General features: G+C 70.0%; 56 protein-coding genes, 2 pseudogenes and 1 riboswitch. Of the genes and pseudogenes, 32 read left to right on the top strand and 26 right to left on the bottom strand.

Features of this window, described 5'->3' with window-relative positions; all coding sequences use genetic code 11:
- Window positions 1–241 precede the first annotated feature (241 nt).
- The 5 genes from ACWD3C_RS36005 to rsrA all read left to right on the top strand — a co-directional run bounded on the left by ACWD3C_RS36005 (window position 242) and on the right by rsrA (window position 3,224).
- On the top strand, window positions 242–433 hold the full coding sequence (locus ACWD3C_RS36005) for a hypothetical protein (RefSeq protein WP_451150699.1): 192 nt from the start codon (window positions 242–244) through the stop codon (window positions 431–433).
- A gap of 49 nt (window positions 434–482) precedes the next feature.
- Window positions 483–1,298, top strand: a complete 816-nt coding sequence (locus ACWD3C_RS36010; protein WP_451150701.1) for an SOS response-associated peptidase — start codon at window positions 483–485, stop codon at window positions 1,296–1,298.
- Between the two features lies 1 nt (window position 1,299).
- A complete protein-coding gene (locus ACWD3C_RS36015; protein WP_451150703.1) occupies window positions 1,300–1,944 on the top strand; it encodes an alpha/beta hydrolase family protein in 645 nt (214 codons plus the stop codon).
- Window positions 1,945–2,226: 282 nt separating this feature from the next.
- Window positions 2,227–2,916, top strand: coding sequence for an RNA polymerase sigma factor SigR (gene sigR, locus ACWD3C_RS36020; protein ID WP_451150799.1), 690 nt, complete (start codon window positions 2,227–2,229; stop codon window positions 2,914–2,916).
- Window positions 2,913–3,224 (top strand): mycothiol system anti-sigma-R factor, encoded by a 312-nt coding sequence (gene rsrA, locus ACWD3C_RS36025; protein ID WP_451150705.1) that lies wholly within the window; start codon window positions 2,913–2,915, stop codon window positions 3,222–3,224. Before sigR ends, rsrA begins: the two co-directional genes overlap by 4 nt.
- A gap of 114 nt (window positions 3,225–3,338) precedes the next feature.
- Here the strand turns inward: rsrA and ACWD3C_RS36030 are convergent, their stop codons facing one another.
- The gene (locus tag ACWD3C_RS36030; protein WP_451150707.1) at window positions 3,339–3,704 is read right to left on the bottom strand and encodes a hypothetical protein; all 366 of its coding nucleotides are present in this window, start codon (window positions 3,702–3,704) and stop codon (window positions 3,339–3,341) included.
- A 155-nt stretch (window positions 3,705–3,859) separates the two neighbouring features.
- Here ACWD3C_RS36030 and ACWD3C_RS36035 point away from each other — a divergent pair, with 155 nt between their 5' ends.
- From ACWD3C_RS36035 to ACWD3C_RS36075, 9 genes are all read left to right on the top strand, one after another.
- Window positions 3,860–4,234 carry a hypothetical protein gene (locus ACWD3C_RS36035; RefSeq protein ID WP_451150709.1) on the top strand — a complete coding sequence of 125 codons (375 nt, stop codon included), beginning with the start codon at window positions 3,860–3,862 and terminating at the stop codon, window positions 4,232–4,234.
- A complete protein-coding gene (locus tag ACWD3C_RS36040) occupies window positions 4,231–5,067 on the top strand; it encodes a hypothetical protein (RefSeq protein WP_451150711.1) in 837 nt (278 codons plus the stop codon). Before ACWD3C_RS36035 ends, ACWD3C_RS36040 begins: the two co-directional genes overlap by 4 nt.
- Before the next feature lie 485 nt (window positions 5,068–5,552).
- Window positions 5,553–5,942 carry a roadblock/LC7 domain-containing protein gene (locus ACWD3C_RS36045; protein ID WP_451150713.1) on the top strand — a complete coding sequence of 130 codons (390 nt, stop codon included), beginning with the start codon at window positions 5,553–5,555 and terminating at the stop codon, window positions 5,940–5,942.
- Window positions 5,943–6,097: 155 nt separating this feature from the next.
- Window positions 6,098–7,441, top strand: a complete 1,344-nt coding sequence (locus ACWD3C_RS36050; protein ID WP_451150715.1) for an HD-GYP domain-containing protein — start codon at window positions 6,098–6,100, stop codon at window positions 7,439–7,441.
- Between the two features lie 37 nt (window positions 7,442–7,478).
- Window positions 7,479–8,747 carry an HD-GYP domain-containing protein gene (locus ACWD3C_RS36055; RefSeq protein WP_451150717.1) on the top strand — a complete coding sequence of 423 codons (1,269 nt, stop codon included), beginning with the start codon at window positions 7,479–7,481 and terminating at the stop codon, window positions 8,745–8,747.
- Window positions 8,748–8,851: 104 nt separating this feature from the next.
- Window positions 8,852–9,832: a tetratricopeptide repeat protein gene (locus ACWD3C_RS36060; protein WP_451150719.1), complete on the top strand. Its 981-nt coding sequence runs from the start codon at window positions 8,852–8,854 to the stop codon at window positions 9,830–9,832.
- Between the two features lie 81 nt (window positions 9,833–9,913).
- A complete protein-coding gene (gene def / locus ACWD3C_RS36065; protein WP_451150721.1) occupies window positions 9,914–10,564 on the top strand; it encodes a peptide deformylase in 651 nt (216 codons plus the stop codon).
- 296 nt (window positions 10,565–10,860) lie between these two features.
- Window positions 10,861–11,943: an epi-isozizaene synthase gene (gene cyc1, locus ACWD3C_RS36070; RefSeq protein ID WP_451150723.1), complete on the top strand. Its 1,083-nt coding sequence runs from the start codon at window positions 10,861–10,863 to the stop codon at window positions 11,941–11,943.
- Window positions 11,940–13,313 carry a bifunctional albaflavenone monooxygenase/terpene synthase gene (locus tag ACWD3C_RS36075; RefSeq protein WP_451150725.1) on the top strand — a complete coding sequence of 458 codons (1,374 nt, stop codon included), beginning with the start codon at window positions 11,940–11,942 and terminating at the stop codon, window positions 13,311–13,313. Before cyc1 ends, ACWD3C_RS36075 begins: the two co-directional genes overlap by 4 nt.
- A 15-nt stretch (window positions 13,314–13,328) precedes the next feature.
- Here ACWD3C_RS36075 and ACWD3C_RS36080 read toward each other — a convergent pair whose 3' ends face one another.
- The 6 genes from ACWD3C_RS36080 to ACWD3C_RS36105 all read right to left on the bottom strand — a co-directional run bounded on the left by ACWD3C_RS36080 (window position 13,329) and on the right by ACWD3C_RS36105 (window position 21,086).
- Complete coding sequence (locus ACWD3C_RS36080; RefSeq protein ID WP_451150727.1) at window positions 13,329–14,294, bottom strand: helix-turn-helix domain-containing protein; 966 nt, start codon at window positions 14,292–14,294, stop codon at window positions 13,329–13,331.
- Window positions 14,295–14,508: 214 nt separating this feature from the next.
- Window positions 14,509–15,465, bottom strand: a complete 957-nt coding sequence (locus ACWD3C_RS36085) for a ribonucleotide-diphosphate reductase subunit beta (protein WP_451150801.1) — start codon at window positions 15,463–15,465, stop codon at window positions 14,509–14,511.
- A 104-nt stretch (window positions 15,466–15,569) separates the two neighbouring features.
- A complete protein-coding gene (locus tag ACWD3C_RS36090; protein ID WP_451150729.1) occupies window positions 15,570–17,942 on the bottom strand; it encodes a ribonucleoside-diphosphate reductase subunit alpha in 2,373 nt (790 codons plus the stop codon).
- Between the two features lie 124 nt (window positions 17,943–18,066).
- Window positions 18,067–18,206: riboswitch (cobalamin riboswitch) on the bottom strand.
- 62 nt (window positions 18,207–18,268) lie between these two features.
- Window positions 18,269–18,772, bottom strand: a complete 504-nt coding sequence (locus ACWD3C_RS36095) for a GNAT family N-acetyltransferase (protein WP_451150731.1) — start codon at window positions 18,770–18,772, stop codon at window positions 18,269–18,271.
- A gap of 428 nt (window positions 18,773–19,200) precedes the next feature.
- Entirely contained in the window at window positions 19,201–20,811 is a 1,611-nt protein-coding gene (gene mctP, locus ACWD3C_RS36100) for a monocarboxylate uptake permease MctP (RefSeq protein ID WP_451150733.1), read from the bottom strand.
- Window positions 20,808–21,086, bottom strand: coding sequence for a DUF3311 domain-containing protein (locus ACWD3C_RS36105; protein ID WP_451150735.1), 279 nt, complete (start codon window positions 21,084–21,086; stop codon window positions 20,808–20,810). Before ACWD3C_RS36105 ends, mctP begins: the two co-directional genes overlap by 4 nt.
- A 532-nt stretch (window positions 21,087–21,618) precedes the next feature.
- Here ACWD3C_RS36105 and ACWD3C_RS36110 point away from each other — a divergent pair.
- Both ACWD3C_RS36110 and ACWD3C_RS36115 read left to right on the top strand, forming a co-directional pair.
- Entirely contained in the window at window positions 21,619–21,966 is a 348-nt protein-coding gene (locus ACWD3C_RS36110; RefSeq protein WP_451150737.1) for a hypothetical protein, read from the top strand.
- 86 nt (window positions 21,967–22,052) lie between these two features.
- Entirely contained in the window at window positions 22,053–22,280 is a 228-nt protein-coding gene (locus ACWD3C_RS36115) for a hypothetical protein (RefSeq protein ID WP_451150739.1), read from the top strand.
- A gap of 28 nt (window positions 22,281–22,308) precedes the next feature.
- On the opposite strand, the gene ACWD3C_RS36120 is transcribed toward ACWD3C_RS36115, so the two are convergent.
- The 4 genes from ACWD3C_RS36120 to ACWD3C_RS36135 all read right to left on the bottom strand — a co-directional run bounded on the left by ACWD3C_RS36120 (window position 22,309) and on the right by ACWD3C_RS36135 (window position 26,012).
- Entirely contained in the window at window positions 22,309–22,530 is a 222-nt protein-coding gene (locus ACWD3C_RS36120; RefSeq protein ID WP_451150741.1) for a hypothetical protein, read from the bottom strand.
- A 657-nt stretch (window positions 22,531–23,187) separates the two neighbouring features.
- On the bottom strand, window positions 23,188–23,454 hold the full coding sequence (locus ACWD3C_RS36125; RefSeq protein WP_451150743.1) for a hypothetical protein: 267 nt from the start codon (window positions 23,452–23,454) through the stop codon (window positions 23,188–23,190).
- Between the two features lie 554 nt (window positions 23,455–24,008).
- The gene (locus ACWD3C_RS36130) at window positions 24,009–24,782 is read right to left on the bottom strand and encodes a DUF6192 family protein (RefSeq protein WP_451150745.1); all 774 of its coding nucleotides are present in this window, start codon (window positions 24,780–24,782) and stop codon (window positions 24,009–24,011) included.
- Window positions 24,783–25,247: 465 nt separating this feature from the next.
- The gene (locus ACWD3C_RS36135) at window positions 25,248–26,012 is read right to left on the bottom strand and encodes a GntR family transcriptional regulator (RefSeq protein WP_451150747.1); all 765 of its coding nucleotides are present in this window, start codon (window positions 26,010–26,012) and stop codon (window positions 25,248–25,250) included.
- A gap of 324 nt (window positions 26,013–26,336) precedes the next feature.
- Between ACWD3C_RS36135 and ACWD3C_RS36140 the strand changes: the two genes are divergently transcribed.
- The 4 genes from ACWD3C_RS36140 (at window position 26,337) to ACWD3C_RS36155 (ending at window position 31,092) form a co-directional block, all read left to right on the top strand.
- A complete protein-coding gene (locus tag ACWD3C_RS36140; protein ID WP_451150749.1) occupies window positions 26,337–27,617 on the top strand; it encodes an extracellular solute-binding protein in 1,281 nt (426 codons plus the stop codon).
- A 123-nt stretch (window positions 27,618–27,740) separates the two neighbouring features.
- The gene (locus ACWD3C_RS36145; RefSeq protein ID WP_451150751.1) at window positions 27,741–28,739 is read left to right on the top strand and encodes a carbohydrate ABC transporter permease; all 999 of its coding nucleotides are present in this window, start codon (window positions 27,741–27,743) and stop codon (window positions 28,737–28,739) included.
- Window positions 28,736–29,578: a carbohydrate ABC transporter permease gene (locus ACWD3C_RS36150; RefSeq protein ID WP_451150753.1), complete on the top strand. Its 843-nt coding sequence runs from the start codon at window positions 28,736–28,738 to the stop codon at window positions 29,576–29,578. The genes ACWD3C_RS36145 and ACWD3C_RS36150 overlap by 4 nt, the downstream gene beginning before the upstream one ends.
- Before the next feature lie 8 nt (window positions 29,579–29,586).
- Complete coding sequence (locus ACWD3C_RS36155) at window positions 29,587–31,092, top strand: glycoside hydrolase family 3 protein (RefSeq protein WP_451150755.1); 1,506 nt, start codon at window positions 29,587–29,589, stop codon at window positions 31,090–31,092.
- A 163-nt stretch (window positions 31,093–31,255) separates the two neighbouring features.
- Here ACWD3C_RS36155 and nagB read toward each other — a convergent pair whose 3' ends face one another.
- Window positions 31,256–32,041, bottom strand: coding sequence for a glucosamine-6-phosphate deaminase (nagB, locus tag ACWD3C_RS36160; protein WP_451150757.1), 786 nt, complete (start codon window positions 32,039–32,041; stop codon window positions 31,256–31,258).
- Between the two features lie 200 nt (window positions 32,042–32,241).
- On the bottom strand, window positions 32,242–32,994 hold the full coding sequence (locus tag ACWD3C_RS36165) for an SDR family oxidoreductase (protein ID WP_451150759.1): 753 nt from the start codon (window positions 32,992–32,994) through the stop codon (window positions 32,242–32,244).
- 97 nt (window positions 32,995–33,091) lie between these two features.
- Here ACWD3C_RS36165 and ACWD3C_RS36170 point away from each other — a divergent pair, with 97 nt between their 5' ends.
- Window positions 33,092–33,739 (top strand): TetR/AcrR family transcriptional regulator, encoded by a 648-nt coding sequence (locus ACWD3C_RS36170; protein WP_451150761.1) that lies wholly within the window; start codon window positions 33,092–33,094, stop codon window positions 33,737–33,739.
- A 376-nt stretch (window positions 33,740–34,115) separates the two neighbouring features.
- On the top strand, window positions 34,116–35,582 hold the full coding sequence (locus ACWD3C_RS36175) for a sensor histidine kinase (protein ID WP_451150803.1): 1,467 nt from the start codon (window positions 34,116–34,118) through the stop codon (window positions 35,580–35,582).
- Between the two features lie 189 nt (window positions 35,583–35,771).
- Here the strand turns inward: ACWD3C_RS36175 and ACWD3C_RS36180 are convergent, their stop codons facing one another.
- Both ACWD3C_RS36180 and ACWD3C_RS36185 read right to left on the bottom strand, forming a co-directional pair.
- Window positions 35,772–36,029, bottom strand: coding sequence for a WhiB family transcriptional regulator (locus ACWD3C_RS36180; protein WP_003992873.1), 258 nt, complete (start codon window positions 36,027–36,029; stop codon window positions 35,772–35,774).
- Window positions 36,030–36,347: 318 nt separating this feature from the next.
- The gene (locus ACWD3C_RS36185; protein ID WP_451150763.1) at window positions 36,348–37,319 is read right to left on the bottom strand and encodes a diacylglycerol/lipid kinase family protein; all 972 of its coding nucleotides are present in this window, start codon (window positions 37,317–37,319) and stop codon (window positions 36,348–36,350) included.
- Window positions 37,320–38,077: 758 nt separating this feature from the next.
- Here ACWD3C_RS36185 and ACWD3C_RS36190 point away from each other — a divergent pair.
- The gene (locus tag ACWD3C_RS36190) at window positions 38,078–38,527 is read left to right on the top strand and encodes a hypothetical protein (RefSeq protein WP_451150765.1); all 450 of its coding nucleotides are present in this window, start codon (window positions 38,078–38,080) and stop codon (window positions 38,525–38,527) included.
- 7 nt (window positions 38,528–38,534) lie between these two features.
- Here ACWD3C_RS36190 and ACWD3C_RS36195 read toward each other — a convergent pair whose 3' ends face one another.
- The 3 genes from ACWD3C_RS36195 to ACWD3C_RS36205 form a co-directional block, all read right to left on the bottom strand.
- On the bottom strand, window positions 38,535–39,650 hold the full coding sequence (locus tag ACWD3C_RS36195; RefSeq protein WP_451150767.1) for an RNA polymerase sigma factor SigF: 1,116 nt from the start codon (window positions 39,648–39,650) through the stop codon (window positions 38,535–38,537).
- A gap of 17 nt (window positions 39,651–39,667) precedes the next feature.
- Entirely contained in the window at window positions 39,668–40,081 is a 414-nt protein-coding gene (locus tag ACWD3C_RS36200) for an ATP-binding protein (RefSeq protein WP_121405906.1), read from the bottom strand.
- Between the two features lie 369 nt (window positions 40,082–40,450).
- Window positions 40,451–40,711 (bottom strand): UBP-type zinc finger domain-containing protein, encoded by a 261-nt coding sequence (locus ACWD3C_RS36205; RefSeq protein ID WP_451150769.1) that lies wholly within the window; start codon window positions 40,709–40,711, stop codon window positions 40,451–40,453.
- Between the two features lie 61 nt (window positions 40,712–40,772).
- On the opposite strand from ACWD3C_RS36205, the pseudogene ACWD3C_RS36210 reads away from it, so the two are divergent.
- Window positions 40,773–42,367, top strand: a pseudogene (locus ACWD3C_RS36210) (Na+/H+ antiporter).
- A gap of 6 nt (window positions 42,368–42,373) precedes the next feature.
- Here ACWD3C_RS36210 and ACWD3C_RS36215 read toward each other — a convergent pair.
- From ACWD3C_RS36215 to ACWD3C_RS36225, 3 genes are all read right to left on the bottom strand, one after another.
- Window positions 42,374–43,294 (bottom strand): 1-aminocyclopropane-1-carboxylate deaminase/D-cysteine desulfhydrase, encoded by a 921-nt coding sequence (locus ACWD3C_RS36215; RefSeq protein WP_451150771.1) that lies wholly within the window; start codon window positions 43,292–43,294, stop codon window positions 42,374–42,376.
- Window positions 43,295–43,373: 79 nt separating this feature from the next.
- Complete coding sequence (locus tag ACWD3C_RS36220) at window positions 43,374–43,964, bottom strand: N-acetylmuramoyl-L-alanine amidase (protein ID WP_451150773.1); 591 nt, start codon at window positions 43,962–43,964, stop codon at window positions 43,374–43,376.
- Window positions 43,965–44,119: 155 nt separating this feature from the next.
- Window positions 44,120–44,353: a hypothetical protein gene (locus tag ACWD3C_RS36225; RefSeq protein ID WP_451150775.1), complete on the bottom strand. Its 234-nt coding sequence runs from the start codon at window positions 44,351–44,353 to the stop codon at window positions 44,120–44,122.
- Window positions 44,354–44,618: 265 nt separating this feature from the next.
- Here ACWD3C_RS36225 and ACWD3C_RS36230 point away from each other — a divergent pair, with 265 nt between their 5' ends.
- From ACWD3C_RS36230 to ACWD3C_RS36240, 3 genes are all read left to right on the top strand, one after another.
- Window positions 44,619–46,025 carry a family 2B encapsulin nanocompartment shell protein gene (locus ACWD3C_RS36230; RefSeq protein ID WP_451150777.1) on the top strand — a complete coding sequence of 469 codons (1,407 nt, stop codon included), beginning with the start codon at window positions 44,619–44,621 and terminating at the stop codon, window positions 46,023–46,025.
- Between the two features lie 111 nt (window positions 46,026–46,136).
- Window positions 46,137–47,303: a family 2 encapsulin nanocompartment cargo protein polyprenyl transferase gene (locus tag ACWD3C_RS36235; protein WP_451150779.1), complete on the top strand. Its 1,167-nt coding sequence runs from the start codon at window positions 46,137–46,139 to the stop codon at window positions 47,301–47,303.
- Between the two features lie 293 nt (window positions 47,304–47,596).
- Window positions 47,597–48,202, top strand: coding sequence for a GNAT family N-acetyltransferase (locus tag ACWD3C_RS36240; protein ID WP_451150781.1), 606 nt, complete (start codon window positions 47,597–47,599; stop codon window positions 48,200–48,202).
- A gap of 30 nt (window positions 48,203–48,232) precedes the next feature.
- On the opposite strand, the gene ACWD3C_RS36245 is transcribed toward ACWD3C_RS36240, so the two are convergent.
- Window positions 48,233–48,823 (bottom strand): TetR/AcrR family transcriptional regulator, encoded by a 591-nt coding sequence (locus ACWD3C_RS36245; protein ID WP_451150783.1) that lies wholly within the window; start codon window positions 48,821–48,823, stop codon window positions 48,233–48,235.
- A gap of 110 nt (window positions 48,824–48,933) precedes the next feature.
- Between ACWD3C_RS36245 and ACWD3C_RS36250 the strand changes: the two genes are divergently transcribed.
- The 4 genes from ACWD3C_RS36250 (at window position 48,934) to ACWD3C_RS36265 (ending at window position 51,634) form a co-directional block, all read left to right on the top strand.
- Window positions 48,934–49,518: a dihydrofolate reductase family protein gene (locus ACWD3C_RS36250; RefSeq protein WP_451150785.1), complete on the top strand. Its 585-nt coding sequence runs from the start codon at window positions 48,934–48,936 to the stop codon at window positions 49,516–49,518.
- Between the two features lie 96 nt (window positions 49,519–49,614).
- The gene (locus ACWD3C_RS36255; protein ID WP_451150787.1) at window positions 49,615–49,839 is read left to right on the top strand and encodes a hypothetical protein; all 225 of its coding nucleotides are present in this window, start codon (window positions 49,615–49,617) and stop codon (window positions 49,837–49,839) included.
- A 146-nt stretch (window positions 49,840–49,985) separates the two neighbouring features.
- The gene (locus ACWD3C_RS36260) at window positions 49,986–50,399 is read left to right on the top strand and encodes a YciI family protein (RefSeq protein ID WP_451150789.1); all 414 of its coding nucleotides are present in this window, start codon (window positions 49,986–49,988) and stop codon (window positions 50,397–50,399) included.
- The gene (locus tag ACWD3C_RS36265) at window positions 50,396–51,634 is read left to right on the top strand and encodes an RNA polymerase sigma factor (protein ID WP_451150791.1); all 1,239 of its coding nucleotides are present in this window, start codon (window positions 50,396–50,398) and stop codon (window positions 51,632–51,634) included. Before ACWD3C_RS36260 ends, ACWD3C_RS36265 begins: the two co-directional genes overlap by 4 nt.
- Here ACWD3C_RS36265 and ACWD3C_RS36270 read toward each other — a convergent pair.
- The gene (locus ACWD3C_RS36270) at window positions 51,598–51,828 is read right to left on the bottom strand and encodes a hypothetical protein (protein WP_451150805.1); all 231 of its coding nucleotides are present in this window, start codon (window positions 51,826–51,828) and stop codon (window positions 51,598–51,600) included. The genes ACWD3C_RS36265 and ACWD3C_RS36270 overlap by 37 nt on opposite strands.
- Here ACWD3C_RS36270 and ACWD3C_RS36275 point away from each other — a divergent pair.
- Window positions 51,728–52,064 (top strand): annotated as a pseudogene (locus tag ACWD3C_RS36275) (DUF952 domain-containing protein). The gene ACWD3C_RS36270 and the pseudogene ACWD3C_RS36275 overlap by 101 nt on opposite strands.
- Before the next feature lie 5 nt (window positions 52,065–52,069).
- Here the strand turns inward: ACWD3C_RS36275 and ACWD3C_RS36280 are convergent.
- The 3 genes from ACWD3C_RS36280 to ACWD3C_RS36290 are packed head-to-tail and all read right to left on the bottom strand — an operon-like array spanning window position 52,070 to window position 54,119.
- A complete protein-coding gene (locus tag ACWD3C_RS36280) occupies window positions 52,070–52,867 on the bottom strand; it encodes a methyltransferase domain-containing protein (protein WP_451150793.1) in 798 nt (265 codons plus the stop codon).
- Window positions 52,868–52,873: 6 nt separating this feature from the next.
- The gene (locus ACWD3C_RS36285) at window positions 52,874–53,659 is read right to left on the bottom strand and encodes a VOC family protein (protein ID WP_451150795.1); all 786 of its coding nucleotides are present in this window, start codon (window positions 53,657–53,659) and stop codon (window positions 52,874–52,876) included.
- A gap of 31 nt (window positions 53,660–53,690) precedes the next feature.
- Complete coding sequence (locus tag ACWD3C_RS36290; protein WP_451150797.1) at window positions 53,691–54,119, bottom strand: VOC family protein; 429 nt, start codon at window positions 54,117–54,119, stop codon at window positions 53,691–53,693.
- Window positions 54,120–54,215 lie beyond the last annotated feature (96 nt).

The raw sequence follows: 54,215 nt of genomic DNA on the forward strand, positions 1-54,215 counted from the left end.
GAACAGCCCATCCCCATCACGCATACCGAGATCATCCCGCATGAATGATCACGAACCGCAAGCGGGTTGCCGGTTACTGAGACACGCTCCTAGGCACAACCCCGGGCCGGCGTCGGTCCGTGGCTCGCGTGTGCCCCGTACTTGCGAAGGTGATCCAGCAAGTCTCCCGGACGGTGTCGAGGAGATACCAGATGAGGTTTCCGTAAGGTGGTGAAGACCCTGGGATACGAGTGGTCGCCTCATGACCCTCGGCACTGGTTCGCCGACCGCGCTCAGCAGCGGTCTGCCACTCTTGGACGTGTCCCGGTGGCTGGGGCACAAGAGCATCAGGGAGACGGCGGACACGTACGGGTACCTCACCCCGGACGCCACAGGCCGGGCGGTCGAGGCGATGGATGTGGCGCTGGCCCAGCACCGTGCTGACTGGTGCTGACTGAGGCGGCGTGACCTAGCGTTTTCGCAGGTCGGAGGGGTGGTTACAGATGTGCGGACGGTATGCGGCGAGTCGTGGGCCCGAGGATCTCGCAGGAATCTTTGAGATCGAGAAGTGGGAGCCGGAGGAGACCCTGGAGCCCGACTACAACGTGGCGCCCACCAAGGAGGTCTACGCGGTCCTGGACCGTCCTCTTAAGGACGCGGACGAGAAGCGGCCGGTTCGCCAGCTCCGCCGGCTCAAGTGGGGTCTGGTCCCGTCCTGGTCCAAGACGCCCGAGGGCGCCGCCCGGATGATCAACGCGCGCGTGGAGACCGTCCACGAGAAGCCCTCGTACCGCCGGGCCTTCGCCGCCCGGCGCTGCATCGTCCCCGCCGACGGCTACTACGAGTGGGTCACTGGCAAGCAGGAGCGCGACCTGGAGGTCGAGGGCAAGAAGAAGCGGCCCCGCAAGCAGCCCTACTTCGTGCTGCCGGCCGACGGGTCCGTGTTCGCGATGGCCGGGCTGTACGAGTTCTGGCGGGACAAGACGCTGCCGGACGACCACCCGCAGGCCTGGTGGGTGACGTGCTCGGTGATCACGACCGAGGCCGAGAGCACGCCCCTCGCGGTGGCCCCGGCCGAGGGACCGCACACACTGGCCGAGATCCACCCCCGTATGCCCCTGATGCTCACCCCGGACCGCTGGGACGCCTGGCTCGACCCGGCCCGTACGGACCCCGACGACCTCCGCGAGCTGCTCGCGCCGCCGCCCGCCGGGCTGATGCGCGCATACCCCGTCTCCACGGCGGTCAGCAGTGTCCGCAACAACGGCCCGGAGCTGCTGAAGGAGCTGGAGGGGCCCGAGGAGGGCACACTCTTCTGATGTGACCGATGTGACCGAGACCATCGAAGACGTTGAGACCGACGCGGGTACGGCCCGCATCACCTGGCACCGGGCCGGCAAGCCCCGGCTCGTCCTCGCCCTCAGCCACGGCGCGGGCGGCGGCATCCAGGCGCGCGACCTCCAGGCCGTCGCGTCCGTGCTCCCCGCGCACGGTGTGACCGTCGCCCTCGTCGAACAGCCCTGGCGGGTGGCGGGGAAGAAGCTGGCACCCGCGCCGAAGACGCTGGACACGGGGTGGCGGGGGCTGTGGCCCGCGCTGGCCGGGCCCGGCCTTCCGGTGGTGTCGGGCGGGCGGAGCGCGGGGGCGCGCGTGGCCTGCCGTACGGCGAAGGAGCTGGGCGCGGCGGCCGTGCTCGCGCTCGGCTTCCCGCTGCACCCGCCGGGCAGGCCCGAGAAGTCCCGTGCGGAGGAACTGCTCGGGGCCGGGGTGCCCACGCTCGTCGTACAGGGCGGCAACGATCCGTTCGGGAAGCCGGAGGAGTTCCCGGAGGGCCCGTACGAGCTGGTCGAGGTGGCGTACGGCGATCACGGCTTCGTCGTACCGAAGAAGGCGCCCCTCGATCAGGAACAGGCCCTGAAGGTGATCACGGACGCCGTCGTGGTGTGGACCGCGTCACTGGGGTGAAGCGCGGGGAATGCTGAGCGGCGGACCTCTGTTGTGCGCATCAGACAGCAGGCGCAGTCGGCAGGCGCCGTGGACGCAGACCGCGCTGACCAGTTCGTACGAGAGGGAGTCCGCCGCATGGGTTCGACCGTATGCCCGAGCCGCAGCAGCCGCACTGACCTGGACTGGACGGTGCTGCGCGCGGCCAAGGCCACCCCTATTCAGGCGGCGGCGGGTGTGGATGTTCGTCTATCCTCCGATTCTGGTGGGACCGGTTTCGGTTCCGCTCAGACGCTGGAGGAGGTGGGTCCGGTCACTGGGACCGACGCAGGGACCGCACAGGGCCAGGCGGAGCAGCCCGAGGGAACGGAGACCGCGGGGAGCACGGAGTCCGCGACGCAGCGCAACGCGCGCTTCGAGCGGGACGCCCTTGAGTTCCTCGACCAGATGTATTCGGCCGCCCTGCGCATGACGCGCAACCCGGCCGACGCCGAGGACCTGGTGCAGGAGACGTACGCCAAGGCGTACGCGTCCTTCCACCAGTTCCGCGAGGGCACCAACCTCAAGGCGTGGCTGTACCGCATTCTCACGAACACGTTCATCAACTCGTACCGCAAGAAGCAGCGCGAACCCCAGCGCAGTGCGGCCGAGGAGATCGAGGACTGGCAGCTCGCGCGCGCCGAGTCGCACATGTCGACGGGTCTGCGCTCGGCCGAGTCGCAGGCGCTCGACCACCTGCCCGACTCGGACGTGAAGCAAGCGCTCCAGGCGATCCCCGAGGAATTCCGCATCGCCGTGTATCTGGCCGACGTAGAAGGCTTTGCGTACAAGGAGATCGCGGACATCATGGGGACACCCATCGGTACGGTGATGTCCCGGCTGCACCGTGGCCGCCGTCAACTGCGCGGCATGCTCGAGGACTACGCCCGTGAGCGCGGGCTGGTCCCGGCCGGCGCCGGAGAGTCGAACGAAGCGAAAGGCTCGGGCTCATGAGCTGCGGAGAGCCGCACGAGACTGATTGCAGCGAAGTCCTCGATCATCTCTACGAGTTCCTCGACCGTGAGATGCCCGACGCCGACTGCACGAAGTTCGAGCACCACTTCGAGGAGTGCTCGCCGTGCCTGGAGAAGTACGGGCTCGAAAAGGCCGTGAAGAAGCTCGTCAAGCGGTGTTGCGGGCAGGACGACGTGCCGGCTGATCTGCGGGCGAAGGTCATGGGCCGCATCGACATGATCCGGTCCGGGCAGGCCGTCCCCGAGCACGACGTGACGGCCGCTCCGGCGACGCCGCGGGAGGCCTGAGCCCGGCCTTTCAGGTGGGCCCGCATACCGGGCGGGTCCCCCTACGGGAGTGGCACGTCTACCCGTTGGCCCGCCTTCCGGTCCTGGAGCGACCGTCGTGACTCGGTCGCGGGCTCAGACCTCCAGGATGCCCTCGATCCGCTTCAGATTGTGCCGGGCCAGCGCCAGGTTGCTGCGGGACCGGTCCAGCGCGAGGTAGAGGAAGAGCGACCCCTTGTTGCCGGCGAGCGGGCGGATCAGGTGGTACTGCTTGCCCAGCGTGATCAGGATGTCCTCGATCGTGTCGTCCATGGCCAGACTGCTGAGCGTGCGCATCTTCGAGCGCACCACCTCGGTGTTGCCCGCTGCCGCGAGTTCGAGGTCGAGGCCGTTGCCGCCCCCGAGCGTGCCGAGCGACATGCCGCTTTCGTAGTCGACGAGGGCGATGCCGATCGCGCCGTCCACGGTCATGGCTTCCTTGAGCGCGGTCTCGATGTTCATGGTGCTGCCCCAATTCCTCAGTGCTGCTGACCGGTCGATGTCCGGCCATCTACGATCGAACGTGAGCGACTCTTGGGTCGCAAGGCGTCAACTTTGTTATGTGTTACGACGGTTGGCGTTCAAAATACTGTGCGGCGTGTGGGGGTGAAGCGGAAATGGGGGAACTGACGACGGCTCTGCAGGCTTCCCTGGAGCGGTTGCTCGATTCCCCCGGAGTCACCGGCGTCGCCCTGATCGACGCGGTCACCGGACTCACCTACGGAGCGGCGGGCGACGTCGCCGAGGCGGGGGACGGGGCGGATTGGTCCGAACTCGCCGCCCTCATCGCCGAGCGGCTGGGCGAGGCAGGGGCCGAGGGGGAGCTGGAGAGCGTGGTCATGACCAGCAGACGACGCCATCAGGTGCTGTTCACCGTGGTACGGCCGGTCGGCGACCCGCTGCTGCTGGCGGCGGGTCTCGACCGGGACCGCGCCAACGTGGCCCTGGCCCTGCGCAGTCTGGGTGACCGGGCGGGCGAGGTGCTGGCGTGATGACACCCGTGGCGCGCAACGTGCCCGCGCTCCTGACGATGCTGCACGAGGACGGCTTCAGCGGCACGGTACGGATCTCGGGCCTCCCAGGAGGAACGATCCATCTGAGGAACGGGCTGGTGGCCGCGGTCGAGACCCCGGGCGCGCCGACCGCCACGTCGGCGCTCCTCACCTCGGGCCGGATCGCCGACGAGGCCTGGCTGGCCGCGTGCGCCGCGGAGCCCGACGCGGACCGGCTGGGCGGGCACCTGGTGGCCGCCGGTCTGATCGGCGCCGCCGAACTGGAGGTCGTCTGCATCGCTGCCGTGTTCGACGGGGCCTTCGCCATGGCACTGAGCCCGCCCGGCGGCTGGGAGCTGGGCGACCGGGTGCCCACGATCGTCGCCGAGCCGGGGGTGGAGCCGCGGGCGCTGACCGAGGAGACGACCCGGCGCATGGCGCTGCTGTCCCGCCTGTGGGGACCGCCGGGCGAACTGGCCCGCCTGAGGCCCTTCCCGGTCGTGGACGGCGGACCCCGCCGGGCCGTCGGCCGGCTGCCGCGCCGGCAGCGTGACGTCCTCGACACCGTCAACGGACGCCGTACGCCCCGCGACATCGCGTTCGCGCTGAGGCGCGGGCTGTACCCGGTCATGCTGGACCTGACCCGCATGCGGGCACTGAACCTTCTCCAGTGGGAGAGCGGCACCACGCCCGAAGGCCGGCCGAGCACGGCACGCCGCGTTCCGCGGGCGTCCGTTGCCGCCGCCGCACCGGTATCCACGGCCCGGCCCCTGCCCAGACGCAGATCCGGTACCGGATCTCCCGCCGGAGACAACGGCGCGAAGGGCGGGTAGTGAGTCCAGACGACGACCCAGCGGCGACGCGGCGTCACCGCACCTCAGGGTCCCGCTCACAGCGGGACTCCGAACAGCGCGAGCGACGAGAACAACGAGCACAGCCATGCCCCACCACCCCACGGGAAGTCGCGGATCAACGTCCGGTGGCACGGACCGAGCCGCCACCGTCCGCCGATCCCGGTTCCGCACCCGTACGGAAACCACCGTTACCCATGCGGAAGTCACTGCCCGTGCGAGTCAGGGCGCCGACTCCCGAGAGCGGCCGGAACGCCACGGACACGCCCGCCGTGCCGTCGCCTCCGCCCGCTCTTCCGATGCCGTCGGCCGAGGAACTGGCCGCCGATCAGCCTTCCATCGAAACGCTGCGACGTGTCCGCCGCGGGCTCCGGGCTCTCCCCGAGTCCGGCTGACGCCTGTCCGGCTGACGCCGCCCGGGGCCACACCACCGATCGCAGACGCGCCTGGACCAAGGAGCACGTGCCATGACCGAAAACCCCTCGCCCGATTCCCTGACCGGCATCCTGACCTCGCTGCGTGACCGGGTGATGGGGGTCTCCGAGAGCGTCCTGTCCACGGTGGACGGTCTCCTCGTCGTCGCCGACGTCGACAAGGTCCACCCCGAGTCCGTCGCCGCGCTCGCCGCCGCCACCCTCGGCGTGAGCCGCCGCATGGCCGACCAGGTCGGCACCGGCGTACTCCGCGAGGTGGTGGCCCGCTGCGGCTCCGGGCACATCATCGTGGTGGCCGTCGGCGACCGTGCCCTGCTGACCGTCATGGGGGACGAAGGGCTCGACATCGCCGCGTTCCGGCGCGAGTCGCCGACGACGGTGGAGCAGCTGAACAAGGTGCTCGCCGCCGACGTCCCCCGCTGACGCATCCGCGACAACGCACCCCGGCAACAGCGACCGTCGGTCACCCGATTGTGCTAATCCTCGGGTAGCAGGCACCCGGAATCAGCCATTCCCGTCCCCTCGCCACCCCTGCCCCTCTAGGCTCCCGAGCCTGACTGGGGAGGGTCGTGGTCGTCATGGGGTCGGTTCCGGCGTGGGCGCGTGTCTACGTCGGGTGTGTCGTCGTCGGCGCCCTGGCCTGTCTCGCGCCGCTGCCCGGGATCCGGACCCCGTGGTGGGTCGTTCTCCTGCTCGCCGTGCTGTATGCCGGGTGCGAGCAGATCACCCGATGCCCCTTCGTCGGCCATCGCGCGCCCGAGGGCATGGGCACGTTCTTTCCCGTGCTGCTCGCCGGGGCCTTTCTGCTGCCGCCGCCCGCTGCCGCGTTGGTGGCGGTGCCGGGGGCGCTGGTCGCCCGGGTCGACCAACGGCCGCGCCGGCTGCGGCGGTTGTGGCGTGCGGCCCAGCTCGCGCTCGGGGTCTGGGCGGCGTCCCGGGTGCACTGGGCGCTGGGCGGGCGGGACGCGGTCGTGGCGGCCGACTTCCCGCACGCGCTCGTGCCCGCCGGGGCCGCCGCGCTCGCCTTCTGCGCCGTACTGACCGTCCTCGACGGCGGGATTCTCGCGCTGGCCGAGCGCGTGCCCGTGCGCAATGCCTGGCGGGGGCTCTTTCTGCGGTCCCTCGCGCCCGTCGCCGTGCACGGGCTCGCCGGGCTGATGATGGCCGTGCTGTGGCGCAGTCCGTACGGGCCCGTCTCCGCGTTGCTCGTGCTGCTGCCGATGTACGTGTCCTGCTGGGTGTTCGCGCAGTACCACCGGGAGCGGGCGGCCCACCAGGCGACCATTCGCGCTCTGGTGCAGGCCGTCGACATCAAGGACGGCTACACGCGCGGCCACAGTGAGCGGGTCGGGCAGGCGTCCATGATGATCGCGCGTGAACTCGGCATGGACGACGAGCGGGCCGAGGGCCTGCGGTTCGCCGGGATCCTGCACGACGTGGGCAAACTCGGGGTGCCGACGCGGCTGTTGCGGAAGGACGGGCCTCTGACGCCTCAGGAGCGACGGGTCATCGAGCTGCATCCCGAGTACGGGCACGAGATGGTGCGGGGCATCGGCTTCCTGGGGGAGGCCCGTTCGGCGATCCTGCACCACCACGAGCGGCTGGACGGGAGCGGGTATCCGTACGGGCTGATGGGGAGCCAGATACCTGAGTTCGCACGGGTGGTGGCTGTCGCCGACGCCTTCGACGCGATGACCTCCACCCGGTCCTACCGGCGGGCCCGTCCCGTCGACGTGGCGCTGGAGGAACTCGAACGGTGTGCGGGTGCCCAGTTCGACCCCCGGATGGTGGCGGCGTTGACGCGGGCGCTGGAGCGGCACGGGTGGCGCCCCACGGTGACGGCGGGCCCTTGCGGAAACGTGCCTCCGCCTGCCGCCGCACCCGTGTCCGGCCGGCTCGGCTCTCGTGGGGGCGTCCGGTGATGTCCAGGAGCCGTAGCACCCCGGGTGCGAGGCCGTCATGAAGACGTGGCCCTCCTTTCCCATCCCCCTTCCCCTTCCCCTTCCCCTCCTCCTCATCCGCGCCTCCGCCGCCCTCCTCTCCCTCCTCGCCCTCGCCCACACCCTCTGGTACGGCCTCGACGAACCCGGTGTCGCCCTCGCCTTCGGCCTGCTCGTCGCCGTAGGAGAACTCTCCCGCTGGAGCGAGGCAGGGGAACGGGAGGCGGCGCCCCTCGGAGCCGCCGGAGCCCTCGCGTACGCCCTGCTCGGGGAGAACGCGGGCCTGCCCACCCACCACGGGGTCCCGCAGGTCGTCGCCGTGGTCGTCGCGGCCGCGCTCCTCGGATGCGTGCCCCACGTGGCCAGGGGACGCGGCCCCACCTGGGACCACCTCACCCGACGTGTGCTCACCGTCGCCTTCGCCGCGCTCTGCTTCCAGCCCCTCTACAACAGGGGCACGCTGCCGGAGTGGATCGGACCCTCCTACGTCCTCCTCCTCGTCGCCCTGCTCGTCCTGACCGCGCTGTGCGACGCGGTCCTCGCGGCGGCGACGGCGCACGCGCGCACCCGCTGGCCGTTCGGGCCGCTGCTCCGGGACGAACTGCGGGCGCTGCTCGGCATCGGGTCGGCCGTCTGCGCGACCGGAGTCGTGATGTCGCTCGCGGTCGCCGTCGTCGGACTCTGGGCCCTGCCCGTCTTCTCCCTCCCCCTCCTCCTCACCCAGATCTCCTTCCGGCGGTACGCCGCCGTACGGGCCACCTACCGGCAGACCATTGCCTCCCTCGCGCGGGCCACCGAGATCGCCGGGTACACCCCCGCCGGCCATGCCCGCCGTGTGGCCGCCCTCAGCCGGGAGGTCGGGCGGGAGATGGGGCTGTCCGGGCCGGAGCTGACCGTGCTGGAGTACGCGGCGCTGATGCATGACATCGGGCAGCTCAGCCTCGTCGATCCCGTGACCGCGGGGGCCACCGCCGGGCTCCCCGCCGAGGAGCAGCGGCGGATCGCCCTCCTCGGCGGTGCCGTCGTACGGCACACAGGGGTGGACGCCGAGGTCGCCGTGATCGTCGAGCGGCAGGCCGATCCGTACGAGGAGCAGCCGGTCAGCGCCCGGATCGTGCGGGTGGTGAACGCATACGAGGAGAAGGCGCGGGAAGGCGGACCCGGAGGGTCGTTCACAGCCCTGGAAGAACTGCGGCTCGGCGCCGCCCGGGACTATCAGCCGGAGGTCGTCGAATCGCTCGCCCGCGTACTGTCAAGAGGGGGTCTGACCTTGCCGTCGGCTGGGTAACCCATGGGTAATGAGCGCCCCTCCGACCGTCCGTGGTTGGATGCGAGGGAGAGGGTGTCCGGGGCACAGGCCAGCCCACTCCACGGAACTGGCAGGCGGGAATCGTGAGGATCTTCGGCAAGGGACGGCACCGGCCCTCCGCCTCCTGGCGGCAGGCCACCGACCGCGCGTTCACGCTGATCGGCGACGGGCGGTACGAGGACGCGGGAGCGCTGCTGACCCGCGCCGCGGACCTGGAGCCGTGGCTGTCCGAGTCCTGGTTCAACCTGGCCCTGCTGCACAAGTTCCGGCACGACTGGGAGCAGGCGCGGGCGGCGGGTCTGAGGGCCGTCGCGCTGCTCGACCGGGAGACCGGCGCCCCTGACTGGTGGAACGTGGGCATCGCCGCCACCGCGCTCCAGGACTGGCCGCTGGCCCGGCGAGCCTGGCAGGCGTACGGGCTGCGGGTGCCCGGGGGAGCGACGGCGTCCGGTGAGCCCGTCGGCATGGACCTGGGCAGCGCCGCCGTACGGCTGTCGCCGGAGGGTGAGGCCGAGGTGGTGTGGGGGCGCAGGCTGGACCCCGCCCGGATCGAGGTGCTGTCCATTCCGCTGCCGTCCTCCGGGCGCCGCTGGGGCGAGGTCGTGCTGCACGACGGGGTGCCCCACGGGGAGCGGACCACGGCCGCCGGGCACGCGTACCCCGTCTTCGACGAGATCGAGCTGTGGGCGCCCTCGCCCGTGCCCACCTGGGTGGTGCTGCTGGAGGCCGCCACCGAGGCCGACCGGGACGCGCTGGAGCAGCTCGCGGCCGACGCCGGCTTCGCCGCCGAGGACTGGTCGTCCTCCGTACGGCTGCTCTGCCGGCTGTGCTCGGAGTCCCGGATGCCGTCCGACGAGGGCGACGGCGAGCACCTCGACCCGCACGACCACAGCGAGCCGGGCCATCCCGGTCCCCTGGGCCACCGTACGGACGGGCAGCTGTGGGCGCCCGAGCGGGAGTGCGGGGTGGCCGCGCCGGCTTCGCTGGTGAGGGGGTTGCTGGACGGGTGGGTGGCCGACAGCCCGGATTCCAGGGGATGGCGGGACCTCGAAGAGGTTTGCTGAGGTCGGAGGTTCGCCGAGGCCGGCTCCCCGTACCCTGTATCAGCATCACACCCCCTGTTTCTAGGAAGGCGTACGTCGGTCATGGCGCAGCAGGACACCGATCAGCAGCACGCGGGCGTGCTCCCCGTGGACGACGAGGGCTTCGTCATCGACAGCGAGGACTGCGCGGAGCGCGAGGAGGCGTACCGCGAGCGGGGCACCTCGCGGCCCATCACCGTCGTCGGGAACCCGGTGCTGCACAAGGAGTGCAAGGACGTCACCGAGTTCGACGACGAGCTGCTGAAGCTGGTCGACGACATGTTCGCCAGCCAGCGCACCGCCGAGGGTGTGGGCCTGGCCGCCAACCAGATCGGCGTCGACCTGAAGGTCTTCGTCTACGACTGCCCGGACGACGAGGGCGCACGGCACGTCGGCGTGGTCTGCAACCCGAAGCTCGTCGACCTGCCCGCCGAGAAGCGCCGGCTGGACGACAGCAACGAGGGCTGCCTGTCGGTGCCGACCGCGTACGCGTCGCTCGCCCGCCCCGACTACGCCGAGGTCACCGGGCAGGACGAGCGGGGCAACCCGATCAAGGTGCGCGGCACCGGGTACTTCGCGCGCTGTCTGCAGCACGAGACGGATCATCTGTACGGCTACCTCTACATCGACCGGCTCTCCAAGCGCGAGCGCAAGGACGCGCTGCGGCAGATGGCCGAGAACGAGCCGCGCTACCCCGTGGTCGCGAACGACTGAGACAGAAAACGACCGTTGGGGCCCGTGGGCCCCGTCCTGACGGCGCCTGGCCGGGTTCCCTCCCGACCAGGCGCCGTTCGTGTGTCCGTCGGTTGTTCGATCGCGTGTGTGCTTCTAGTGATCCAAATCCAGTCACGCAAGGGGAGGTTCTCAGCACCATGGGGTAGTGAATGGAGCAAATCCGTTCCCAGAACGGTCACTTGTAGTGCTGAATGGAAACGCGGGGATACGCAACGGCGCACGCCCGGCACAGCGGGAGGGGTGTGCGTATCCAGGCGGCTGAGAGGGGTTTGTTCGTGCCTGCTTTCCCACACAGCACCGCAACACAGACAGCGCCCAAGGTTCCACCGTCGCTCACTCTTCCAGTGATCGAGGCGGCGTTTCCCCGGCAACTGCACCCGTATTGGCCCCGGCTCCAGCGGCGGACCCGGGGCTGGTTGCTGGAAAAACGCCTCATGCCGGCGGACAAGGTGGCGGAATATGCCGACGGCCTTTGCTACACCGACCTCATGGCGGGCTACTACGTGGGCGCCGCCGACGAGGTACTCCAGGCGATCGCGGACTACAGCGCGTGGTTCTTCGTCTGGGACGACCGGCACGACCGCGATGTCATCCACAACCGGCCCGCCGCCTGGCGGCGGCTCAGGACCCGGCTGCACGTGGCCCTCGACTCCCCCCGGGAGCATCTGCACCACCAGGATCCCCTGGTGGCGGGGCTCGCGGACAGCGTGCTACGGCTGTACGCGTTCCTCGGCAGGACCTGGAACGCACGCTTCGCGCGGGACTTCCACGCGGTGATCGAGGCGTACGACCGGGAGTTCCACAACCGTACAAGCGGAACCGTCCCGACGGTCGAGGAGTATCTCGAACTACGGCGGTTCACCTTCGCGCACTGGATCTGGACCGACCTCCTCGAACCCAGCGCGGGACACGAACTCCCCACCGCGGTACGGAATCACCCGGCATACCGGCGGGCGGCCCTGCTGAGCCAGGAATTCGCCGCCTGGTACAACGACCTCTGCTCACTCCCGAAGGAATTGGCGGGCGACGAGGTCCACAATCTCGGCATCAGTCTCATTCACCATGAGGGACTGACCCTGGAAAGGGCCGTCGTGGAAGTCCGGCGACGCGTCGAGGACTGCATCATCGAATTCCTCGTCGCGGAAAAGGAAGCGCTCCGGCTCGCCGACTCCCTCGACGACGGCACCGTACGCGGAAAGGAACTGAGCGGCGCCGTACGCTCCTGCGTCGGCAATATGCGGAACTGGTTCAGTTCCGTCTACTGGTTCCACCACGAATCCGGCCGGTACATGGTCGACAGCTGGGACGACCGGTCCACGCCCCCGTACGTCAACAACGAAGCGGCAGGTGAGAAATGACCGTCGAGTCTGTGCAGCCCGAGACCCCGCGGGCTCCCGGGGAACCGGCAGTCCCACCACTCGCCGGCGGCGGCGTGCCCGGCCTCGGACACGGCTGGAAGCTGGTCCGCGATCCGCTGGGCTTCCTCGCCCGGCTGCGCGCCGAGGGCGATGTCGTACGGCTCAAGCTGGGCCCCAAGACGGTGTACGCCGTCACCACCCCGGAGCTCACCGGAGCCCTGGCGCTGAACCCCGACTTCAAGATCGACGGCCCGCTCTGGCAGTCCCTGGAGGGCCTGCTCGGCAAGGAGGGCGTGGCGACCGCCAACGGACCCCGGCACCGCCGCCAACGGCGCACGATCCAGCCCGCGTTCCGGCTCGACGCCATCCCCGCGTACGGGCCGGTCATGGAGGAGGAGGCGGCGGACTTCGCCGCGCGCATGGGCGCGACGGACCGCTTCGACTGCACCTCGGAGTCCTTCCGTGTCGCCGTGCGCATCGCGGCCCGCTGTCTGCTGCGCGGCGACTTCATGGACGAGCGCGCCGAGCGGCTCAGCGTCGACCTCGCCACGGTGTTCCGCGGCATGTACCGGCGCATGGTCGTCCCGGCCGGACCGCTCTACCGGCTGCCGCTTCCGGCCAACCGTGAATTCAACCGCGCCCTGGCCGATTTGCATCTCCTCGTCGACGAGATCGTCGCCGAACGCCGGGCATCCGGTCAAAAGCCGGACGATTTGCTGACGGCCTTGCTGGAGGCAAAGGACGGGAATGGCGATCCCATTGGGGAACAGGAGATCCACGACCAGGTCGTCGCGATACTCACCCCCGGCAGCGAAACCGTCGCATCCACCATCATGTGGCTCCTCCAGGTCCTCACCGAACACCCGCAACACGCCGACAGGGTGCGTACGGAGGTCGAATCGGTCGCCGGGGACCGGCCCGTCGCATTCGCGGACGTCGGCAAGCTGACCCACACGAAGAATGTCGTCGTCGAGGCGATGCGCCTCAGGCCCGCCGTATGGATTCTGACGCGGCGAGCGGTGACCGAAACCGAACTGGGCGGGTATCGCATTCCGGCCGGGGCCGACATCGTGTACAGCCCGTACGCGATCCAGCGCGATCCGAAGTCGTACGAGCGGCATCTCGACTTCGACCCCGACCGATGGCTTCCGGAACGCGCCGAGGACGTGCCCAAGTACGCCATGAGCCCGTTCAGCGTCGGTAACCGGAAGTGCCCGAGCGACCACTTCTCCATGGCGCAGCTCACCCTCATCACGGCGGCGGTGGCGAGGAGGTGGCGCCTGGAGCAGGTGGCCGGGTCCAACGACACCACCCGGGTCGGCATCACGCTGCGGCCGCACCGGATGCTGCTGAAGGGAGTGCCTCGGTGACCTTCGGGTGCGCGTTCAGGCGGCTCGCGGGCCCCTGAACGCGCGCCGGTACGCCTGCGGGGTCGTGCCCAGCGACCGTACGAACTGATGGCGCAGCGCGGCCGCCGTGCCGAACCCCGTTCGGTCGGCGATCGTGTCCATCGTCTCGTCCGTCGCCTCCAGCAACCGCTGGGCCAGCAGCACCCGTTGGCGCAGGAGCCAGCGGTACGGCGTCGTTCCGGTCTCCTGCTGGAAGCGGCGGGCGAAGGTGCGCGGGGACATATGGGCACGCGCGGCGAGCTGCTCGACGGTCACCTCCTGGTCGAGGTGGCGCTCCATCCACACGAGCACCCCGCCGACCGTGTCGCACTGCGAGCGGGGCAGCGGCCGCTCCACGTACTGGGCCTGGCCGCCGTCCCGGTGCGGGGGCACGACCATGCGGCGCGCGATGGCGTTGGCGACCTCCGGCCCGTCCTCCATACGGACGATGTGCAGACAGGCGTCGATGCCGGAGGCCGTGCCCGCCGAGGTGATCACCGTGCCCTCGTCCACGTACAGCACGTCCGGCTCGACGACCGCCCGCGGATACTGCCGGGCCAGCAGCTCGGCGTGCCGCCAGTGCACGGTGCAGCGCCGCCCGTCGAGCAGTCCGGCGGCGCCGAGCACGAACACCCCCGAGCAGACGCTGAGTACCCGGGCCCCGCGGTCGGCGGCCCGCGCCAGGGCCGTGAGCAGGTCGGGCGGATAGTCGCGCTCGACGAAGTCGCTCCCGGCCGGCACGGCGATCAGGTCGGCCTCCTCCAGCCGGTCGAGGCCGTACGGCGTGGAGACCGTGAACCCGGGGACGTGCGTGCGCAGCGACGGGCCCTCCGCCGAGACGACCGCGAAGTCGTACACCGGCAGCCCCTGGTCGCTGCGGTTGAGGCCGAACACCTCGCAGACGACGCCCAGTTCGAAGGGGTGCACGCCGTCGAGGAGGACGGCGGCCACGTTTTTCAGCATGCCGCCAGTGTGCCGCAGGCTTGGCAGGAATTCGAGGGGGTACGGCAGTCCTGCCACTGTGAGGAGTGTCAAGCGCGTACGACGCTTACCGCATGGACGCACTCCTTGGATACATGACCGCTCTGGTTCTCTTCGCCCTGCTCCTCGGCCCGGCGCTCGTGGGACACCTCCACGAGCGCCGGATCGACCGCCAGCTGCGGGCGGCCCCGAAGGCTCAGAAGTCCTCGTCGAGGTCGACGGTGCCCTCCACCGCGACCTGGTACGCCGAGGGGCGCCGCTCGAAGAAGTTGGTCAGCTCCTGAACGCCCTGGAGCTCCATGAACGAGAACGGGTTCTCGGAGCCGTACACCGGGGCGAAGCCGAGGCGCGTCAGACGCTGGTCGGCGACACACTCCAGGTACTGCCGCATCGAGTCGGTGTTCATGCCCGGCAGGCCGTCACCGCACAGGTCGCGCGCGAACTGCAGCTCTGCCTCGACGGCCTCCCGCAGCATGTCCGTCACCTGCTCCTGGAGCTGGTCGTCGAAGAGCTCCGGCTCCTCCTTGCGGACGGTGTCGACGACGTCGAAGGCGAAGCTCATGTGCATCGTCTCGTCCCGGAACACCCAGTTGGTGCCGGTCGCCAGGCCGTGCAGCAGGCCCCGGCTGCGGAACCAGTAGACGTACGCGAAGGCGCCGTAGAAGAACAGGCCCTCGATACAGGCGGCGAAGCAGATGAGGTTGAGGAGGAAGCGCCGGCGGTCGGCCTTGGTCTCCAGGCGGTCCAGCTTCTCGACCTCGTTGATCCACCTGAAGCAGAACTCGGCCTTCTCACGGATGGACGGGATGCTCTCGACGGCGTCGAAGGCGGCGGCCCTGTCCTCCGGGTCGGGGAGGTAGGTGTCCAGCAGGGTCAGATAGAACTGGACGTGGACGGCCTCCTCGAAGAGCTGCCTCGACAGATACAGCCGTGCCTCAGGGGAGTTGATGTGCTTGTAGAGGGTCAGCACCAGGTTGTTCGCCACGATCGAGTCGCCCGTCGCGAAGAAGGCCACCAGACGGCCGATCAGGTGCTGTTCACCAGGCGTGAGCTTCGCGAGGTCGGTGACGTCCGAGTGGAGGTCGACCTCCTCGACGGTCCAGGTGTTCTTGATGGCGTCCCGGTAGCGCTCGTAGAAGTCGGGGTAGCGCATGGGGCGGAGAGTCAGCTCGAAGCCGGGGTCGAGGAGGTTCTGGGGGGATCCGGTCGGCGCGAAGCGCCGTCCATCAGGGGCGGTGGTCGGGCGACGGGTGGGCATTACTGGCAGGCCTCGCAGGACTCGGGGTTTTCCAGGGAGCAGGCGACGGCCTCTTCGGGGGCCGGCTGCTGTACGGGGACAGTGGCTTGTGCGGCGCGGGCGATGCGGGTCGCCGGGCGGGAACGCAGGTAGTACGTCGTCTTCAGGCCCGACTTCCAGGCGTACGCGTACATCGAGGAGAGCTTGCCGATGGTCGGCGTCTCCATGAAGAGGTTCAGGGACTGGGCCTGGTCCAGGAACGGGGTACGGGCGGCGGCCATGTCGATCAGGCCGCGCTGCGGGATCTCCCACGCCGTGCGGTAGAGGGCGCGTACGTCCTCCGGGATCCAGGTGAAGTCCTGCACCGACCCGCCCGAGTCGCGCAGCGCCTCGCGGGTGCGGGCGTCCCAGACGCCGAGCCGCTTCAGCTCGTTCACCAGGTACGAGTTGACCTGGAGGAACTCGCCGGAGAGGGTCTCGCGCTTGAACAGGTTGGAGACCTGGGGCTCGATGCACTCGTACACGCCGGCGATCGACGCGATCGTGGCGGTGGGCGCGATGGCGAGGAGCAGCGAGTTGCGCAGCCCCGTCTCGGCGATGCGTTCCCGCAGGGCCGCCCAGCGCTCCGGCCAGGTGAACTCGACTCCGTAGTGGTCGGGGTGGAGGACGCCCCGGGCCGTACGGGTCTTCTGCCAGGCGGGGAGGGGCCCGTTGCGCTCGGCGAGGTCGGCGGAGGCCTCGTACGCGGCGAGCATGACGCGTTCGGCGATGCGGGTGGAAAGGCGCTTGGCCTCCGGTGAGTCGAAGGGCAGGCGCAGCTTGAAGAACACGTCCTGCAGGCCCATCGCGCCCAGGCCGACGGGCCGCCACTTCGCGTTCGACCGGCCCGCCTGCTCGGTGGGGTAGAAGTTGATGTCGACGACGCGGTCGAGGAAGGTGACGGCGGTGCGGACGGTGGCGTCGAGCCGCTCCCAGTCGAGGTCGCCGGTCGACGTATCGACAAAGGCACCCAGATTCACCGAACCGAGGTTGCAGACCGCCGTCTCCCCGTCGTCCGTGACCTCCAGGATCTCCGTGCAGAGGTTGGAGGAGTGGATGACGTGGTCCGGCTCGGCCGTCTGGTTGGCGGTGCGGTTGGCGGCGTCCTTGAAGGTCATCCAGCCGTTGCCGGTCTGCGCGAGGGTGCGCATCATGCGGCCGTAGAGATCGCGGGCCGGGATGGTCCTGCGGGCGAGCCCCTCGGCCTCCGCCCTGCGGTAGGCGGCCTCGAACTCCGTGCCCCACAGGTCGGCCAGTTCGGGCACGTCGGCCGGCGAGAACAGCGACCACGGCTCGTCGGCGTTCACACGGCGCATGAACTCGTCCGGGACCCAGTGCGCGAGGTTCAGGTTGTGCGTACGGCGGGCGTCCTCGCCGGTGTTGTCGCGCAGCTCCAGGAACTCCTCGATGTCCGAGTGCCAGGTCTCCAGGTAGACGGCGGCCGCGCCCTTGCGCCGGCCGCCCTGGTTCACGGCGGCGACCGAGGCGTCGAGGGTCTTCAGGAACGGGACGATGCCGTTGGAGTGCCCGTTCGTGCCGCGGATCAGTGAACCGCGGGAGCGGACGCGGGAGTACGCGATGCCGATGCCGCCGGCGTGCTTCGAGAGGCGGGCCACCTGGTGGTAGCGGTCGTAGATCGAGTCCAGCTCGTCCTTCGGGGAGTCGAGGAGGTAGCAGGACGACATCTGGGGGTGCCGGGTGCCGGAGTTGAAGAGCGTGGGGGAGGAGGGAAGGTAGTCGAGGCGGCTCATCAGCCCGTACAGGGCGGCCACTTCGTCGACGGACCGGGTCGTGTCGTCCTCGGCGAGACCGGCGGCCACCCGGAGCATGAAGTGCTGGGGCGTCTCGATGACCTTGCGGGTGATGGGGTGCCGGAGCAGATAGCGGGAGTGGAGCGTCCGCAGACCGAAGTAGCCGAAGCGGTCGTCGGCGTCCGGGTCGGCGAGCGCGTCGAGCCGCTCGGCGTGGACGCGTACGAACTCGGCCGTACGGTCCGCGATGAGCCCCTCCCGGTGCCCGACCGCGACCGACCCGGTGAAGGACGTGACGCCCTGCGAGGCGGCCTCGGCGGCGATGCCGATGGTCAGCAGCCGGGCGGCCAGCCGGGAGTAGGCCGGGTCCTCGGAGATGAGGCCGGCCGCCGCCTCCGTGGCCAGCTCGCGCAGCTCCGTCTCGTCGGCCCGGGCGGACCGGCCGCGCAGCGCGGCGGCGGCGACCCGGCCGGGGTCGGCGTCGGGGAGGTCGGCGGTCAGCTCGGTCAGGGTCCGCAGCAGGGTTGCTCCGGGACCGTCGTCCGCGGTGGATGTCGCGGACTGAGCCGCTGCTGAAGCCGGTTCGGCTGGCGCGATGGTCACGTGGGGCTCTCCCTCGCTCGGCACGGGGGCCTCGCACAGGGCAGGGGGCAGCACACGAGCGCACGTGGCGTCGCGTCCACCGGCCCATTCCACGAGACCCGGACGTCAGGGCACCCGGACCGGACGGCCGGGCGCACTGTCGGCAGGTCCTCGGACTGACGTTCGTGCGGGCCTGTCCCGGGGACAGACATGCACAAGTACACCGTTGCGGGACAGTTCCGGATTCGCACCGGATTCCCCTGCGGCGACAGCGAGCATGAGCATACATCTTGTGCCGGGCCGCGAGGTCACCCCCACATGTTGTGCCGTATCGGTTCCAGAGGGTGTCAGAGCGTCAGCTCGTAGGTGAGCAGGCTGATGTCGAGCTCGGGAATCGGGTTCCAGTCGCGCTCGGGGGTGCGGGTGAAGCCGAGGCGCTCGTAGATGCGGTGGGCGGTGCGCATCGCGGCCTGGGTGGACAGGACGACGCGGACGCAGCCGGGCGTGGCGCGGGCGCGGTCGAGGCAGCCGCGTACGAGGGCTTCGCCCGTGCCCCGGCCACGGGACGCGGGGGTGACCGCGAGCATGCGGATCTCGGCCTCACCGGGCCGCGCTATGTCGGCCATGGGACCGCCGGACGGGACGAACGTCACACCGCCGAGCACCCGGTCCCGCTCCACGGCCACAAGGACCTCGGCCGCGGCCGCTCGCTTGGCCACGTCCTTCAGCTCGCCGAGGTACCCGTCGCTCTCACCGAAGTCGAGCAGGCCGTCGCCGAGATAGGCCTGCGCGGTGATCTCCCCGAGAGCGTCGTACTCGTCGGGCCTGGCCTGCCGGATCGTGATGTCCATGGATGGCAGTCTGCCGGAGGCGGGGGGCGGGCAGGGCAGTTTGGGTGGGTGGGGGTTGCTGTAGATCGGCCTGAACGGCCTCGTCCTCAAACGCTGGACAGGCTGATGGTGCCTGGTCTGGGCTGCAAAGGCTCAGCGCGGAGCTGGAGGAGCTTGGCGCGGGCCCATGGGGCTGGAGCAGGTCGGCGAGGTTGGCGCGGGCTCATCGGCGCCACTCCGGCTGAGGCCGCGCCCCGCAAGGGGCGCGGGGCTGTATCGATATGCGGCTCCGCCGCGTGGGCGCGACCAGCCCCACACAACCCGCAGACCCCCGACAACCCCACCACCCACCCCCTACCGGTGGGGTCGAAGGGGCGGAGCCCCTGGGGGATGGGACGGGTAGGGGCGGCGGGGGCGAAATCAAACCCCGCGCCGCCCCCCGGGCACCCCTAGTGACCCGCCCCCGCCGTGGCCGACGGCAGCTCCGCCCGCACTCCAGGATCGCCGGCGTCCACCGTGTAGTCCTCGGGCCTGGTCTGGTCGACGCCCTCGGGCGCCTTGACGGCCTTCAGGACGAAGGTCAGGACCACGGTCACCACGAGATTCAGCACGAAGGCGGTGAGGCCGATGTACCCGATCTCCCCGATCCCCGGAATCTCCGCCGAGGACCCCCCGAAGTGCTTCTGGGTCGGCGAAGCCACTCCGTACGCGGCGATCGTCCCGTACAGCATCCCGACCGCCCACCCGGCAAGCAGCGCCCAGCGATGGAACCACCGGGTGAAGAGGCCGCCGACGAGGGCCGGGAAGGTCTGGAGGATCCAGATGCCGCCCAGGAGCTGGAAGTTGATGGCGACGGTCTTGTCCATGCCGAGGACGAAGACCAGCGCGCCCACCTTCACCAGCAGCGAGACCAGCTTGGAGACCTTGGTCTCCTGCGCCGGCGTGGCATCCGGCTTGATGAAGTCCTTGTAGATGTTGCGCGTGAAGAGGTTCGCCGCCGCGATCGACATGATGGCGGCCGGAACCAGCGCACCGATGCCGATCGCCGCGAACGCCACCCCCGCGAACCAGTCCGGGAACATGTTCTCGAAGAGCTGCGGAATCGCGAGCTGCCCGTTGTCCACCTGGACGCCGGCCGCGATGGCCATGAAGCCGAGGAGGGCGAGCATGCCCAGCATCAGCGAGTACAGCGGCAGGATCGTGGCATTGCGGCGGATCACGTCACGGCTGCGGCTGGACAGCACGGCGGTCACGCTGTGCGGGTACATGAACAGCGCGAGTGCGGAGCCGAACGCCAGTGTGGCGTACGTCCACTGCGAGGCCGCGCCCGGCACGAGCGCGCCCGCACCCGCCGTCTCGTACTTCTCGTTCGCCGCGGCGAAGATGTCGTCGAAGCCGCCCAGCTTGATCGGGATGTAGATGATGGCGACCGCGATGACGATGTAGATCAGCGTGTCCTTGACGAACGCGATCAGGGCCGGGGCGCGCAGCCCCGAGGAGTACGTGTACGCGGCCAGCACACCGAAGGCGATGAGCAGCGGCAGGTCCTTGATGAACCAGTTCGTGTCCTCGCCGCCGCCGATGCCCATCACGTCGAGGACGGCCTGGATGCCGACCAGTTGGAGCGCGATGTACGGCATCGTGGCGAGGATGCCGGTGACGGCCACCGCCAGCGACAGGCTCTTCGAGTCGAAGCGGCCGCGCACGAAGTCCGAGGTGGTGACGTACCCGTGCTTGTGCGAGACCGACCACAGACGCGGCAGGAAGACGAACATCAGCGGGTAGATGAGGATCGTGTAGGGCACCGCGAAGAAGCCCGCCGCGCCCGCCGCGTAGATCGCCGCCGGGACCGCCACGAAGGTGTACGCCGTGTAGAGGTCGCCGCCGAGCAGGAACCAGGTGATCCAGGTGCCGAACGACCGTCCGCCCAGGCCCCATTCGTCGAGGCTCTGCTCGTTCTCGGCCTTGCGCCAGCGGGCGGCCAGGAAGCCCATGACCGTGACGGCCACGAAGAAGAGGATGAAGACGGCGAGGGCCACGCCGTTCACGCCGTCGTTCATTCCCCTGCACCTCTCTGGGACTTGCGGGCGCGCTGGTCACGCTGCCACAGCTGGTACGCGATCATCGTGAGCGCGGTCGAGATGACCACCCACGCCATCTGGTACCAGTAGAAGAACGGGATGCCGACGAACTCCGGGTCCGTCTTGGCGTACGAACCGACCCACAGCATCGCCACGAACGGCACGAACAGGCAGAGGGCGACGACCACTCGGACCGGTGTCACCACCGGCGGCTTCATTTCGGGCGCGCCGGGCGCGTCCGTCTCCTGCGACATACGGAGGCTCCATCCCCTCACCGGCCAACACTGATCACCTGCTGCAACGCGCAGGAAATCTAAGCGACAGGTTCCGCCGTATGGAACCCCCTGTCCGGATACCGGATGCGGAGGTTGTGTGCGCATCGCGTCGCGCTCCCGCCGGGTCGTTCGCCGGGCCGCTCGCCGGATTCAGCAGCAGATTCAGCGGCAGCGGAACCCCTGCCCGGGATCCGACTCCTGCCGGTCCGTCCGTATCCGCCCTCAACCGCCTTGTACGGCACCGACCGCATCGCCCACCGTGTGCAGGAGCCGTTGCCCGTTCACCGAAACCCTTGCTCCTGAAGGCCTCTGTCCCTGAAACCCTTTAGAAGCTGTGTCGGAACCGGTGATCTGTGACGTTCTGTAACGGATGGGCGCGTGGGGTGCCGGAACTCGGAGCGTCAGGACGCGGCGACCGCCGTGGAGCGATGGACAGGAAGGGTGCAGCAGCGAGCCCGACAGTGGCGTCGAGGACGAGGCCCAGCCTGAGCTGTGTGACCTGTGCGGGGCCGTGGTCTCGGACGGCACCGAGTGGTATGCCCTGGTCCCGGACTCATCGTCGATCCACGCGGTCGACGCCAAGTTCGATGGCAAGCGGATGGTCGTCGGGTGCACGAAGGAGCACCTGGCCGAGCTGGTCGAACAGTACAAACACCGGCCATTCATCGAGCCCCAGTTCTGGGCCGGGAAGATCGCCAGTGCTCTGCAGAAGCATGGGGGTCGGCTCAGCGAGGAGGACCTGGCCGAGGAGACCGGGCTGACCCCGGAGCAGATCGAGGCCGGGGTGACATGGCAGAGCCTGGAGTATCTGCGCTGGCGCGAGCAGTTCGGTGACGACGGTCCCGGCGCGTCCTCGTAGGCCGGGGTGGCTCAGCTGGCGAGCTTCGGCTTCTTCACCCTGCCGGGGGCGGCGACAAGTCGGCGGGCGCGGCTATGGTCAGGGCCGTGGACACTGAGCCGGAGCCGGGCGGTGGGCGGGGCGATGACGAGGACGGGTTCCCGATCGACGACGAAGAAGAAGAGTCTCTCGCGAGCTTGATGGTCCGCGAGATCACCGAATACCTGGACCAGTCCGGGCTCGTCGACCAAGAGGACTTGGGGGAGATCCAGCCGGACTTGAACAAGCTGGCGCGGTCGATCGCGAGGCAGGTCGAAAGCCACCTCGGGATGTGACCCGCTCGCAGTCCCTCCACTCCGAGATTTACGCCCAATCCAGATGTCGCACCAGGAAGACGCCGGGGCCGACCTCCCGAGAGGAGGTGCGTATCCGGTCAGCGATGCCGGAGGGCCAGACAGTGCCGGATGACCAGATCGCATTGACCCCAGGTAGCCGGTCGGGTTCGAGGCCAGTGAGGTCGGCAGCGGTCAAGTCGAGAACAACCGTGGCGAGTACGGCTGCCAGCGACTGGCCGATTTCACCCATGCGGGATGCGGTGCTCTCCCCTGAGCTGTCGCGCACCACCATGGAGGCGCCGGACCAGGGACCGATCTTCCGTAACACCCGGGCGATGTAGGCGAGTTCCCTGGCGACGCTCCTGAGACCGCCATCATCGAGAGCGTTGCGGTCATGGACACTGACGTATCTGCCAAGCCGTTTGTGCCTTCGGGCAGGCCCGCACGGTCCTGTGTAGAAGCGGCGGCTGATGTGGCGCAATTGGCGCGCAACTGTCTTCGCTTGGTGGCGAGCTTCGTCAGTCCGCTTGCCACTGCGGTAGGTCCGGGAGTCCCTTAGTGCGCTTACGAGTTGGTACAGGGCTGCCTCGGCTGATGCGAGGTCGCATGCGAGTGACGCGGGATTACGACGTGCCAGGACGATCGTCATCGACATCGACAGGGAAGTCGGCCCGGAAGCTGTCATGTACTCACTATCCGTCGGTGGAGGAGCCGCCTCAGCGACTTGCCATTGGTTCTCTCGCACACGGGCCAGGAGTCCAGGGCCCGCAAGGGCAGCGCCGCCCAGCTCGCCGCCGCCTCCGCCGGTTCGGACACAGGCACTCAGTCCTCTCGGTACTGTCCCCGCGTGACCGGCACCCTCGTACGGAACCGCGAGGGAGCCCTGCCCCAAGGGCCGAGCCGTACGTCACCCGGCGGGTTCGATACGGAGGACGGCGGCGGTGTCGAGGATCTCGACGACCTCCAGGCTCATGGCGTCGTTGATGGTCGCGACGGTTCCCTCGCCGCAGCTCAGCCCGACGCCGCCGCCGCCCTCCGACGACACGCCGCCGCCACCGGAACAGCCCGAAACGCTGTAGCCCGACCCCGTCAGCGGCGCGACCATCTCGACCGCGCCGCCGGTGATCGCCGTCACCTCGATCGGCCCGAGGCCGTACGTTTCCGGCACTGTCACGACGTCCCCCACGGCGACCTCGATCTCGCACGTCCCGTCAGCGCACGGCCCGGTCGGCGAGGGCGACGGCGTGGCCGACTCCGTGGGAGTCTGCGTGGGGTCGGATGCCGGTGACCCGGAGGCGGACCCGCTGGGCCGGCCCTCGGCGGGGGACCCGTCCGCAGAATCCGAGGAACACGACGTGAGAACGGCGAACAGGACAGCGACAACAACGGCGACGACGGCGGTGGATGACGTTCTACGCATCATGGTCGCCATGGAACCCCGCCCCGACCGGGACCCCTCCCGGCCCTCGCCCGGGCAGGCGCGCCGCCAAGACGCCTGGGGGAGGATCCATAAGGGAAATTGAGAAACGGGCACTCAGCTTGTTCTTCAACCTCGGCCCGGAGTGCGTCGGCCGCGCTGACACCGCTCGCCCCGTACGGCAAAGGCACGCTCGGCGGCCGCATGCCAGTCGGCCTCGCACCAGCGGTCCGGGGTGGTCTTCTGTGGGCGAACGCCTCGCTACTTCGGGACCCCTCCCAGCCCAGCCCGCTACGGTCGCCGGGACATGACTACAACGGGGGACGTACCTCGCGAGGGGGAGTCGTGTGAGTGAACTCGACGAAGAACAAGGGGCGTTGGACGCCAGCTCGGATCCGGGCCCGGATGTGCGCCCAGGGCCGGGCGAGGCGCGGAGGCGGGCCCTCCGGCCGGGCGCCACCCTGGCCCTCGCCGCCGCCCTGGTGCTGATCGGCGGCGTGGGGGTGTTTCTCGTGGCGGGCGGGGACGAGGAGGGCAACGGAGGTAGTGCCGGCGCGGGCGAGCCCACCCGCCAACGCCTCGTTCTCCCGGAACGGGCTGGCAGCTTCGGCGAGTTCGCGCTGTTCAACGAGAATACGTGGGAGCTCCCCGGAGAAGTGGCTGCCAAGGTGGGCATCCGCTCCCCGGGACGGACCCTCGTCGAACTCGTCGTCGTCGAGCCCGGCCTGCTCGAACTGGGCCTCGTGCACGTTGTCCCGGGCCTCGGGGTCGCGCATGGCCTTGAACGCCACCTCCGGCCGGCGCAGGAAGTCGGTGGCCACCTGCGCGGCCACCGCCTCGTCATCGCATGCCAGTTCACGGATCGCCTCGACCTTCTCCTGGGCGGTGACCGGGACCAGGGCGTCGTCGGTCTTCCAGCCCACCACCCTCTTGGCCACCTCCGCACTCCACCGGCGCCGGCCGGTCCGCTCGCTCAGCGGCGGATTCCGGATCAGCTCGAACCGGTCCGGCGCGGAAGCCAGGATCCGGTGCACCTCGTAGGAGACCCCCCGCCTGCCGGTGTTCGGCGGGCCACTGTGCGGCAACCCACCGGTGCGTGCGGACGGTATAGAAGGACAGCCCGATCTCCTCGGCGAACAGCCGCAGCGACTCCTCCACACCCTGGTCACCCTCATCGAGCGGCAGGTGACCGCCGTGCCCGCGAAGGGGCTCCAGCTCCAGAACTGCGTCCCCGAGCGCGAACTGGCAGCGGGTGTCCTCCTCCACCATGTCCAAAGACTCGGCCACCAGCTCGTCGTAACGGCTCCGTGTGACCTTCCCGACCATCTCCACCATTGGGGCCATGGCGCACCACCCGACGCGGGCCGAAGCGTCGGCGTCCTGCGTCGGCAGCGGAACCCCGGCCCGGCGATGCGCCCAGATTCCACCCCACACCACCAACATCACCAGACTCCGAGCCAACATGGCCAATTCCAGCCCTTATTGAGAGCCGGGCGTCTCCGGCTCACCAGTCACAGAACGTCACAGATCACCGGTTCCGAAACAGCTTCTTACTCCTGCGGGCGCTTCAGTCGCGCCACGAACTTGTACCGGTCCCCCCGGTACACCGACCGCACCCACTCCACCGGCCGGCCCTCGCGGTCCAGGGAATGCCGGGAGAGCATCAGCATCGGCAGGCCGACGTCGGTGCCGAGCAGGCCGGCCTCGCGCGGGGTGGCCAGCGAGGTCTCGATGGTCTCCTCGGCCTCGGCGAGATGGACGTCGTACACCTCGGCCAGCGCCGTGTAGAGGGAGGTGTACTTGACCAGCGACCGGCGCAGCGCGGGGAAGCGCTTGGCGGACAGGTGGGTCGTCTCGATGGCCATGGGCTCGCCGTTGGCCATGCGCAGCCGCTCGATGCGCAGGACGCGGCCCCCGGTGGTGATGTCGAGCAGCCCGGCGAGCGTGTCGTCGGCGGTGACGTAGCCGATATCGAGGAGCTGTGAGGTGGGTTCGAGGCCCTGGGCCCGCATGTCCTCGGTGTACGAGGTGAGCTGGAGCGCCTGGGAGACCTTCGGCTTGGCGACGAAGGTGCCCTTGCCCTGGATGCGCTCCAGACGGCCCTCGACGACCAGTTCCTGCAGAGCCTGGCGCACGGTCGTACGTGAGGTGTCGAACTCGGCGGCCAGCGTGCGCTCGGGCGGGACCGGGGTGCCGGGCGGCAGCGTCTCGGTCATGTCGAGCAGGTGCTTCTTCAGGCGGTAGTACTTGGGCACGCGTGCGGTGCGGACGGCTGCCCCACCCTCGTTCTCCGCACTGCTGACGTCGGTGGTCATGCTCCGCCTTCCCGGCTCCTAGTGGCGTGATCCTTCTGTATACCTTCACAGCCCTCGCTGGTCTAGTCCATGGAGGCGAAATGGTCTACCCGACGAGTGTGGCCCAAGCGCACGGTTTTCGCCGCCTCCTTACTTAAAGGTCCTTGCATATGTAGGTCGCATAACGGCTGGTGAGAGCCGACTCGAACACCCTTGACACACCGATTGGTCTGAGCCAAGCTCCGGCGTACTGGTCTACACCATTGGTCCAGGTCCCGGCCCCATGGGCGGTACGTCTGTCACCGCAGGGAGCAGGGGGGTTGTGGCATCCCTGAGGAGGGTGGCGTGAAGCGCAAGCTGATATCCGCGATCGGCGTCGCGGGCATGATGGTCTCCATCGCGGCGTGTGGGGGCGGCGAGAGCGGGGGCTCGGACACGGCGGCCGACACCAAGGAGCTGACCGTCTGGCTCACGGTGGACGCCCAGAACAACTGGCCCGAGCTGGTGAAGGCCGCCGACGAGGCCATCGAGAAGAAGCACCCGGGCATCGAGATCAAGCACGAGTACTACGGCTGGCCCGACAAGAACGCCAAGCTCGACGCCGTCCTCGCCACCGACAAAGCGCCCGACGTGGTCGAGATGGGCAACACCGAGATGCTCGGCTACATGGTCAAGGGCGCCTTCGCCCCCGTCGACCCGGCCCACTTCGACAACTCCGATGTCTGGCTCGACGGCCTCAAGGCCTCGGTCACGTACGAGGGCAGGACGTACGGTGTCCCGTACTACGCCGGCGGGCGCGTCGCCAACTGGCGCAAGGACGTGGCCGCTTCGGTGGGCGTGCAGGCCCCGCCGACGACGTACGCGGAACTCACCGACGCCCTCGACAAGATCCAGGACAAGCAGGGCGACAAGTTCAGCGCCTGGTACCAGCCGACCCGCGACTGGTACGCGGCCATGTCCTTCGTCTACGACGCCGGGGGTTCCATCGCCGTCGAGTCGGGCGGCGAGTGGAAGGCCAGCCTCTCCTCGCCCGAGTCCGTCAAGGGCCTGGAGGAGTTCAAGAACGTCATCGACACCTATATGCACGCCGACAAGACCAAGGACGAGTCCGACCGCTACCTCGTCTACGGCCAGGGCAACGCCGCCATGATCTTCGGCGCCGCCTGGGAGGGCGCGACCTCCGAGGCGCCGGAGAACGACAAGACCGGCAAGCTCAAGGGCAACCTGGAGAACTTCGTGATGCCCGGCCCGTCCGGCAACCCCCTTCCGGTCTTCCTCGGCGGCTCCGACCTCGCCATCCCGGTGAAGTCCGACGCCCAGGCCGTCGCCGCCGAGTGGATCAACGCGTTCGCGGGCGCCAAGGGGCAGCAGGGCCTGATGGGGAAGGGCAACCTGCCCAACAACAAGACCGACCTCGCCACCCTGAAGGACGACCCGGCGACGGCGGTCCCGGCCACCGCGGCCGAGTCCAACTGGTTCGTCCCGATGGCACCGGGCTGGGGCCAGGTCGAGAAGGCCCAGGTGCTGCAGACCATGCTCCAGGACATCGGCACCGGCAAGAAGTCGGTCGAGGACGCCGCGAAGGCGGCGGACGCCGAGATCGACAAGGTCATCAACACCAAGTGACCCACGGGCGGGGCCCCGTCGCCGAACGGCGGGGCCCCGCTTCTCGTACGACCACGGGTCTGCCGCCGCCGGGAAGGGGTGCGGCGTCCCGTACGACCTGAGGGACCGCTGAGGAGCGCGCGGATGAGTGCCGCAGACACGACCACCCCCGCCAAGGTGCCGCCCCCGCGGCAGGCACCACCGCCGTCTCCGGCCGCCGCGGAGGGGCCACGGAAACGGAAGAAGACGTCCTCGGGCCGGACGGCCGCGCCCTGGGCGCTGCTCGCGCCCTGCCTGCTGATCCTCGCCCTGGTCCTCGGCTATCCGCTGGTCCGCCTGGTCACCCTCTCCTTCCAGGAGTTCGGGCAGTCCCAGCTGTGGGGCTTCCAGCCGGCGAAGTCGGTCGGCCTCGACAACTTCACCGAGGTGCTCGGGGACGGCGAGTTCTGGGCCGTCGTCGTACGCACCCTCGTGTTCGCGGGCGGCGCGGTCGTCTTCACGATGGTGGCCGGCATGCTGATCGCGCTGCTGCTCCAGCGGGTCTCCGGCTGGGTGAAGACGCTGGTCAACATCGCGCTGGTGGCGAGCTGGGGCATGCCGATCATCGTGGCCACCACGGTCTTCAAGTGGCTTTTCGACTCCGACTACGGCATCTTCAACGCGCTCCTCAGCAGGCTGCCGGGCGTCGACATGGTCGGCCACAACTGGTTCGCGAGCGGGCCGGAAGGCCTCGCCGTGATCATGCTGCTGGTGGTGTGGGGCGCGGTGCCGTTCGTCGTCATCACGCTCAGCGCGGGCCTCACACAGGTCCCGAAGGAGATGGAGGAGGCGGCCCGGCTGGACGGCGCGGGCGCGTGGGGCGTCTTCCGGTACGTCACCCTCCCCATCCTCAAGCCGATCATCGTGATGCTCACGACGCTCTCCGTCATCTGGGACATGGGCGTCTTCCCGCAGGTCTTCGTGATGCGCAACGGCCATCCGGAGGCCGAGTTCCAACTGCTCACCACGTACTCCTACGACAAGGCGTTCGTGGTCAACGACTACGCGCAGGGCTCGGCGATCGCGCTGCTCACCGTGGTGTTGCTGCTGGGCGTGGTGGCCGTCTACATGCGTCAGATGCTGAAGATCGGAGACGTCGAATGAGTGCCCTGGTCTCTTCCGGCCCCCGGAAGCCCAAGCTGGGCTGGAACCTGCTCGGTCTCCTCGTCTTCGTCACCGCCGGCTTCCCCGTCTACTGGATGCTCAACACGGCGTTCAAACCGGCGAAGGACGCCATCGACCCGGACCCGAGCCTGCTGCCGACGGCGATCACCTTCTCCAACTTCGGCCGGGCGCTGGACATCGCCGACTTCTGGGGCCCGGTGAGCCGCAGCCTCGTGGTGTCCCTCACGGTGGTCGTGATCGGGGTCGTGGTCGGCATGCTGGCCGCCCTCGCCATCTCCCGGTTCGCCTTCCGCGGCCGCAAGGTCGTGATCGTGGGCATTCTCGCGGTGCAGATGGTCCCGCTCGTCGCCATGATCATCCCGATCTTCCTGCTCCTCAACGACCTCGGCCAGTACGACAGGCTGACGGGCCTGATCATCACGTACCTGACCTTCATCCTCCCGTTCACGGTGTGGACCCTGCGCGGCTTCATCGTCAACATCCCGCGCGAGCTGGAGGAGGCCGCGATGGTCGACGGCTGCTCGCGCACGGGCGCCTTCGTCCGTGTGGTGTTCCCGCTGCTGGCCCCCGGCATGGTGGCGACCTCGGTCTACGGCTTCATCCAGGCCTGGAACGAGTACCTCTACGCCCTGATGCTGCTGAGCCAGCAGAACCAGACCGCCACCGTCTGGCTCGGCAACTTCACCACCAAGCACGGCACCGAGTACGCCCCGATGATGGCCGGCTCCACGATGATGGCCGTGCCGATCGTCGTCCTCTTCCTCCTCGTCCAGCGCAAGATGGCCGCGGGCCTCACCGCGGGCGCCGTGAAGGGATAACGTCACCGATGACGACACTCACCCGTGGCACGTCCACCCTGACGCGCGACGCCCTCACCGTCCTCCAGCCCGGCTTCACGGGCACCACCGCCCCCGACTGGCTGCTGCGCCGCCTCGGCGAGGGCCTGGCTTCTGTGGGCCTCTTCGGCCGGAACATCGCCTCACCCGAACAACTCGCCTCCCTGACCGCTCAGTTGCGGGCCGAGCGCGGGGACGTGCTGGTCGCGATCGACGAGGAGGGCGGTGACGTGACGCGCCTGGAGGTGCGCACGGGCTCGTCCTTCCCCGGCAACCACGCGCTCGGCGCCGTCGACGACGTGGAGCTGACCCGGGACGTGGCCCTCGAACTGGGCCGCCGTCTCGCGGAGTGCGGGGTCAACCTGAACTGGGCCCCGTCGGCGGACGTGAACTCCAACCCGTCCAACCCCGTCATCGGCGTCCGCTCCTTCGGCGCCGACACCGACCTGGTCTCCCGCCACACCGCCGCGTACATCACCGGCCTGCAGTCCGCCGGCGTCGCCGCCTGCACCAAGCACTTCCCCGGCCACGGCGACACCGCGGTCGACTCCCATCTGGCGCTCCCTCGTATCGACGCGAGCCTCCCGGTCCTGGAAGCCCGCGAACTCGTCCCCTTCCGGTCCGCGATCACCGCCGGTACGAAGGCGATGATGAGCGCCCACATCCTGGTCCCCGTCCTGGACCCGGACCGCCCGGCCACCCTCTCCCGCCGCGTCCTCGTGGACCTGCTCCGCAAGGAACTCGGCTACGACGGCCTCATCGTCACCGACGGCATGGAAATGCAGGCCATCTCCGGCACGTACGGCATCGAACGCGGCAGCGTCCTCGCCGTCACGGCCGGTGCCGACGCCATCTGTGTGGGGGGCGGCCTCGCCGACGACGAGACCGTACGGCGCCTGAGGGACGCCCTGGTCACGGCCGTCCGCTCGGGCGAACTCCCCGAGGAACGCCTCGCGGACGCGGCGGCACGAGTGCGCGAACTGGCACGCTGGACGACCTCGGCCGCGGGCCGCGCCACCGGCGGACCGGGACACCCCGACATCGGCCTCACCGCCGCCCGGCGCGCCCTGACCCTGACCCGCCCCGAGACATCCGGGCCGTACGCGCCCCTCACCGAACCCCCCTACGTCGTGGCCCTCACCCCGGTGGCGAACATCGCCGTCGGCGACGAGACCCCCTGGGGCGTGGCCGCGGAACTGGCCCGTCTCCTGCCGGGCACGGAAACCGGCAGCTACACGGGCGAGAGCGCGGGCTCCTCGGCCCTGGCCGTCGCCGGCCCCCGCCGTATCGTCGCCGTGGTCCGCGACGAACACCGCCACCCTTGGATGACAGCCGCCCTGGACACCCTCCTGTCGGCCCGCCCCGACACCGTCGTGGTCGAGATGGGTGTCCCCCAGGCCCCGGCCCGGGGCGCCCTCCACATCGCGACCCATGGCGCGGCACGGGTCTGCGGCAAGGCGGCGGCGGAGGCCATCGCGGGGAACGCGGGGGAGTAGACCGACGGTTTCTCTCGGCGGCCCGGTGGCGTCCGGGCCGCCGTTCGGGTTCTTGCGGCCAGGGCGGTGGTGCGTTCCAGGGCGGTGGTGTGTTGGTGCGCTCGTGTGTACCCGCCCTGAATTCCCTGCCGCCTCAATGGCCTCCGCCCAATGCTCCGCCGCCTTAAATCCCCTGCCACCCGGGCTTGTTCGCGTACGTGTGCCGGAAGTAGTCCGCCAGCTTCAACTTCGACGCGGCCCCCTCGTCCACGACCACCGTGGCGTGCGGATGAAGCTGCAGCGCCGAGGCCGGGCACGCCGCCGCCACCGGTCCCTCGACGGTCGCCGCGACGGCATCGGCCTTGCCCTCGCCCGTCGCGAGGAGCACGAGGTGCCGCGCCTCCAGGATCGTCCCGATGCCCTGGGTGATCACATGGTGCGGCACCTGGTCGATGTCACCGTCGAAGAACCGCGCGTTGTCGAGGCGGGTCTGCTCGGTGAGCGTCTTGATCCGTGTGCGCGAGGCGAGCGAGGAGCACGGCTCGTTGAACCCGATGTGCCCGTCCGTCCCGATCCCGAGCAGCTGAAGGTCCACACCCCCGGCCCCGGCCAGCGCCTTGTCGTACTCCTCGGACGCGCCCTGCACATCCTCGGCGGTGCCGTCGGGCCCCATGAACGCGTCCATCCCGAGCCCCAGCGGTTCGAGTACCTCGCGTCGCAGCACCGAACGGTACGACTCGGGATGCTCGGCCGGCAGCCCCACGTACTCGTCGAGCTGGGCTATTCGCGCCCGCGACACGTCCACGGCACCGGAGCGCACCTTGGCCGCCAACGCCTCGTATATGGGCAGCGGGGTCGACCCGGTGGCCACACCGAGCAACGCGTCGGGCTTGCGCCGGAGCAGCTCCGCCATGGCCTCGGCGATGAGCTCTCCGCCCGCCTTGGCATCCGGAACGATGACAACTTCCACGCTGGGCCTGCCGATCTGGAGTGAGGACAGAGGACAAGTGAGGACAGAGGACAACAGAGGGACAGAGGGGAGACGGACGGGCCTCGGTGGAGGCCTGGAGAGAGATCTGTGGTTTAGACCAATCTAACAGAATCGCTATCCGTGCAGCAGGGTGAGTTGTGCCCTCCAGGGTCCAGGGAAGGTCCAGTGCCCAGGAAAGGTCAGGTCAGTGAACCCCCCGTAACGTCCACCCAGCTCCCCGTGACCCACCGTCCGTCGCCCGACGCCAGGAACGCCACCACGTCCGCGACATCCGCCGGCACCCCGACCCCGCGCAGCGCCGATATCGCCGCGGCCTTCTCCCACGCGTCCTCGCTCGCGTACAGCAGCTCGGCGGTGTTGTCGGTGTCGATGATCCCCGGTGCCACCGAGTTCACGGTGATGCCGCGAGGGCCCAGCACCTTGGACAGGTCGCGGGTGAAGATGTCCAGGGCGCCCTTGGTCATCGCGTACGCCATCCTGTCCGGCATCACCGCGGTCCGGGCGAGCCCCGAGGAGATGTTGATGACCCGTCCGCCGTCCCGCAGCCGGTCCAGGCCGCGCTTGACGATGAAGTGCGGTGCCTTCACGTTCACCGCGAAGACCCTGTCGTACTCCTCCTCGTCGATCTCCCCGATCGGGCGGGACGTGCCGATGCCGGCGTTGTTCACCAGGATGTCCACCCCGTCCGCGTGCCGGTCGAACTCCCGCCACAGGACATCGGCGTCCCTGGGCCGTCCGAGCTCCACGCCGATGGCGAACGCCTCGCCGCCCGCTGCCTCGATCGCGGCCACCGTCTCCTTCGCGGCGGCCTCGTTGCGGCCGTAGTGCACGGCGACCCGTGCGCCGTCGCGTCCCAGTCGCTCGGCGATCCCTCGCCCGATACCCCTGCTCGCCCCTGTGACCAGTGCTGTCCTGCCCGTGAGCACAGCCATGTCAGCGCCCCCTTCGCATTTTTCTAGCGGTCGATACAGAAAAGACCGTACAACACCCCGCCGACATTTCTCTAGTGTCCGCTATAAAATGCACCGCATGGTGTCCAAACAGCGCGGCCGACCCCGCGCCTTCGACCGCGAGACCGCCCTGGAGAAGGCGATCCTCGCCTTCTGGGAGAACGGCTACGAGGCCACCTCCGTCTCCGACCTCACCCGTGTGATGGGCATCGGCGCCCCGAGCCTGTACGCGGCGTTCGGTGACAAGCGGGCGCTGTTCGACGAGGTCGTCCAGGTGTACGGCGTCCGCTACGGCTCCTTCATCGACCGGGCCCTCGCCGAGGAGTCCACGGCCCGTGCCGCCGTGGAGCGCATGCTGCGCGAGGCGGCCGCCGAATACACGGCCCCCGAGCACCCGCACGGCTGTCTGGTCATCCACGCGGCGACCAACTGCACGACCCCCGAGGTCGAGGAGTCCCTGCGGGCCAGGCGCAATGCCAACATCGCCTCCTTCGAGGCCCGGATAAGAGCGGACATCGCGTCCGGCGAACTGCCCGCCGGTATTGAAGCGTCCGCCCTCGCGCGACACGTCGGCGCGATCATCCAGGGCATGTCCCAGCAGGCGCGCGACGGCGCGACCAAGGAGGAGCTGGAGGCGCTCGCGGGTCTCGCGATGACGGTTTGGCCCCCGGCCCGAACCGAAGCGGGCTACTCTGCGTGTAAGTCATCGGCAGATGTTGGACAATGAGACAACAACAAACATCCGCCAACGCATGGACACGCCAGGTGGTCTAGTCCACAATGCGTAGTAAGGCGTACCAGAAGTAGTACGTCCACAAGCCTCCGTCTTCCCCGCACAGGAAGGCGGACCGAGGAACCGGCGCTCTCTGCCCTGACTGCTCCGGCTCCTCATCCTTCGGCCGACCGGGACCGCACACCCCGCGGCCGATGTTGCTCCGGGCTGCGGTGCCGGGAGGGTTGAGGGTCCCTCTCAGGCGCCGCGGCCCGCGGGTGTCTTCAGGGCCGTACACCCCGGATCTCCCGTACGACCGCCCGGACCCTGTCCGCACGGCCGGTTTTCGGGCTGTGTCCGAACCGCCAGGTACGCTCCACCCGTGCCCTCCATGAACGAACTGGTCCACCAGCACACCGCCCTCAGCGACTCCGACCTGGAGTGGCTGCACCTGCTGGTGTCGGAGTGGCAGTTGCTCTCGGACCTCTCCTTCGCCGACCTCGTCCTGTGGGTCCCCACCTCCGACGGCACCCGCTATGTCTCGGTGGCCCAGATGCGCCCCAACACCGGCCCGACCTCGTACCAGGACGACATGGTCGGCCATCTCGTCCCGCGCGGCCGCCGGCCGATGCTGGACCTGGCCCTCGACGAGGGGCGGATCGTCCGCGAGGGCGACCCGGAGTGGCGTGAGGAAGTCCCCGTCCGCATCGAGTCCATCCCCGTACGGCGGGAAGGGCGCGTCCTCGGCGTCATCGCACGCAACACCAACCTCCTCACGGTCCGCACCCCCAGCCGGCTGGAGCTGACGTATCTCCAGAGCGCGTCCGACCTCGCCCAGATGATCGCCGCCGGCGCGTTCCCGTTCGCCAACCAGCAGGTGGACATGGACGCTTCGCCGCGCGTCGGCGACGGACTGATCAGGCTCGACGCGGACGGCATCGTCCAGTACGCCTCCCCGAACGCGCTGTCCGCGTACCACCGCCTCGGCCTCGCGGCCGACCTCGTGGGCCACCACCTCGGCCGGACGACCGCCGAACTCGCCCCGTCCCGGGGCCCAGTGGACGAGGCGCTCGCCAAGGTGGCCAGTGGCTGGGCGCCGCGCGAGTTCGAGATCGAGGCGGGCGGCGGGGTCATCCAGTTCCGCGCGATCCCGCTCAAACCCAAGGGCACCCGCATCGGTTCGCTCGTCCTCCTCCGTGACGTCACCGAACTCCGGCGTCGCGAGCGCGAGCTGATCACCAAGGACGCGACCATCCGGGAGATCCACCACCGGGTGAAGAACAACCTCCAGACGGTGGCGGCCCTGCTCCGCCTCCAGGCTCGGCGCATCGAGTCGGAGCGCGGTCGCGAAGCCCTCGAAGAGGCCGTACGACGGGTCGGTTCGATCGCGATCGTGCACGAGACGCTATCCCAGACCCTGGACGAGCGCGTGGAGTTCGACGAGATCGCCGACCGGGTGCTCGCGATGGTCGCGGAGATCTCGCCGGGCAAGGTCGTGGGCAGGCGCACCGGCCGTTTCGGCATCCTGGACGCGGAGGTCGCCACCCCGCTGTCGATGGTGCTGACCGAAATCCTGCAGAACGCTCTCGAACACGGCTTCCGCGAGGGCGACACCGGCACGGTCGAGGTCTCCGCGGTCCGCGGCGGTACGGCGAAGGAGGCCCGGCTTCTCGTCACCGTCCAGGACGACGGCGTCGGCCTGCCCGAGGGCTTCGACCCGCACCGCTCGGGCAACCTCGGCCTGCAGATCGTACGGACGCTGGTGGAGGGGGAGTTGGGCGGCACGTTCGACATGGTCCCGGCTCCGGAGCGGGGGACTCAGGTGATCCTGGACATTCCGGTGCGGGCGCAGAAGTAATCCCAGCCGCGTCTGTGTCTGTGCGAACGCGCGCAGCAAGAAGCCCCGGACCGTTCAGGGGTCCGGGGCTTCGCATGCTCGTTGCCAGCGTGTGCTGCGCATCGGGGGCACTGCGCGCTGCGGCTCGGGGGCGGGAGATGCGCACTCGCTGTACGCGCCGCCAAGCTCAGGCTTGTAGCGGGTGGGTTGTCAGGCGGAGGCCTGACGGGCCCGGTTGCGGGCGGCGCGGCGCTTCATGGCGCGGCGCTCGTCCTCGCTGAGACCACCCCAGACGCCGGAGTCCTGGCCGGACTCAAGCGCCCACTGCAGACACTGCTCGATCACCGGGCAGCGGCGGCAGACAGCCTTGGCTTCCTCGATCTGCAGCAGCGCAGGACCGGTGTTGCCGATGGGGAAGAAGAGCTCGGGGTCTTCCTCGCGGCAAACGGCGTTGTGACGCCAGTCCATGGCTGCTACCTCTCCGTGGTGTTACTTGCAAGTTGCTTGTGAATGTGAACGCTTTCACGAATCCCTCAACAAGTGAAGGGCCGAACGTCAGACGGACTGACGTGGTCCTGTGATTTGAGGAGGGGTTCCGGCGCTCTGTGGGGCCGATGTTGCGGGCCGTCCCGAGCGCCACGTAGAGACTCGCAAACCTCAGCGGCGGATACAACCCCTTCCGGAAAGTTTTTTTTGATTCCTTGGTGTCGACTAGGTCACAGCCGTACTTCCAAGGGGTGGATCCTGGCCTAAACGTTCGAGTGGAAGGACTTTTGCCCGTTCCGCTCACACAATCACACGCAGTGCACGGCGTACGCCTGTGAACGTCACGCTCGTACGCAGTCCGAGATGGTCGCCGTCCATCTGGAGGGGGAGCGGCACCTTCGAATGCAAGGTGAACCCGTTCAGGTCGTGCAGGGAGGTGGCGTGCTTGCCATGGGGTCCGCGCTCGGGGGACGAAGTGAGCAACTGGGTTGCATACCGGGCAAGCGCGGCTGTCGACATCCGGCTGAGACCGAGTATGTCGAGGCCGGTGTCGAACGAAGCCTTAGGTGATGCGTACACCGGGCGATTGCCCAGAAACGTCCACGGGGACGTATTGCAGACTATGGACAGCACCAGATCGGTGACGGGGTCCTCGCCGGCCTGTTCCAGGGTGATCGTGCCGTGTCTGCGGTGCGGTTCTTCGAGGAACTGGCGGAAGGCCTGGCGCAAGTAAAGAGCGTGTGTGGATTTCCGGCCGCGTTCGCGTTGCTGCTCGACTCGGCCGATCACGCCCGCGTCGAAGCCGAGGCCGGCGCAGAAGGTGAACCAGCGGGAGGGCACTGCCTCGTCCTCCGTGCCGGGGGTGCCCGCGGCGATGCCGAGGCCGATCGTGCGTTCCCGTCCTTCTCTCAGGGCGTCCAGGAGCGCGCCGGTGGCCTCTACGGCGTCGTTGGGCAGGCCCAGGGCGCGGGCGAAGACGTTGGTGGAGCCGCCGGGGACCATGGCGAGGCGGGGGAGGCGTTCCGGGTCGGGGCCGTTGTGCAGGAGTCCGTTCACGACCTCGTTCACCGTGCCGTCGCCGCCGAGTGCGACGACCAGTTCGATGTCGTCCTTGCCCTCCGCGGCCTGTCTGGCGAGGTCTCTGGCGTGGCCTCGGTACTCCGTGGTGACCGCCTCGAGCTTCATCTCGCTCGCCAGCGCGTGGATCAGCACGTCGCGCGTGCGTGCGCTTGTGGTGGTTGCCGCCGGGTTGACCACGAGAAGTGCACGCATGCGATGCAGGGTACCTACTGGGTGGTACTCGGCCCATACCGAGGTGGGGTTCTGGGGTGGGTGGTGGCGGGTGCGGGTGGTTTGGGGTTGCTCGCGCAGTTCCCCGCGCCCCTGTGGGGGTGGGCGGTTCGTTGTCGGGTGTGGGGGAGTGCGTGGTGTGTGGGTGCGTTGTGGGTCGGGGGCGCGCCGGGGGGTCTCCGTCCTCGGTCTGACGCGACTTGGGTGGGGTTCCAAGGGGTGGCTCTTGTAGTCGCGACATCCGCTGCGGGTGGACACCCCCCGACCCACCCCCTCCCCGCCGTACGCGGCCGACCCGCCGCGGGGGCGTGCGCACCACGTCCCCAGCCGCGCATTCGGCTCACCCGAGGCACCTCCAGCCTGTCCGGCGTTTGAGGACGAGGCCGCAAGGCCGACCCACCGCCCACTGGGCCGCACTATCCCGACCCACCCCAGACACCCTCAGCCTGTCCGGCGCTCGAGGATGAGGCCGCAGGGCCGATCCCCCCACCCACCAGGCCGCACACACCGAACTCACCCCAGCCTCCTCCAGCCCGTCCGGCGCTTGAGGACGAGGCCGAAGGCCGATCACCACAGCAACCCCCACCCACTCGAAGGCAGCCCACCCACCCCGGGGGTCCAGAGGGCGCAGCCCCGTGGCGGGGTCGAAGGGGCGGAGCCCCTGGGGATGGGACGGGTAGGGGCGGCGGGGGCGAGGACCTTCGCAGGGTGGGGTGTAGGGGCAGGGCTACCCTCCAGGGGTGAGTGCTGAGCAGAAATCGATGTCGGACGCCGCTGATGGCGAGCCCAGGGTCGGGCGGTTGGTTGCTGCGGCTGGGCTGGCTGCCTTGGAGGGGGCTGCTCTGGTTGTCGGGGGAGGGGCCATGGTGGTGCTGGGGCTCACGGGGGAGCCGGACGACCGGGGGCAGGCTGTCACGGGAGGCGTGACGTTGATCGTGCTCGCGCTGCTGCCGTTGCTCGCCGCACGCGGACTCTTTCTGCGCCGCAGCTGGAGCCGGGGACCGGCCGTCATCACGCAGATCCTGGCGCTCCCCGTGGCCTACAACCTGCTCCAGGCCGACAGCATGGCCATCCCCGGCGGCATTGTTCTCGGTGTTGTCGCGGTCACCGCGCTCGTCCTGCTGATCAACCCGACGACGACGCAGGCCCTCGGGATCCACGGGCCCGGCGACGCGCAGGGCCAGAAGTAACGTCGGCTCACTCCTCCACGAGCAGCTTCTCCCGCAGCTGGGCCAGGGTGCGGGCGAGGAGGCGGGAGACGTGCATCTGGGAGATGCCGACCTCCTGGGCGATCTGGGACTGGGTCATGTTGCCGAAGAAGCGCAGCAGGAGGATGCGCTTCTCGCGGGGCGGGAGGTCCTCCAGGAGCGGTTTGAGGGACTCGCGGTACTCCACGCCCTCCAGCGCCTCGTCCTCGGCGCCGAGGGTGTCCGCCACCGCCGGGGACTCGTCGTCGGTGTCCGGGACGTCCAGCGACAGCGTGGAGTACGCGTTGGCGGATTCCAGGCCCTCCAGGACCTCCTCCTCCGAGATGGCGAGCTTCTCCGCCAGCTCGTGAACGGTGGGGGAGCGGCCGTGCTGCTGGGAGAGCTCGGCCGTCGCCGTGGTGAGCGCGAGGCGGAGTTCCTGCAAGCGGCGCGGTACGCGGACAGCCCAGCCCTTGTCGCGGAAGTGGCGCTTGATCTCGCCGACGACCGTCGGGGTGGCGTAGGTCGAGAACTCGACGCCCCGGTCGGGATCGAAGCGGTCGACCGACTTGATCAGGCCGATGGTGGCGACCTGGGTGAGATCGTCCAGCGGCTCGCCGCGGTTGCGGAAGCGGCGCGCGAGGTGCTCGACGAGCGGCAGATGCATCCGGACCAGTTGGTTGCGCAGCTCCGCGTACTCGGGGCTGCCCTCCTTCAGCGTACGGAGCTCGACGAACAGCGCCCGTGCCCCGCTGCGGTCCTGCGGGTCGTGCTGCGTGCCCTGCGCACCCTGCGTACCCAGCTCATCGTGTCGCCCGTGCTCGCTCATCGTCCCGCCCGCCGTCACCCGACGCCTCCGCCCTTCCGAGGCCGTGGTGCTCCGTACGGCACCCTTCGGATCCTGTCCGCCGCCGGAGAGCCCCTCGTGCTCCCCGCCGCCGAACGGCTCTGCCCACCCGGGCTCCGCCGACCGAGGCGCTTCGGCCGCGGCCGAGGAGTCGTCCTGCGGATGCGGCCGGGCCTGCTCGGGGATGCCGTCGACGCCGTCCGCCAGGTGTGACAGCCCGCTGGGGCCGCCGGCACTCCCGGCGGGAAGTTCCCGTGTGCCGCGCTCTTCGTCCCGCACCGGCCCGTCCCCGTTCCTCACGCCGGCCCGGGTCCCGCGCCGCGCTTCTTGTAGAGGCTGATCGAAACGGTCTTGTCTTCGGCGACGGAGGAGTCGACCTGGCCCGCCAGGGCTGACAGGACGGTCCAGGCGAAGGTGTCCCGCGAGGGGGCGTGCCCGTCCGTGGTCGGGGCCGAGACAGTGACCTCCAGTGAGTCGTCGACGAGGCGGAAGACACAGCTGAGCACCGATCCGGGGACGGCCTGCTGCAGCAGGATCGCGCAGGCCTCGTCGACCGCGATGCGCAGGTCCTCGATCTCGTCGAGGGTGAAGTCCAAACGGGCCGCGAGGCCGGCCGTGGCCGTACGCAGCACCGACAGGTAGGCACCCGCAGCCGGCAGCCGGACTTCCACGAAGTCCTGGGTCGCGGGCTCGCCTGCGATCTGGGACACCCTCACCTCCAAGGTGGTACAAGCTATTTCGGGGCCCGGGGGTCACCCCCCGGGGTAACGCGCTACGTGGTTCAGCGGTGACGCTACCGCGCGCCCAAGCGCTGTGTCCTGGCGGTCCCGGGGACCCTACCCCGTGCTGTCACTCATAGTAAGCACATGAATACGCTCGGTGGCTAGGGGTCTGCGGGCCTCAAATAGGAAGAGCGCGCGCCGGATTGACGTACCCACACGTCAGACCGTCGAACCGTGTCTCATGAGTACGCCCTCGTGACAGCCTTGTCATCCGAGTTCGCGTCCCGCGTACATGTGAGTCACGCGCGCGTGTCCTGCGTTTATGTGTTCCACGCGCGCGTGTCGGACGAACGCGTGTCATACGAGTACGTGGTCGACGAAGCACCAGCGCCAGCTTTCGCCCGGCTCGAAGGTACGCATGATGGGGTGGCCGCTCTCCTTGTGGTGCTCCGTGGCGTGCTGCCCCGGCGACGAGTCGCAGCAGCCCACGTGCCCGCACGCCAGGCACAGCCGCAGTTGCACCGGGTGCCTGTCGGCGGCCAGGCACTCCGGACAGGTGTCGCTCAGGGGCTCGGGTTCGGGGTGCGGCAGCGCATGGGCATGCGTGCACTGTTTCATGATTTCCAGATTACGACGGGTGCGCGGAACCCCGCGCGGAAAGCTTAAGGCGGCACCGAGCATGCATGTCCTGGCACTGCTGTTCCTGATCGCGGGCAGCGCCGTGGTCGCGGGTATAGGCCGCCGCACCCCGGTGCCCGCCCCGCTGCTCCTGGTCACGGTGGGCCTGGCCGTCTCGTACGCCCCGGGGGTCCCCGAGTACGCGCTCGACCCGGAGATCGCCCTGGCGCTGACCCTGCCCCCCTGCTGCACACGGCGGCCGTGGAGAGCTCGTATCTCGATCTGCGGGCCCAACTGCGGCCCGTGGCGCTGCTGTCGGTCGGCTACGTACTCTTCGCGACCCTCGTCGTCGGCTGGGCCGCCTACCTGATCGTGCCGGGACTGCCGCTCACCGCGGCCCTGGTCTTCGGGGCCGTGGTGGCGCCGCCGGACGCGGTCGCGGCGACCGCGGTCGCCCGCCGGGTCGGGCTGCCGTCGCGGATCACCACGATCCTGCAGGGCGAGTCCCTGGTGAACGACGCCACCGCGATCACCGCGTACCGGGTGGCCCTCGCGGCCGCCGTCGGCGAGGGCGCGAGCTGGGCGGGAGGTGTCGGCGAGTTCGCGGTCGCGGCCGTCGGCGGCATCGCGATCGGGCTGCTGCTGATGGTGCCGATCCACTGGCTGCGCACACACCTGAAGGAAGCGCTTCTGCAAAACACCCTCTCCTTGCTGATCCCCTTCTTCGCGTACGCGGTCGCCGAGTCGGTGCACGCCTCCGGAGTGCTCGCCGTGGTCGTCGTCGCCCTCTACCTGGGCTACCGCAACTGGCAGGTGGACTTCGCGACCCGGCTCCAGGAGGAGGCGGTGTGGAAGATGGTCGCGTTCCTGCTGGAGTCGGTGGTGTTCGCACTCATCGGATTGCAACTGCCCGTCGTCCTGAAGGGGCTCGGGGAGTTCGAGGGCGCCCGCGCCGCCTGGTACGCGGTGGCCGTCTTCCTGGTGGTCGTCGCGGCCCGCTTCGCGTGGGTCTACCCGGCGACCTTCCTGCCGAGACTGCTGTCGGCGCGGATCCGCGAACGCGAGGAGAACCCCACCTGGAAGGGCCCGTTCGTCATCAGCTGGGCCGCGATGCGCGGTGTGGTGTCGCTGGCGATCGCGTTCTCGATCCCGCTGACCGTGCACGGGGGCGAGCCCTTCCCGGAACGCAACCTCGTGCTGTTCCTCACCTTCACGACGGTCATCGGCACCCTCGTGGTCCAGGGTCTGACCCTGCCCTCGCTGATCCGCTGGCTGAAGCTGCCGGGGCGCGATCCGCAGGCCGAGACCCTCGCCGAGGCGAACGCCCAGGCCCAGGCCTCCCGCGCCGCCGAGGAACACCTCGACGCCCTCCTCACCGACGAGCGCAACGCTCTGCCGCCGCCGCTCGCCGACCGTCTCCGTACGGTGCTGGAAAGGCGCCGCAACGCCGTGTGGGAGCGGCTGGGCTCGGTGAACCCCGTGACCGGCGAGACCGCCGACGACACCTACCGGCGGCTGTCCCGGGAGATGATCGGCGCCGAGCGCGAGGTCTTCGTCAGGCTGCGGGACGGGCGGTACATCGACGACGAGATGCTGCGGACGCTGCTGCGCAGGCTGGACCTGGAGGAGGCGGCGGCCTTCCGGGAGGCCGTGTAGCACCGGTCACGCGATAAAGGGCGCCCCTGTGATCACCGCCGCCACCGTCGTCCCGCGCGGGAACGCGCCCTCCCGCGTCAGGGCGACAAGTCCGTACAGCGCCTTGGCGACATAGAGACGTTCGACGAGCAGGCCGTGGCGGTGCTCGAAGTCCTCGGCGAAGGCGTCGAGCTCGGGGGTGGTGCGGGCGTAGCCGCCGCAGTGGAAGCGTTCGTCGAGGGACCAGCTGCCGCGCGGGCCGCCGAAGGACCGGTGCTGGAGCGCGGTGATGTCGGCGCCGAGGAAGCCGCCCTTGAGGACGGGGATGCCCAGGGCACGCTGGTCCGGGGCCAGGCCGGCGGCCAGGCCCGCGAGGGTGCCGCCCGTGCCGCAGGCGAGGGCGACGACGTCCGCGTGACCGCGCAGCTCCTCGCCGAGCTCCTGACAGCCGCGTACGGCGAGGGAGTTGCTGCCGCCCTCCGGGACGACGTACGCGTCCTCGGCGCCGGCGGTACGGAGGAGCGCGGCCAGGGTGTCCGGTTCGGTCTTGCGGCGGTACACCGAGCGCTCGACGAAGTGGAGGCGCATCCCGTCGGCCGCGCACCGGGCCAGCGAGGGGTTGAGGGGACGGCCGGCGAGTTCCTGGCCGCGGACCACGCCCACGGTGGGCAGGCCCAGGAGGCGGCCCGCGGCGGCCGTGGCCCGCAGGTGGTTCGAGTACGGGCCGCCGAAGGTCAGGACGGTACGGCCCGCCGCGGCCCGCAGGTTCGGCGCGAGCTTGCGCCACTTGTTGCCGATCAGCTCGGGGTGGATCAGATCGTCCCGCTTGAGCACCAGCCGCACTCCGTGCCGCCCGAAGCGCTCGTCCTCGACCTCCCGCAGGGGCGAGGGCAGCCGCGGCCGCAGCAGGGCCAGGGCGGGGGCTTCGGGGTCGTCCGGGCTGGGCACGCGTCCATTGTCGGACACCGGTGTCGAACGCGCGGGCGGGGCGGCGCTGCCTTCGGTGCCGCCCCGCCCAGGCCCTGTCCTACTTCAGCCGGTCCCGGATGCGCTCACGCATCGACGCCATGGTGAAGCCCTTCGGGTCCGCCTTTCCCGGCTGCCACTCCAGGTGGCCGATCACCGAGCGCTCCGTCCAGCCGTGGAGGCGGCACAGCGCCGCGGAGACGCACTCGACGGACGCCAGCTGGGCCTCGGGCCACGGGTCCTGGCCGTCGCCGAGGTTCTCGCACTCGAAGCCGTAGAAGTGGCGGTTGCCGTCGGTGTTCGCCTCGTTGTCCAGGGGGAGGGTCTTCTCGGCGATCACCGCCTTGAGGACGTCGTCGTCGCCCAGGCCCGCGTGGTTGGCGCGGCCGTAGCCGACGAGATGGACGCGGCCGTCCTTGGTGATGACGCCGTGGGCCAGCGGACCGGGCAGCCCCGCGTAGCCGTCGCGGCAGATCCGCACGGTCCGCTCGCTGCCCGACGTCACCGTGTGGTGGATCATCACGCCGTGCACGGGACCCCAAGGACCCTTGTGGTTCCGGTTGCGCTGCTCCCAGTCGCCGACCTCGACGACCGTGACGCCCTCGGCCTTCAGGGCCGCCAGGAAACTGCCCGCGGACATGGGTGGGGCCATGACCGCCTCCTTCGCGCTGCGCGACGGTCACCGGTCGTGACCGCCTCATAAGGCAGCTTGTACCCCAACTCCATGGCCAGAGCCATTCGTTCGCACGGCGTGCGAGCCGATCCGGTCACACGGAGTGGTCGGCGGTATGCTCCCGCCCTCGGGGCTCAGGAGCGCAGGAACGCGTCTCCGTGCGTGGCTATGTGGGCCTCCAGCGCCTGGACGGCCCGCTGCGTGGCGTCCGGGGAGCCGCTGCCGCGCCGCTCCGCGTAGTACGCCGCGCCCAGTTGCTTCAGCAGGTCGCCGCCGGCGCGCTGGGCCTGCACCTCGTCCAGTTTCTGCTTGCCCTGTGTGAGGCCGCGCTGCGCCTGCTCCTTGGCGCGGTCCAGAAATCCTGCCACTGCGGTCTCCCGTCGTCGGGACCGGTCGCGAGAACCAGTCACACAGGCAACGGACGACCGGATCTTGAAGTTCCCGCCGGCGCCGTGCCCCTCGCGCCGGACCCCTCAATTCCTCGACAAAGTCCCCAGTTTGCCCAGCGGATGCTGATCCATTCCCGCTCTTTCGTGTAATAGCACCAGCACGTTCCGTGATGGAAAGCTTGTCCGCGAGATCGGCGCATGACCAGCGCGACATCACTGGTGCACAACGGGAGGGCAATCCCTTATGTCGGTAGGCGAAGAGGTCCGCGCACAGCAGGACAGGCCGCAGCAGAGTCTCGGCACGTCGGCCGCGCGGAACCTGGCCACGACCACCAAGTCCGTACCCCAGATGCAGGAGATCAGCTCCCGCTGGCTGCTGCGCATGCTGCCATGGGTGGATGTGCACGGCGGCACGTACCGGGTGAACCGGCGGCTCAGTTACGCGGTGGGGGACGGCCGCGTCACCTTCGTGAAGACCGGTGACCAGGTCACCGTCATCCCCGCGGAGCTCGGCGAACTGCCGGCCCTGCGGTCGTACGACGACGACGAGGTGCTGGGCGAGCTCGCCCGGCGGTGCGAGCAGCGGGAGTTCGCGCCCGGCGACGTGCTCGCCGAGTTCGGCAGCCAGGCGGCGGAGGTGTTCCTGCTCGCGCACGGCAGGGTCGAGAAGATCGGCACGGGCCCGTACGGGGAGGACGAGTCCCTCGGAGTCCTCGCCGACGGCGCGTACTGCGGCGAGCAGGCGCTGCTCGACCCCGACGCCATCTGGGAGTACACGGCGCGGGCGATCACCGCGTGCACCGTCCTCGTGCTGCCCCGCCAGGCGGTCGAGCAGGTCGCGGAGCGCTCCGAGTCCCTCGCCGGGCACCTCCAGGAGCAGCGCTCGATCCCCGAGCAGCGCACCAACAAGTACGGCGAGAAGGCGATCGACCTGGCCGCCGGCCACACCGGTGAGCCGGACATCCCGCACACGTTCGTGGACTACGAGGCCGCTCCGCGCGAGTACGAGCTCAGTGTGGCCCAGACCGTCCTGCGCATCCACTCGCGCGTGGCGGACCTCTACAACCAGCCGATGAACCAGACCGAGCAGCAGCTCCGGCTCACGGTCGAGGCGTTGAAGGAGCGCCAGGAGCACGAGCTCATCAACAACCGGGAGTTCGGGCTCCTCAGCAACTGCGAGTACGACCAGCGCATCCAGCCGCACGACGGCGTACCCAGCCCCGATGACCTGGACGAACTGCTCAGCCGCAGGCGCGGCACCAAGCTGTTCCTCGCCCACCCGCGCGCGATCGCCGCGATCGGCCGTGAGCTCAACAAGCGCGGGCTCGTCCCGGAGAGCATCGACGTCTCGGGCAACCGCATCCCGACCTGGCGCGGGGTGCCGATCTTCCCGTGCAACAAGATCCCGGTCACCGAGGCCAGGACGACCTCGATCATCGCGATGCGTACCGGAGACGCGGAACAGGGCGTCATCGGTCTGCGGCAGTCCGGTATCCCCGACGAGATCGAGCCGAGCCTGTCCGTGCGCTTCATGGGCATCAACGAACAGGCGATCATCAAGTACCTGGTGACGGCCTACTACTCGGCGGCCGTCCTCGTGCCCGACGCGCTCGGCGTCCTGGAGAACGTCGAGATCGGCCGCTGGCGGTGACTCACCCGGGCCGAATGCCGTGTTCCCGCCCGAGAGGGCGGGTACACCCTGGGAGTACGCGCCCAGCGGCAGCGGAAGCGCCACCGTCCGCAGGCTCTCCAAGGCGATCCCATGGGTGAGTTCATGACGGAGACGAAGCAGGGCCCGGCCGGGACCCTGGAAGGACCGACCGAGATCCCGGAAAGGCGGAACCCCATCGCGAGTTCTCTCGGCCCGGGCGGCGAGGGGCAGGGCGACGCGGCCGGCCCCTCGGACGGGCAGGAAGCGGCGGTCATCCTGGAGCGGACGCGGGCGTCTGTCGACCCCGAACTGCGCAGGGCCGTCGAGTCGCTGCCCGGCTCGATGCGCCGGATCGCGCTCTACCACTTCGGCTGGCAGCACGCGGACGGCACCCCGGCGACGGACAGCGCGGGCAAGGCGATACGCCCCGCGCTCGTGCTCACCGCCGCCCGAGCGCTCGGCGGGCTGCAGTCCAGGGCCCTACGGGCCGCGGCGGCGGTCGAGCTGGTCCACAACTTCACGTTGCTGCACGACGACGTGATGGACCGGGACACCACCCGCAGGCACCGCCCCACCGCGTGGACCGTGTTCGGCGACGCCGACGCGATCCTCGCCGGGGACGCCCTGCAGGCGCTGGCCCTGCGGCTGCTCGCCGAGGACCCGCATCCGGCGTCCGCGGCGGCCGCCGCCCGGCTCGCGAACTGCGTCGTCGAACTGTGCGCGGGCCAGCACGCCGACACGGCCATGGAGAAGCGCGGCCCCGACGAGGTCCACCTCGACGAGGTGCTCTCCATGGCCGAGGCCAAGACGGGCGCGCTCCTGGGGTGCGCCTGTGCGCTGGGCGCGCTGTACTCGGGGGCGGGCGAGGAGGACGTCGAGGCGCTGGACGCGTTCGGCCGGGAGGCCGGGCTCGCCTTCCAGCTCATCGACGACGTGATCGGCATCTGGGGCGACCCGGGCCGCACCGGCAAGCCGGCCGGAGCGGACCTCATCGCCCGCAAGAAGTCCCTGCCCGTGGTCGCCGCGCTCTCCTCGGACACCCCGGCGGCCACCGAACTCGCCGAGCTGTACGGGCTGCCGTCCGCAGAATGGGGCGCGGGCGACCTGGAGCGCACCGTCCTCGCCGTGGAGCGGGCGGGCGGCCGCGACTGGGCCCAGGTCCAGGCGGCCGACCGGATGTCCCGGGCCATGGACGAGCTCGCCCGCGCGGTCCCGGACCCGGAGGCGGCGGGCGGTCTCCTCGCCCTCGCGGAGTTCGTGACGCGGCGCAGCAGCTGAAGGGCCGGACAGCAGCTGAAAGGGCCGACTGCATCTGAAGGCCGGACAGCGACTGAAGGGCAGGAGGGCAACTGAAGGGCAGGGCGACGACTGAAGGTCGTGCACCCGTAGGTGAAGACCCCGGAGCCACCGGTGTCGTGCGGACCTGACCCCGTACGGCACTCGGTGGCTCCGGCCGGGGCGGGTCCCGCACATCCCCACGGCGTGCGGGCCCCGTCGCTCCGTGCTCTCCCGTGAGGCTCGCTAGGCTGCAACGGTCGGTGTACGCGGGGAGTTGACGGGGGAGGCGGCGCATGGGCGTGGCGATCCGTACGGCGGGCGAGGGCGACCGCGAGCAGGTGGTCCGGCTGCTGGACGCGGCGTTCGACGACGACCCGGTGAGCGTCTGGATCTTCCCGGACGCGGCGGACCGCCGTACCAAACACCCCCGGCTGATGGCCACGTTCGCCGATGTCGTGTTCGCCGAGGGGCGTGTCGACGTGACCGAGGACGGTACGGCGTGCGCGCTGTGGCTGTCCGTGCCGGCGTCGGACGGCCAGGGCGAGGGCGACGGAGACGAGGACGGACCCGCGCGGCTGCGCGAGGCGATCGACCCCGGCAACGAGCGCATCGAGCTGGTGGGCAGGCTGACGGGCGAGGTCCACCCGGCGGGCGGCGCCCACGAGTACCTGTGGCTGATCGCGGTCGCCCCGGAGCACCAGGGCGAAGGCCTCGGCACGGCCCTCATGCGGTCCGTCCTCGACCGCTGCGACCGCGAGGGAGTACCCGCCTACCTGGAGGCCAGCAATCCGCGCAGCCGCAGGCTGTACGAGCGGCTCGGCTTCGTCTTCACGGGCCGCGCGGTCGACCTCCCGGACGGCCCGCCGCTGTGGCCGATGTGGCGCGAACCGCAGGGGTAGACACCCCCGGGCCCGTGGTCACCCCCGTGGTCACTCCTCGGGCACGATCGTGTCCACGATCCGATCCAGCAGCCCGTCCGGTACGTCGACGCCGGGCAGTACGCCGTCCAGGACGCCCGGCAGGGTCAGGTGCTCCAGGAGGAGGCCGAGCATCGCGAGGTAGAGGACCGTGACGGTGGTGTCGCCGCCGGGGAGCCCGGCCTCGCGGTGGAACCGCATGCCGTCCTCCAGGTCCCCGCGCACCGACTTGGTGTACGAGGCATGCAGGGCCGGGCGGCGGGTGGCCTCCAGGCGCATCTCGAAGAGGGCCAGATACCCCGTGCGGTCGCGGGTCGCGCGCCTCATCAGGTCGCGCATGAGGGCCAGGACGAGGATGCGGTCCTTCGGGGACTCCATGAGGCGTTCGAGTACGGCGGGGTCGGGCGCGAGGCGTTCGTGGATCCGGGTGTCGATCTGGCCCAGCAGGTCGTCGCGGCTGGTGAAGTAGTTCGACGCGGTGCCCACCGGCACCCCGGCCTCGGTGTCCACCGCGCGGAACGTCAGCCCCCGCGCACCCTCCCGCGCCAGCACCTCCACGGCGGCGTCCACCAGGACTGCCCTGCGCTCCGGGTTCCTTGCCATCGGGGCCTCCTTGCACACATCCCTCGGGAATTCCCTTGCAACCACTACAGTTGAAGCACTATAACTGAAGTGGTTGATGGTGGACGACGAGACGACGGAAAGAGACCGGTTTGCGTAAGCTCAGCTACTTCATCGCCTGCTCGCTCGACGGGTTCATCGGGGACCCGAGCGGCGACGCCCAGTCCATGCTCCCCTTCGTCGACGAGGAGTTCTTCGAGTTCCTCAAGGCGGAGTATCCGGAGACGATGCCGACCCACGGCCGCCGCGCCACCGGCATCGACGACCTCCCGAACCGCAAGTTCGACACGATCATCCAGGGCCGCGCCAGCTACGACCTGGCCCTGGAGGTCGGCGTCACCAGCCCCTACGCCCACCTGCGCGAGTACGTCGCCTCGCGCACCCTCCAGAAGTCGCCCGACCCGCACGTCGAGATCATCTCGGACGATCTGGTCGGCAAGGTCCGCGAGCTCAAGGCGGAGGAGAGCGAGTTCGGTATCTATCTGTGCGGCGGCTCGCAACTCGCGGGCGCGCTGATCGACGAGGTCGACGAACTCGTCATCAAGTCGTACCCCATCGTGCTGGGCACCGGCATGCCCATGTTCGGCTCCGGCTTCGCGATCACCGAGTTCACGCTCGACGAGGTCCGCGCGTTCGGGAACGGGGCGGTCGTGCGGACGTACAGCAGGAAGCGCTGAAGAGACGTTGCAGACGTACAGCAGGAAGGGCTGACGCGGTGGGAAGCAAGGGCACGGTGGGGAGCGCTCGGCCCCGTACCGCAATACCCTGAGGGCATGGGCACAGAAGAGCACGTCTGTCCCTCCTGCGGACAGCCCGTTCCGACCGTCGTACGACGGCACAAGACGCTGGGCGCCTACGTGCCGGTCTGGGGCCCTGGAGCCTGCCGGAACCCGAAGTGCGAGAGGTTCGAGGGTTCCGAGGAGGCGCCCCGGGACAAGCCCGGGGAACCAGTCGTGAAGGGCACGGAGAGTGAACCGCCGAACGATGCTCCGGAGTAGTCCGTCGTTCGATGCTCCGGAGAGTAGTCCGTCGTTCGAAAAAATCTTGCGCGGCCGTGTAGAGAATCGTGGGACGGCTCCGACGTCCCCTGTGAGAGTCGCCCGGAGCGGGCGGTGCGAGCAGACGGAAAGCGAAGGAGCGGATCATGAAGTACCTGATGATGGTGCAGGGCACGCAGGCCGACTACGAGGCCATGCAGGGCAACGCGAACGCGCACAGCCCGGCCTGGAGCGAAAAGGAGCTGCAGGCCATGTACGCCTACATGAGCGCGATCAACGACGACCTCTCCGAGACCGGCGAGATGATCGACGGGCAGGGCCTCGCCGAGCCCGCGCAGACCCGTCATGTCTCCCTCGGCAAGGACGGCAAGCCCGTGATCACCGACGGCCCCTACGGTGAGACGAAGGAACTGCTGGCCGGTTACTGGGTCCTGGACTGCGCGAGCCTGGAGCGGGTCACCGAGATCGCCGAGCGGGTGGCGCGGTGCCCGGTTCCCGAGGGCGCTCCGGACTACCCCGTGGTGATCCGGCCCATCATGGACGGCGCGGGGGATGTGTGAGCCGTACGGCCAGAAGTACGACTGACGTCGAGGACCTGCTGCGCCGGTATGCGCCGCAGGTCCTCGGCGCGCTCGTACGCCGGTACGGCCACTTCGACGCCGCCGAGGACGCCGTACAGGAAGCACTGCTCGCGGCCGCCGGACAGTGGCCGGAGGCCGGGCTGCCCGACAATCCGCGCGGCTGGCTGATCAAGGTCGCCTCACGGCGGCTGACGGACGCCCTGCGCAGCGAGGAGGCCCGGCGGCTGCGCGAGGAGAAGGCCGTGGCGCTGACACCGCGCGACGCGTTCGTGGCACCGCCGCCGGGCGCGGACCGGGCCCCCAACGAGGACGACACCCTCACCCTCCTCTTCCTCTGCTGCCACCCCGACCTGCCTCCACCCGGCCAGATCGCCCTCACCCTGCGGGCCGTCGGCGGTCTCACCACGGCGGAGATCGCGCGGGCGTACCTCGTCCCCGAGGCGACGATGGCGCAGCGGATCAGCCGGGCCAAGCAGCGGGTGCGGGGCGTACAGTTCGGGCGGCCCGACAACTGGCGGGAGCGGCTGCCCGCGGTCCTCCACACCCTCTACCTGATCTTCAACGAGGGCTACACGGCGACCTCCGGGGCGAGCCTGCGACGGGCGGACCTGGCGGGCGAGGCGATCCGGCTGACCCGTACCGCGCACCGGCTGCTCCCCGAGGACCCCGAAGTGGCGGGCCTGCTCGCCCTGATGCTCCTCACCGACGCCCGCCGCGCCGCCCGCACAAGCCCGGGCGCCGACCTGATCCCGCTCGACGAACAGGACCGTGGCCTCTGGGACAAGGCGGAGATCGACGAGGGCGTGGCCCTGGTGACGAGCGCGCTGTCCCAGGGCCGGGCCGGGCCCTACGAGTTGCGCGCCGCGATCGCGGCCGTCCACGACGAGGCGCCGACCTCCGACGCGACGGACTGGCGGGAGATCCTCGGCCTGTACGACGTCCTGGTCGACCTGGTCCCCGGTCCCGTGGAGCGCCTCAACCGAGCGGTGGCCGTCGCCATGGTGCACGGCCCTCACGCCGCCCTCGCCGAACTGGCCGTACTGGAGCCGGAGCTGAAGACAAGCCACCGCCTCGACGCGGTCCGCGCGCATCTCCTGGAACGCGCGGGTGACCCGGCCGGGGCCCGCGCCGCGTACGAGTCGGCCGCCCGCAAGACGCTCAGCCTGCCGGAGCAGCGCTATTTGCGGGGGCGGGCGGCACGGCTGGCGCCGTAGCGTTGCCGCATGGCTTCCTCCGGTTCCTTCAGGTCCTTCAGTTCCTCCGCGTCCGAACACGCCCCTGGCCCCTCTCGCGCGGTACCGGGCGAGATCCTGCACATCACCGAGCGCTCCCTGTGGGACGCGGCGCTCGCCTCCGGCTCGTACGAGATGTCGACGCGCGGGCGCACCCTCGCGGAGGAGGGCTTCATCCACTGCTCCGCCCGACCGCCGGCTCCCGCCGGTGGCGGCCTTCCTGTACGGGGCGTACACCGGGCCCGACGACCTGGTGGTGCTGGTCGTCGACCCGTCACTGCTCGACGTGCCGGTGCGGTACGAGGTGGCGGAGCCCGGCGGTGAGGAGTTCCCGCACGTGTACGGGCCGATACCCGTGGCCGCCGTCGTGGCCGTCGAGCCCTGGGACGGGGGCGGGGCGGCCGTCGTCTGACCGGCTCAGCCTGTGCGGACCCGTGCCGTGAGCAGTGGCTGGAAGAAGCCGGTCGTCTCGGGGGAGTGCCACTCGGGGGTGGTGAAGCCCGCGTCGGTGGCGAAGGCGGTCAGGCGGGGCGGGGGCAGGGCCCAGTAGGTCGTGCGGCGGACGCGGACCTGCCAGTCGTCGCCGTGGGGGACGCGGCGGGGGAGTTCCTGGACGAGTTGGAAGTGCTCCAGGTCGTAGTGCTCGCCGTCGTCGTGCCAGTCCCAGAGCTGGAAGGTGATCGTGCGGCCGGCGGGGGTCGCGTTGAGCTGCGGGGGTGTCGAGCGGGGGCGGGCGCGCAGGATCTCGTCGTACGGGCGGGTGCTGAGGAGCAGGAGGCCGCCGGGGCGGAGGACGCGGCGCATCTCGGCCAGGGCCGTGTGGACGTCCTGCTCGGTGAGGAGGTGCGGCAGGGAGTTGTCGGCGCACACGACCACGTCGAACCGTGCGGCCGGGAACGGGAGTCGGCGCATGTCGGCGGTCGCCGTGCGCAGCCGTACGTCCCGCAGCGCCGCCTCCCGTGCCGCGCGGGCGACCGCCACCTCGCTGAGGTCCGTCCCCGTCACCCGGTGGCCGCGCAGGGCGAGGCCGATGGCCTGGGTGCCGATGCCGCAGGAGCAGTCCAGGACGGAGGCGTCGGCCGCGCCGAGCCGATCGCGGACCAGCCGGTCCAGGGCCGCGCCCTGCCGGGCCATGCTCGCGTCCCAGTCGGGGAAGATCAGGTGGTAGTCGGGGGCGAGCTGGTCGTAGAAGCGGGCTGCCGAGGGGCCGTCCATGTGGGGTCAGGGCCTCGTGGCCGGCGGCCGTATGCCCGTCTCCGGGTCGCGGCCCGTCAGGCAGTACGTGCTGCCCGCCGGGTCCCGCATCACCGTCCAGCTCGTCCCGTGGGCGACGAAGGTGGCGCCGAGCCGCTCGTGCCCGGCCCGTACCGCGTCGATGTCGGCGCAGGCGAGGTCGAGGTGGGCGGAGGCGGGGAGGTCGGAGGCCTCGGTGTCGCCGGTGGTGTCGGTGCCGAGGCGCTGGACGAGGATGCGGACGGGGAGATCGGCCGGGGGCCTCACGAAGTGGAACTCGGGGAGCGCGGTGGGGCCCGACTCCCAGCCGGTCAGCTCCGCCCAGAAGGCGATCTCGGCGTCGTACGCGGCGGGCCGCACATCGACGCACACCTGGTCCAGGCGGCTGCCGTCCACCACTGGCGGCCGTACCGACTCCCCGTGCCACGGCACCGCGCAGAACAACTGGCCGCCGGGGGAGCGCAGCACGGCCCATCCGTCGTGCCGGGTGACGGCCTCGGCGCCGAGGTCCAGCGCCGAGGCGACCAGCGCCGGAACGTCGGCCACCGCCAGGTCCAGGTGCGCGCCGCCGGGAGCTGCCTCGACTGCCTGTGCCTTCAGGCAGGCGTCCGCCCCGTCGTGGCCGTCGGGCAGCAGCGTCACGAACTCGCCGCGCTCGCCCCGTGATTCGGACGGCTTCGTCCCCGTCACCGCCGTCCAGAAATCGCACGCGGCGTCGAACTCCGCCGCCGGGCGGTCGATGAAGGCGTACGTCCAGCGGATCGCCTCAGCCATGGCAGTACTCCCAGCTCCTTCGAAACGATGATCAGTCGTCGGAGCGTTCCATGAACCGCAGCATATTCCCGGCCGGATCCCGGAACGCGCAGTCCCGCACCCCGTACGGCTGGTCCATCGGCTCCTGGAGGACCTCGGCGCCGGAGGCGTGGACGCGGGCGTAGAGGGCGTCGCAGTCGGCGGTGGTGAAGATGACGCCGCGCAGGATGCCCTTCGCGAGCAGCTCGGCCATGGCCTCCCGGTCGGCGGGGGACGTGTCCGGGTTCGCGGCCGGGGGTTCCAGGACGATCTCCACGTCCGGCTGGAGCGGTGAGCCGACGGTGACCCAGCGCATGCCCTCGAAGCCGACGTCGCGCCGGACCTCCAGGCCCAGTACGTCACGGTAGAAGGCGAGCGCCTTGTCGTGGTCGTCGACGGCGATGAAGCACTGCCCGAGTTTCAGGTCCGTGTTGGGTTGCATGGGTTCACCTGTTTCTTGCGAGGATGCCCCGGCGTTCACGCCGGGGTGGGGGCACCTCCCGCTTGCGGGGGAGAATCGCATCCGGGCACTGCGGCG

It is taken from the genome of Streptomyces sp. NPDC002845, assembly GCF_053591955.1.

Coding starts and splice junctions, on each gene's coding strand:
- ACWD3C_RS36005 (WP_451150699.1), top strand. CDS start 242: ATGACCCTCGGCACTGGTTCGCCGACCGCGCTCAGCAGCGGTCTGCCA.
- ACWD3C_RS36010 (WP_451150701.1), top strand. CDS start 483: ATGTGCGGACGGTATGCGGCGAGTCGTGGGCCCGAGGATCTCGCAGGA.
- rsrA (WP_451150705.1), top strand. CDS start 2,913: ATGAGCTGCGGAGAGCCGCACGAGACTGATTGCAGCGAAGTCCTCGAT.
- ACWD3C_RS36030 (WP_451150707.1), bottom strand. CDS start 3,704: ATGAACATCGAGACCGCGCTCAAGGAAGCCATGACCGTGGACGGCGCG.
- ACWD3C_RS36035 (WP_451150709.1), top strand. CDS start 3,860: ATGGGGGAACTGACGACGGCTCTGCAGGCTTCCCTGGAGCGGTTGCTC.
- ACWD3C_RS36045 (WP_451150713.1), top strand. CDS start 5,553: ATGACCGAAAACCCCTCGCCCGATTCCCTGACCGGCATCCTGACCTCG.
- ACWD3C_RS36050 (WP_451150715.1), top strand. CDS start 6,098: ATGGGGTCGGTTCCGGCGTGGGCGCGTGTCTACGTCGGGTGTGTCGTC.
- ACWD3C_RS36055 (WP_451150717.1), top strand. CDS start 7,479: ATGAAGACGTGGCCCTCCTTTCCCATCCCCCTTCCCCTTCCCCTTCCC.
- def (WP_451150721.1), top strand. CDS start 9,914: ATGGCGCAGCAGGACACCGATCAGCAGCACGCGGGCGTGCTCCCCGTG.
- ACWD3C_RS36075 (WP_451150725.1), top strand. CDS start 11,940: ATGACCGTCGAGTCTGTGCAGCCCGAGACCCCGCGGGCTCCCGGGGAA.
- ACWD3C_RS36080 (WP_451150727.1), bottom strand. CDS start 14,294: ATGCTGAAAAACGTGGCCGCCGTCCTCCTCGACGGCGTGCACCCCTTC.
- ACWD3C_RS36085 (WP_451150801.1), bottom strand. CDS start 15,465: ATGCGCTACCCCGACTTCTACGAGCGCTACCGGGACGCCATCAAGAAC.
- ACWD3C_RS36095 (WP_451150731.1), bottom strand. CDS start 18,772: ATGGACATCACGATCCGGCAGGCCAGGCCCGACGAGTACGACGCTCTC.
- mctP (WP_451150733.1), bottom strand. CDS start 20,811: ATGAACGACGGCGTGAACGGCGTGGCCCTCGCCGTCTTCATCCTCTTC.
- ACWD3C_RS36105 (WP_451150735.1), bottom strand. CDS start 21,086: ATGTCGCAGGAGACGGACGCGCCCGGCGCGCCCGAAATGAAGCCGCCG.
- ACWD3C_RS36120 (WP_451150741.1), bottom strand. CDS start 22,530: ATGGGTGAAATCGGCCAGTCGCTGGCAGCCGTACTCGCCACGGTTGTT.
- ACWD3C_RS36135 (WP_451150747.1), bottom strand. CDS start 26,012: ATGACCACCGACGTCAGCAGTGCGGAGAACGAGGGTGGGGCAGCCGTC.
- ACWD3C_RS36145 (WP_451150751.1), top strand. CDS start 27,741: ATGAGTGCCGCAGACACGACCACCCCCGCCAAGGTGCCGCCCCCGCGG.
- ACWD3C_RS36150 (WP_451150753.1), top strand. CDS start 28,736: ATGAGTGCCCTGGTCTCTTCCGGCCCCCGGAAGCCCAAGCTGGGCTGG.
- ACWD3C_RS36155 (WP_451150755.1), top strand. CDS start 29,587: ATGACGACACTCACCCGTGGCACGTCCACCCTGACGCGCGACGCCCTC.
- ACWD3C_RS36165 (WP_451150759.1), bottom strand. CDS start 32,994: ATGGCTGTGCTCACGGGCAGGACAGCACTGGTCACAGGGGCGAGCAGG.
- ACWD3C_RS36170 (WP_451150761.1), top strand. CDS start 33,092: ATGGTGTCCAAACAGCGCGGCCGACCCCGCGCCTTCGACCGCGAGACC.
- ACWD3C_RS36175 (WP_451150803.1), top strand. CDS start 34,116: ATGAACGAACTGGTCCACCAGCACACCGCCCTCAGCGACTCCGACCTG.
- ACWD3C_RS36180 (WP_003992873.1), bottom strand. CDS start 36,029: ATGGACTGGCGTCACAACGCCGTTTGCCGCGAGGAAGACCCCGAGCTC.
- ACWD3C_RS36185 (WP_451150763.1), bottom strand. CDS start 37,319: ATGCGTGCACTTCTCGTGGTCAACCCGGCGGCAACCACCACAAGCGCA.
- ACWD3C_RS36205 (WP_451150769.1), bottom strand. CDS start 40,711: ATGAAACAGTGCACGCATGCCCATGCGCTGCCGCACCCCGAACCCGAG.
- ACWD3C_RS36220 (WP_451150773.1), bottom strand. CDS start 43,964: ATGGCCCCACCCATGTCCGCGGGCAGTTTCCTGGCGGCCCTGAAGGCC.
- ACWD3C_RS36230 (WP_451150777.1), top strand. CDS start 44,619: ATGTCGGTAGGCGAAGAGGTCCGCGCACAGCAGGACAGGCCGCAGCAG.
- ACWD3C_RS36235 (WP_451150779.1), top strand. CDS start 46,137: ATGGGTGAGTTCATGACGGAGACGAAGCAGGGCCCGGCCGGGACCCTG.
- ACWD3C_RS36240 (WP_451150781.1), top strand. CDS start 47,597: ATGGGCGTGGCGATCCGTACGGCGGGCGAGGGCGACCGCGAGCAGGTG.
- ACWD3C_RS36245 (WP_451150783.1), bottom strand. CDS start 48,823: ATGGCAAGGAACCCGGAGCGCAGGGCAGTCCTGGTGGACGCCGCCGTG.
- ACWD3C_RS36255 (WP_451150787.1), top strand. CDS start 49,615: ATGGGCACAGAAGAGCACGTCTGTCCCTCCTGCGGACAGCCCGTTCCG.
- ACWD3C_RS36260 (WP_451150789.1), top strand. CDS start 49,986: ATGAAGTACCTGATGATGGTGCAGGGCACGCAGGCCGACTACGAGGCC.
- ACWD3C_RS36270 (WP_451150805.1), bottom strand. CDS start 51,828: ATGAAGCCCTCCTCCGCGAGGGTGCGCCCGCGCGTCGACATCTCGTAC.
- ACWD3C_RS36280 (WP_451150793.1), bottom strand. CDS start 52,867: ATGGACGGCCCCTCGGCAGCCCGCTTCTACGACCAGCTCGCCCCCGAC.
- ACWD3C_RS36285 (WP_451150795.1), bottom strand. CDS start 53,659: ATGGCTGAGGCGATCCGCTGGACGTACGCCTTCATCGACCGCCCGGCG.
- ACWD3C_RS36290 (WP_451150797.1), bottom strand. CDS start 54,119: ATGCAACCCAACACGGACCTGAAACTCGGGCAGTGCTTCATCGCCGTC.